The sequence below is a fragment of the Parahoeflea alexandrii genome (assembly GCF_027214025.1).
GTDB classification, from domain to species: domain Bacteria; phylum Pseudomonadota; class Alphaproteobacteria; order Rhizobiales; family Rhizobiaceae; genus Hoeflea; species Hoeflea alexandrii_A.
Window position 1 is genome coordinate 394,383 of sequence record NZ_JAPWHB010000003.1, and the last position, 55,739, is coordinate 450,121.

Sequence of the window (55,739 nt, forward strand, 5' to 3'; positions counted from 1 at the left end):
CGCCCGAGGACGTGATCTCGGTCACCGGTGTGGTGCCGAACCCCGACGACATCAAGGACGAGGCCAAGCGCACCTCGAAATGGCGGGCGCTCGACTACATGGGCCTGAAGCCCGGCACGAAGATCACCGACATCGCCGTTGACCGGGTGTTCATCGGCTCGTGTACCAATGGCCGGATCGAGGATCTGCGCGCCGCCGCCAAGGTGGTGGAAGGCAAGAAAGTGGCGTCCACCGTTTCGGCGATGATCGTTCCGGGCTCGGGCCTGGTCAAGGAACAGGCCGAGGCCGAGGGTCTGGACGTTATCTTCAAGGACGCCGGCTTCGACTGGCGCGAACCGGGGTGCTCGATGTGCCTGGCGATGAACGACGACCGGCTGAAGCCCGGCGAACGCTGCGCCTCGACGTCCAACCGCAACTTCGAAGGCCGCCAGGGCTTCAAGGGCCGCACCCACCTGGTTTCGCCGGCGATGGCCGCAGCCGCGGCAGTGGCCGGGCACTTCGTCGACATCCGGGAATGGAACTGATCGCTCCACATTGCCTTCAGGCTTGAAAACACAAGAACCCGCCGATCGCTCGGCGGGTTCTCCGGTCCTGGGGGCTTTGTTCTCGCCGTGTCAGCTCAGGTGCAGGTGCGCCTCGATGGCTGCGGCGATGAGGGCGTGGCGGGCCTTGCGCGGCGGCGCCTGGCCGTGGATCACCTCGTCGCAGGCCTGCTCGGCCTCGTGATAGCGGCTGCCGTGCGTGTGCGGCCAGTTCCGGTGCAGCAGCTTCTTCGCCTGCCGGGCGGTTTTCACCGTGCGGTGAAGCCCTGTCGCGGGGTCATCGATGGTGAGCGGCGTATTCCAGGCTGTTGATCGCATGATACTGCCTCCTTCGTCTTTCTGGAGACAGTGTCTGCCTATCCCGAAGCAACGTCACGCTGATCCCGATAAGCTGGTTAGGATGTGGTTGAGCGGACTTCCGGTCTGGCCCAGACCTGTGCCGTTACGGGACAAAAGCCGCGAATCGGGCTTCTGATGCTGGCATAATATTGCTGTTGAGCGGGCAAGCCGTGCGAGAAGCCCGCAGCCCATCGGCCCTGCGCGAGTCTGCCGTCACCCTGGACCGTAGCCCTAGGGACGGATCACGCAGACGCCGCTGCCGCCGCAGCCATTGCTGTTCTGATCGACAATGATAATCTTCGGCCCGGACCTGACGATCGTGCCGGAATTGGCGCTGCGGTCGCGCCTGATGCGGATCTTGAGCTCATCCTCGTCGCGGGAGAGCCTGGAAGCGGGTGAGCGCGGCAGACCCGGCTGCGTCGCGGCCGGCTTTTCGACCCGTGAGGACGAGCGGCGGTCGTTCTCATCGATGATGATGATGGTAACGTCGCGGTCCCTGAGCAGTTTCGACTTGCTGGCCGGGGGCAGGAGTTCGGTGGCCGATGCGGTGCCGCTCACGGCCAGCCCGATCAGCAGCGCAAGAGCCGCCCGGGCAGGCCTGCGGACGCTCGAGGGCGAAGAAAGCGTGGCGGTCATTGCGGTTTTTCCTTCTTGCAGGTTCAAGGGGCTCACAGGCTCAACGGGGTCGCGGGTTCGAGCGGTTCACGCCCCCTGATCGATCCCGTTGCGCCGGCTGGAGCCGCCGACCGGAGCCAATGTGGCAGCCAATCCTGGCAGCATTGTGCATGAGGCCGGAACGGGAGTCACGCGGGCCAAGCGGCAATCGCCGGTTAACGTTAAGATGCGCGGCTTGCCCGCCCGCCCGGGTGACGGCGTTGATCAGGTTTTCGGCAGGCTTGACCCGGACCGGAGTTTCGACGAAACATGCCGCCCATGGATACGCCCAAGAACATCGACATCTCGCTGTTGCGCCTCAATGACGCGCATCATTTCTCGCCGCTGCTGGCGGCTTACGTGCAGTCGCTGAAGCGTGGCGCGCCGCGCCGCCCGGATGATTTCTACGCCGAAACGCTGCTGCAGGACCGCGCCGCCCAGATTTTCGGCGCCCGGCTCGACGGCGAACTGGTCGGTTTCGCGATCTTCTACGATCTGCCGGATCCGGTGACGGGCATGCGGCTGGGCCAGGTCGACCATCTCTATGTCAGCCATCTGCACCGCAACATGGGCATCGCCCAGGCGATGATCGACATGCTGGCCGAGGAAGCCGACGCGCATGGCTGGTCGCGAATCATCCTCAACGCCCCGCGGCAGCCCGAAGAGGGCCGCAAGCTTTATGAAAAGCTCGCCACCAAGGCGGATTTTTCCAGCTGGGAACTGCGATTCGACCATTCGCGCTGACTGTTCTTGCGGTGCAAACGGAATTGTGCGGCCCGATCGCCGGGCGCAATGTGGCGCATTCTTGCCCTGTTAAGCATTTTGAATCGTTTGAAGCGGTATGGAAGGCCAAATCCGGGTTTTGCTTTCGACGAAAGGCGCGCCACTGAAGGCAATCCGGGCTTTGACGCGGTGCACATAAAGCACTAAAACCTCCGCACAGCCGCCGCGGATCGCCTCGCGGAAATGCGTGTGGCTCTCCTTGAGGGAAAGAAGGACAAGGTCCCTATGACCAATGTGACGCAGAACCGGCCGTTGTCGCCGCACCTGAGTATCTACAAACCGATTCCAACCATGGTGATGTCGATCGTGCACCGGATCACCGGCATGGCACTTTATGGCGGCACGCTGCTGGTTGCCTGGTGGCTGGTGGCCGCGGCCTCGGGCGAAGCCTATTTCGACTGGGTCAACGGCATCTTCGGCTCCATCCTCGGGCGGCTGGTGCTGTTCGGCTACACCTGGGCGCTGCTGCATCACATGCTGGGCGGCATCCGCCATTTCATCTGGGACACAGGCCGCGGATTCGACCCCAAGACCTCGACCAAGATGGCCTGGGCGACGATCGCCGCATCCAGCATCCTGACAATCCTGGTCTGGATCGCCGGCTACGCAACCCGTTTCTAGGAGCAAGAGAGACATGGATACCAACAAGATGCGTACGCCGCTCTCGAAGGTTCGCGGCCTCGGCTCGGCCAAGGAGGGCACCGACCATTTCTGGCGCCAGCGGCTGACGGCGGTGGCCAACGTGCCGCTGTTCCTGTTCTTCATCTTCTTCATCATCGCCTACAATGGAGAGCCCTACGCGGTGGTGGCCGCAGCACTTTCCAATCCGCTGGTGGCGGTGTTGATGGGCCTTATGGTGATTTCCGGCATCATTCACATGAAGCTCGGCATGCAGGTGGTCATCGAGGACTATATCCATGCCGAAGGCATGAAGGTGAGCCTGTTGATCCTCAACACATTCTTTTCGATCGCAATCGGCGCCGTGTCGGTTTTCGCGGTTCTCAAACTCGGCTTCGGAGGCTGACAGATCATGGTAATGACGTCGAGCGTCAACATTGGCGGACGCGCCTATTCGATTGTCGATCACGCCTATGACGTGGTCGTTGTGGGCGCCGGCGGCGCCGGACTGCGCGCCACGCTGGGCATGGCCGAGCAGGGCTTCCGCACCGCCTGCATCTCCAAGGTGTTCCCGACCCGGTCGCACACGGTCGCGGCACAGGGCGGCATCGCCGCATCGCTCACCAACATGACGCCCGATTCGTGGCAGTGGCACATGTATGACACGGTCAAGGGCTCGGACTGGCTCGGCGATGTCGACGCCATGCAGTACCTGACCATGGAAGCGCCGAAGGCGGTCTACGAACTCGAGCATTACGGCGTGCCGTTCTCGCGCACCGAGGATGGCCGGATCTACCAGCGGCCGTTCGGCGGCCACATGCAGAATTACGGCGAAGGCCCTCCGGTGCAGCGCACCTGTGCGGCCGCCGACCGCACCGGCCACGCCATCCTGCACACGCTTTACGGCCAGTCGCTCAGGAACAACGCAGAATTCTTCATCGAGTATTTCGCGCTCGACCTGCTGATGGAAGAAGACGGCCGCTGCACCGGCGTGGTGGCCTGGAACCTCGATGACGGCACCATTCACCGCTTCTCGGCGAAGATGGTGGTGCTGGCCACCGGTGGCTACGGCCGCGCCTATTTCTCGGCCACGTCGGCGCATACCTGCACCGGCGACGGCGGCGGCATGATTGCCCGCGCCGGGCTGCCGCTGCAGGACATGGAATTCGTGCAGTTCCACCCGACCGGGATCTACGGCGCTGGCTGCCTGATCACCGAGGGCGCGCGCGGCGAAGGCGGCTACCTGGTCAATTCCGAGGGCGAGCGCTTCATGGAGCGCTATGCGCCGTCGGCCAAGGACCTGGCCTCGCGCGACGTGGTTTCGCGCTGCATGACCATGGAAATCCGCGAGGGACGCGGCGTCGGCAAGGCCAAGGACCACATCTTCCTGCACCTCGATCACCTCGATCCGGCGGTGCTGCACGAGCGGCTTCCGGGGATCTCGGAAAGCGCCAAGATCTTCGCCGGCGTCGACGTGACCCGCGAGCCGATCCCGGTGCTGCCGACGGTGCACTACAACATGGGCGGCATTCCGACCAATTACTGGGGCGAGGTGCTGAACCCGACTTCGGACGATCCGGACAAGGTGACGCCGGGCCTGATGGCCGTCGGCGAAGCCGGCTGCGCGAGCGTCCACGGCGCCAACCGTCTGGGCTCCAACTCGCTGATCGACCTGGTGGTGTTCGGCCGTGCGGCAGCGATTCGCGCCGGCGAGGTGATCGACCGCACTTCTGCGATCCCGGCGGTCAACGAGGCCTCGTTTACGAAGATCATGACCCGCTTCGACGGCCTGCGCCATGCCAATGGCTCGACGCCGACGGCGGTGCTGCGCGAGAAGATGCAGCGCACCATGCAGGAAGACGCCGCCGTGTTCCGCACCCAGGAATCGCTCGAATCCGGCTGCAAGCGGATGAGCCAGATCTGGACGGAGCTTCCCGACGTGAAGGTCTCCGACCGTTCGCTGATCTGGAACTCGGATCTGATGGAAACGCTGGAGCTCGACAACCTGATGGCCAACGCCATCACCACGGTCTACGGCGCGGAAGCCCGCAAGGAAAGCCGCGGCAGCCATGCGCGCGAGGACTATGTCGACGGCCCGTTCGGCGGCCGCGACGACGTCAACTGGCGCAAGCACACGCTGGCCTGGGTGGACGAGAAGGGCAAGGTCAGGCTCGACTACCGTCCGGTCCACACCGAGCTGATCGCCGAGGGCATCGATCCGGCCAAGATCGCGCCCAAGGCCCGCGTGTACTAAGAGGGAACAGAGACAATGGTTGAACTCACACTCCCGAAGAATTCGCAGCCGAAGCCGGGCAAGACCTGGCCGAAGCCGCAAGGCGCGAAGAACACGCGCGAATTCAAGATCTACCGCTGGTCGCCCGATGACGGCGAGAACCCGCGCATCGACACGTTCCACATCGACACCGACGATTGCGGACCGATGGTGCTCGACGGCCTGCTGTGGATCAAGAACAAGATCGACGCGACGCTGACGCTGCGCCGGTCGTGCCGCGAGGGCATCTGCGGCTCCTGCGCGATGAACATCGACGGGACCAACACGCTTGCCTGCACCAAGGGTCTCGACGAGATCGACGGCGCGGTGAAGGTCTATCCGCTGCCGCACCTGCCGGTGGTCAAGGACCTGGTGCCGGACCTGACCAATTTCTACGCCCAGCACCGCTCGATCGAGCCCTGGCTGAAAACGGTGTCTCCGACGCCGGCGAAGGAATGGAAGCAGAGCCACGAGGACCGCGCCAAGCTCGACGGGCTCTACGAGTGCATTCTCTGCGCCTGCTGCTCGACCTCTTGCCCGAGCTACTGGTGGAACGGCGACCGCTATCTCGGCCCCGCCGTGCTGCTGCAGGCCTATCGCTGGCTGATCGACTCGAGAGACGAGGCCACCGGCGAGCGGCTCGACAATCTCGAGGATCCGTTCCGGCTCTACCGCTGCCACACCATCATGAACTGCGCGCAGACTTGCCCCAAGGGCCTGAACCCGGCCAAGGCGATCGCCGAAATCAAGAAGATGATGGTCGAACGCCGGGTGTAGGGGCTCGACGACCAGCATGAAGTCAGAAGGGGAGCGCATGCTCCCCTTTTTGGTTCCACCCGCGCTTGCCATTTGAGCCGCGGGGCCGGTCGTGCCGCCCGCAAATGAACCAGGGTCTGCCGCAAAACCTCCGTTTTCGCACCGCCCCACGGCCATGATTGCAATCGAGATTGCGCTCTCGGATTGTTTCAAGGGGTAACGTCATGACATCGCAATCTCCCTCGGCCCTGATTGGCGCGCTCAGAAGCCCGGGCGTCAAATTCTTCATCGTCGGGCTGATTGGCCTGTTCCTGCTGATCCCGGCCTCGATGGTCTGGGTGCTGGTGGCCGAACGGCAGGACCGGGCCAACAGCGCGCAAGCCGAGGTGGCAAAAAGCTGGGGCGGGGCGCAGACCCTCGGCGGCGTCATCATTTCGGTGCCCTACGAGGTGCAGCAAGAGGTGCAGACCGCCAAGGGCATTGTCGTCCAGCGGGTCGGCAGAACCGCGATCTTCCTGCCAGAAGAGATCAGCTACAGCGTCGGATCGAAATCGGACGAGCGCAAGCGCGGTATCTTCAGCGTGCCGGTCTATGATGCGTCGGTGAGCGTTTCGGGCCGGTTCAAACGCCCCGATCCGGAGGATCTGGGGCTTGACGCGGGCACCGACATCAATTGGTCCGAGGCGTCGCTTTCGGTGCCGGTCTCTGATCCGCGCGCCATCCGCGCCGGCGCGAAAATCGAGATCGATGGCCGGCCGCGGACCATCGAACCCGGCGCCGGGCTGCCGCACAGCGTGGCGCCCAAGGGCATCCATGTTGGCAAGCTGTTTGCGAGCGGGCCCACCGGTTTCAGCTTCCGTCTCGAATTCGGCCTGAAAGGCTCGACCTCGTTCTCGGTCATGCCCGGTGCGCGGACCACACGTGTCGAGATGGTCTCGGACTGGCCGCATCCGAGCTTCGGCGGCGCCTACCTGCCGGACAGTTCGGCGATTTCGAAGGATGGATTTGAAGCGGACTGGACGGTGCCGCACCTGGCGCTGTCGATGCCGCTGGCCTTCACCATCGGCCAGGCTGACGTCTCCACGATGTTCGGCAGCGAAACTCTCGGCGTGCGATTCTACCAGCCGGTCGATCACTACGCACTGGTGGAGCGCGCCATCAAATACGCGGTGCTGTTCATCGGCTCGATCTTTATCGCGGTGTTCGTGCTCGAAACCCGCTCCGGCCGGCCGGTGCACGGGGCGCAATATGCGCTGATGGGGCTGGCGCTGGTGCTGTTTTATGTGCTGCTGCTGGCGCTGGCCGAACATATCGGCTTCATGGCGGCTTACGGCACCGCGGCGGTGGCGACCACGGCGCTGGTCTCGACCTATTGCGCCAGATTGCTGGCGAGCCGTCTCAGGGGCGGCCTGATCGCGGGCCTGCTCGCAACCGTGTTCGGACTGCTGTTTCTGTTCCTGCAGATGGAAGATTTCGCCCTGCTGGCGGGCGCCATCTTCGCCTTCGTGGTGCTGGCGGTGGTGATGTTCTCCACCGCCTCGCTGGACTGGACGGGCCGGGGCAATGCCGCGCCGGAGGCAGCTTCCGATGGCGCGGCATAGGTCACGCGGGCTTTGCCCGTTTGCCTCAGCCCAGTGCCTGCGCCAGATCGGCGATCAGGTCACCCGCATCCTCTATGCCGACAGAGACGCGGATCAGGCTCGGCGGAATGCCGGTATGCGGCTCTATGGTGTGGCGGTGCTCGACCAGGCTTTCGACGCCGCCCAGCGAGGTGGCGCGGTGAAACAGCTTGAGCTTGCCGACGACAGCGAGCGCCTCCCTGGCGCCGCCCTCGACCAGGAATGAGAAGAGGCAACCAAAGCCGCCCTGCATCTGCCGGGCGGCGATGTCATGGCCGGGGTGGCTTGCAAGCCCCGGATAATAGACGTCGGTAACCTTCGGGTGCTTGCCCAGATATTCGGCGATGGTTAGCGCCGAGCGGCTCATGCGCTCCATCCTGAGCGGCAGGGTGCGCATGCCGCGCACCAAGAGCCACGCCTCGAACGGTCCGATGACGGCGCCGGCGTCGTGGCGGTCGGCCTTGATGTCGGTCCAGATCTTCGCGGAGGGCGACGCGGTGGCGAGCACGCCGGCGAGCACGTCGGAATGGCCGTTGATGCCCTTGGTGGCCGAATGCATGACGATGTCGGCGCCGTGCTCGAGCGGGCGCTGCAGCACCGGCGTGGCGGCGGTGGAATCGACCGCCAGCAGGCCGCCCGCCGCGTGGGCGCATTTCGCTGCATGGGCGATGTCGACTGTTTTCAGCCAGGGGTTGGACGGGGTCTCGATGAACACCAGGGCGGGCTTGTGGGCGGCGCAGGCCTGTTCGAGCGCTGCCGCATCGGATGCATCAACCTCGTGCAGGGCGATCTCGCGGCGGGCGGAGAAATCCCGCAGCCACTTGGTGGTGCCCCAGTAGATGCCCGACTGCACCACCACCGTGGCGCCGTTCGGCAGGGTGCGGAACAGGGCGGCGATGGCCGCCATGCCGGAGGGGAACAGCAGCGCTTCCTCGGCACCTTCCAGCCGCGCCAGCACGTCCTCGGCAATGCGGACGATGTCGGAATTGTCGCGCGAGTAGATGTTGGCGGGATTGACCAGCGCATAGTCCTCGTCGCGGACGAAGGTGGTCGAGGGCTGCATCGGCGGCACCACGCCGCCCGAGGGCCAGTCGATGACACCGCCGGCCTGGGCCGCGATGGTGGAGGGCTTGAGATCGTTGGGGAGGCTCATGTGAACTCGGTCTTTCCCTGGCGGTCTGGCCAGATTTCGCAAGCGCGGGCGCGCGCTTTCAAGCAAACGTGTCTATGCAGTCCCGTGGCGAATTTCAACGGCCCCTTTTGACGACCCGGTCCCGTGACCGTGTGCGCGGCAGCCTCAGTCCTGATTGACGGTGATGACGACGTTTCCCATCCGGGCGGGATCCTTGAAAAAGGCATGGGCATCGGCTGCCTGGTCGAGCGGAAAGCGGCCGCCGACATGGGGCTTGAACTGTCCCTTCTCAGCCAAAGCGGCCAGGAAGCGCAGGTCTTCCGCGGGCTCGGCGGCATAGCCGCCCATCGCCTTGCGGCCACCTGTCTTGCGGGCGAGAAGGGTACCGAGCAGTTGCCACAGGTCGGCGGAGACCAGCAGCAGGCGGCCGCCGGGCTTCAGCGCAGGGCCGTATTTCGTATAGGTCGCGGTGCCGCTGGTGTCGAGAATGATGTCGTAGGCGTCGCTTGCGGCAGCCGGATCCTCGCGTCTGTAGTCGATCACCGCATCGGCGCCGAGCGAACGGACCATGTCGAGTTTTCCCGTCGAGGCCACGCCCGTGACATGGGCGCCGAAATGCCTGGCGACCTGCACCGCGGCACTGCCGACCCCGCCGGCGGCGCCGATGATCAGCACGCTGTCGCCGGGCTTGATCCCGGCCAGGCTGCGCAGGAAGTGGAGGGCCGTCGACCCGCCAAAAGGCAGTGCGACAGCTTCATCAAGTTTGAGATTGGCGGGCGCCTGGACGATGGCCCCGTCTTCGCCAATGACGGCGTATTCGGCATAGCCGCCCATGGCAGCGCCGGGATAGGCAACGACGCGGTCGCCCGGCTTGAAGCGGGTGACGCCTTCGCCCACTGCCTCGACGAGGCCTGAAAATTCGGTGCCGAGCACGCGGCGCCGGGGACCGAACACGCCGAAGACCAGACGTCCGACCAACTTGAAACCCGGCGGCATGTCGAGGCTTCGGGCACGGTAATCGCCCGCGGTCACGCTGGTAGCGTGGATCTTGACCAGAACCTCGCCCGCCTTCGGCACTGGCCTAGGCAGGTCGACGGATCCGAGCACCTCCGGGGGGCCGTAATTGGAATAGGCAATCGCTTTCATGATGTTTTCTCCAGTTCGTATGATCCTCATACCTATGCTTGCATGCAGAATAAATTGACCGAAAATGCCGATATGATATGCATTTTCGCATGGATTGGAGATCTGTCAAATTTGACTGGAACCGGGCGCGGGCCTTCCTGGTCACCGCCGAGGAAGGTTCGCTCTCGGCAGCCGCGCGGGCGCTCGGCATGGCGCAGCCGACGCTCGGCCGCCAGGTCGCGGCGCTGGAGAAGGAACTCGGCGTGGCGCTGTTCGAGCGCGTCGGCCGGGGATTGACGCTGACGCCGAGCGGGCTCGAGCTGATGGACCATGTCCGCGCCATGGGCGAGGCAGCGGCGCGGATGTCGCTCTCGGCCTCGGGCAAGGCACAGGCGATCGAGGGCACGGTGTCGATCAGCGCCAGCGAGGTCGACGCGGCGTTCCGGCTGCCGCCGATCATCCGCCAGCTCAGGCAAGCGGCTCCGGGCATCGATGTCGAGATCGTCGCCACCAATGTCGAGAGCGATCTCAGGCGGCGCGAAGCAGATATCGCCATCCGCAACTACCGGCCGACGCAGCCCAACCTGGTGGCGCGCAAGATCCGCGACATCCATGGCCGGATCTACGCCACGCCCTTCTATCTCGAGAGCATCGGCAATCCCTCGGCACCGGAAGATTTCGCAGAAGCGGATTTCATCGGTTTCAACCGGTCGGGCGAATTCATCGCCGCCATGACCCGGTTCGGGCTGACGCTGACGCAGAAGAATTTTCCGCTGATCTCGGAAAGCCACCTGGTGCAGTGGAGCCATGTCAAGCAAGGGCTCGGCATCGGCGTCATGGCCGCCGATATCGGCGACGCCGACCCGGACGTGGTCCAGCTATTGCCCGAGCTTGAGCCGCTCGCTTTCCCTGTCTGGCTGGTGACCCACAGAGAGGTGCACACCAGCCCACGGGTGCGGCTGGTGTTCGACCTGATGGCAAGCGAACTGGCGCGGGCCTACCGGTCGTGATCCGGGACTGAACGGTGCTCCGTATCTCGGCCCCGGGCAAACGGCCGGGTCAGGCGATGGCGGTTCCGGCGCGCAACAGGGCGACGATGGCGTCGGGCTGAACCGGCCGGCTGAAATGATAGCCCTGAGCCTCGTCGCAGTGGTGCTCGCGCAGGAACGCAAGTTGCTCCTCGGTTTCCACGCCTTCGGCGATCACCCGCATATTCAGGTTCTGGCCGAGCAGGATGACGGCCTTGGCGATGTTCTGGTCGTCCGGGTCGCTGGTCAAGTTGGCGATGAAGGACTGGTCAATCTTGAGGCGGATGACAGGAAAGTTCTTCAATGCGCTCAGGCTCGAATAGCCGGTGCCGAAATCATCGATGGCAAAGTTCACGCCGAGCGCCTGGAGCTGCGTCATCACGTCGACCGCCTGGTTGACGTCATGCATGAGCATGCTCTCGGTCAACTCAAGCTCGAGATAGCGCGGCTCGAGCCCGGTCTCAAGCAGGATGCCGGTCACCTGGCCGACCCATCCGGCTTCGCTCATCTGGCGCGCAGATACGTTCACGCAGACCGTGATCGGATCCAGTCCGGCGTCCTGCCAGGCCTTGTTCTGGCGGCAGGCTTCGCGCAGCACCCAGTTGCCGAGCGGAACGATCAGCCTGTTCTCCTCAGCCAGCGGAATGAACTTGCCCGGCGAGATTTCGCCGAGCGCCGGGTGGTTCCAGCGCACCAGCGCCTCGACGGCAAAGATCCTGCCGGTGCCAAGGTCGATCTGGGGCTGGTAGAGCAGCGAAAACTCCTTGTTGGAGATGGCGGCGAGCAGGTGATCCTGCAACAGCCGGCGTTCGCGGGCCGCGTCATCAATTCCCTTCGTGTATAGCTGGAGATTGTCGCGGCCCTTCGCCTTCGCCTCATACATGGCGATGTCGGCATTGAGCAGAAGCGTCTCGGCATCGGTTCCATGTTCCGGGTAACCCGCGACCCCGATGCTGCCGGTGACGCGAAACGATTGCCTCTTGATCTCGATCGGTTCGGCAATTGCCGCACGGATCTTTTCCAGGATGGCGGAGGTGGTGCTGGCATTTTCGGCCTGATCTGCCAACAGAATGACGAATTCGTCGCCACCCATGCGCGCCACCGTATCGGAGGCGCGAACGGCGGTGGTCATCCGCTCCGCCACGACCTTCAGCAAGGTGTCGCCCGCATCGTGGCCGAGGCTGTCGTTGACCGTCTTGAAATTGTCGAGATCGATGAAGATCACCGTGATCCGTTGGCCGGTGCGGTCCGAAAGCAGGATACCCTGCGTCAACCGGTCCATGAACAGCGTCCGGTTCGGCAATCCGGTCAGTGAGTCGTGCAGAGCCATGAAATGTATCTGCGCCTCGGCATGCTTGCGATCGGTGATGTCGCGGCAGACGCCAACCAGACCGATGATCCGGTTCTGGTCGTCGCGCAGAGGAACCTTCGATGTGGCGAACCATTTCTCCTTTCCATCGGGATCGATGATCAAGTCCTCGATGTCGATAAGAGCCTCTCCGGTGCGCATGAGTTCCTGCTCGTCTGCGTAGAACTTGTGTGCGTGCTTGCTCGGATGAAAGCTGAAATCCGTCAATCCGATCAGCTCGTCAGGCTTGCGCCCGAGATCGGCGGCCACAGCGCGGTTGGCGATAACGAAGCGGCTGGCGGTATCCTTGACGAACAGGTAATCCGGGACCTGATCGATCATCGCCCGGAACAGGACCCGTTCGGCGTCCGCGTCCACAGGTGCAGCATCGGCGCCCTGACCCTTGGCGGCCCGGCGCACGGCGTCCATCTGCACTGTTGCATTCGCCGAGAGAAGCCGGTCGATCTGGGCCGGACGGCTGATGGTCGCGGCGGGCTTGTTCTTCTTGCCGCGCCCGTCAACGGCCTCCCCGCTTGCTTTCTTCACGATCAGTGTCCTCCGTGGGGCCGAGTTCGATACGCACCACGCCGAAATGAATACTGTATGATTCTTCAATTACGATACGATTAATAGGGGGAGCTAATAATAGCAGAATCTAAAATTACAATTGGCGGTATACGTTGGCATTTCAGTCCCCGGGCGCGGATTTACGGCGGCTGAAAGCCCGTGCTTGCTTCTCCGGAAGCCGCTTGCAGCCGAACGTTGCAAAGCGTGATGATCCGGCCCGCGGTTTGACCGCGATCAAATCCCGATGTCGCGCGGACTGCTAGCTGTGCCCGCTGTAATCCAATCAAGCGGGGCGCTCAAATGGCCGAAACCAACTGGAATGCATTCATCGACCAGACCAACCACAGGATGGCGGAGCTGCGCAAGGCGATGCCTGAGCAGTCGAAGGGCTTCGGCCAGCTGGCGCAGGCGGCGATCGCGCCGGGGGTTCTCGATTCCAAGACCAAGGAACTGATCGCGCTGGCGATCGGCATCACCGCGCGCTGCGACGGCTGCCTGGCGTTTCATGCCAAGGCTGCGCGCAAATACGGCGCCACCCGCGAGGAGATCATCGAGACCATCGGCGTGGCCGTCTACATGGGTGGCGGGCCGTCGATGATCTATGGGGCCGAGGCGCTCGACGTGTTCGACGCGGTCGGCTGAACAGCGGCCGATCGCGGTCCTGACGGTTGTAGGCCGGCGCATGGCTTCACGGCTTTGTGCGGAAGCGTGAGTTGTCTTCGGCGGGCGCTGGGCTAGGTTTCTTCGAGACAAAGGAGATTCCCATGCTCAGACTGCTGCTGTCGTCCGCCCTCTTCGCTGCCGCCCTGACTGCCGCGCCCGTCCGCGCCGCGGAAACCGGCATCGCGATCTTCGCCGGCGGCTGTTTCTGGTGCGTGGAATCGGATTTCGATCACGTCAAAGGCGTCACCGAAACCATTTCGGGCTATATCGGCGGCAAGGCCGACAATCCGACCTACAAGAGCCATGTCGCCAATGGGGACAGGGAAGCCGTCGAGATCAAGTACGATCCGTCCGTGGTCAGCTATGCGGAGCTGCTCAAGACCTTCTTCCGGACCATCAACCCGACCGATGACGGCGGTCAGTTCTGCGACCGCGGCCACAGCTACACGACGGCGGTCTACACGCTCAATGACGAGCAGGCGGCATTGGCCGAGGCGGCCAAGGCGGAGGCCGAGAAGGTGCTGGGCAAGCCGGTGGTCACGGAAATCGAGCCGCCGGCGAAGTTCTGGCCGGCGGAAGACTACCATCAGGATTTCTACACCAAGAGCCCGGTGCGCTACAATTACTACCGCCGCGCCTGCGGCCGCGACCAGGACGTCAGATCGCTGTGGGGCGACCAGGCGCATCTGGGCGTCGAGAAATAGCGGTCAGCCACAAGGGCAAGGACGCCCGTGCTTGACATCGCCGCCGCGCTGGCAATTCTCGTGGTAACCGGAAGGATCCGGCACGGGAGAGAGCAATGACAATCAAGCGCAGCAAGGAACCATGGATGCCGGCCGAGGATTTCGGGCGCTCGCTGCCACGCGGTATCGGCATCAACCTGCTGGTCCGGGACATGGCGGCGGAACTCGCGTTCTGCCGTGACTGCCTGGGCGCCATGGTGCTCGACAGCGACGAGGATTTCGCGGCCATCGAGCTGTGCGGCTCGGTGTTCATGCTGCATGCCGACCACGCCTATTCGCATCACCCGATGTCGGGCATCGTCGCCGGCGTGGAAACCCGTGGCGCCGGGATCGAGATCCGTGTCTACGGCCTTGATCCCGACAAGGCGGAAGCGCGGGCGAGCGCGCGTGGCGACCATGTGCTCGCCGGCAGCCTCGACAAGCCGCACGGCTTGCGGGAGTGCTTCATCGTCGATCCGGAGGGCTATGTCTGGGTGCCGGGTACACAAATACGCGGGTGACAATTGAGGTGCGACTGGTGTATTGGCGTCAATACCATTGGATTATCGTCCAGCTAATGTGCTCCTGGGGCCGGTTTGCCTTGCAATTTCCATCCTATGGACATTTTATGCCGTTTAGTGGGGCGAACAGCGAAGCGCATGTTTCGCGTAACCGGAGCTTATTCATGAAGATGCACACCTTGCTGGTCGCAGTTGCGGTCGCCGCGGTTCTTGGCGGATGCCAGCGGACATCCTTCGGTGGACTGAACACCCAGCCGCAGCCGGCTCCGCTGATGCCGGCGCCGGTGGGTGGCGTCCAGTCCGGCCAGCTGGCGCCGCCGATGACGCCGCAGCCGGGCGAGTTCCCGGCAGCGCCGACTGCTCCGGAACAGACGATGTCGCCGCAGGTCGCGGAAGCCAACGCACCCGAACTGACCCGCGAAGCCCTGATCGGCCGCTGGTCGGCGACAAGTGGCGGCACCAGCTGCGACGTGTTCCTGTCGCTGACCAAGTGGACCGGCGGATACCGCGCCGCCTCGCGCGGGTGCGTCGGCAACGCCGCGGCGATCGCCGCCTGGGACGTGCAGGGCAAGCAGGTCATTCTCGCCGATTCGAGCGGCAACCAGATCGGCCGGCTCTACCAGTCGGCCAACGAGCGCTATGACGGCTCGACCTCGACGGGTCAGCCGATTTCCCTTTCCCGTTGAGATCAGGGCGCAGCCTGACGCGATAGGCTCCAACTGATGAGCTGGAAGAGACACGACACCGTTGCCAGCGCCTATGCGGCCCGTGTGGCAAGCGGCGAATTTTCCGCCGATCCGGCCCAGGTGACGCTGGCCGAACGGCTGGACACCCTGCTGCTGGCGGTTTCAACCAGGCGGCTTGCCAACAAGTCGAGCGCGCTCGGCTGGATGTTCGGCCGCAAGCAGGCTTCGAACGTGGCGCCGCGCGGGCTCTATGTCTACGGCTCGGTCGGCCGCGGCAAGACCATGCTGATGGACATGTTCTTCGAGCTGGTGCCGGCCAAGCGCAAGCGGCGGGCGCATTTTCTCGATTTCATGGCCGACGCGCACGCGCGCATCCATGCCCACCGGCAAAAACTCAAGAACGGCGAGACCAGGGAAACCGATCCGGTGCCGCCGGTGGCGAGCCAGCTGATCGACGAGGCCTGGGTGCTGTGCTTCGACGAATTCACGGTCACCGACATTGCCGACGCCATGCTCTTGTCGCGGCTGTTCGAGCAATTGTTCAAGCGCGGTTGCGTGCTGGTGGCAACATCGAACGTAGAGCCTGACAATCTCTACCGCGACGGGCTGAACCGGCAGCTGTTCCTGCCGTTCATCGGCCTGCTCAAGGACAATGTCGACATCATCAATCTCGACGCGCGCACCGATTACCGGATGGAGACGACCACCCGGATGCCGGTCTATCACCAGCTTGCCGCAGGTGAAGGCGACGCAGCCATGGACATGGCGTGGAAGCAGGTGACGGCCGGCAAGCAGACCGCGCCTGACGTGGTCCGGGTCCAGGGCCGTGACGTCACAGTCCCGCATGCCGGCGCGGGTGCTGCGCGGTTTTCGTTCAGTGAGCTGTGCGAGGCCCCGCTCGGCGCCAACGACTATGCGGCGATCTCCAAACGCTACCACACGGTGCTTGTCGACCGGGTGCCGGTGATGGCGGAAGCCAGCCGCAACGCTGCCAAGCGCTTCATCACCCTGATCGACACGCTTTACGACCGCAAGAACCGGTTGTTCGTCTCCGCGGACGCTGCGCCGGACGGGCTTTATGTGGGCAAGACCGGAACCGAGAGTTTCGAGTTTGCGCGCACGGCATCGCGTCTGAATGAGATGCAAAGCGAAGCCTATCTGGAAGCGAGCCTGGCAAATCATGCGGGATCGGCGTCCGACTCCGGCTGAAATATTTACGTTTACGTAAGAGTTTCAGAACCTAACCGATTGAAAATGCTCATGTCGAAAGTTTGAGTTGCCAGTCTTGGCCATTCGGTCTATGCGAAATGTCGAAATCGGGGCCGGGCGTGAGGCAGGTTCCACAACACAACGACCTGTGGAGAATTTCGATATGGCGCGCAACAAGATTGCATTGATTGGCTCGGGAATGATCGGTGGCACGCTCGCTCACCTGGCCGCCCTCAAGGAACTGGGCGACGTCGTCCTGTTCGATATTGCCGAGGGCACGCCGCAGGGCAAGGCGCTCGACATCGCCCAGTCCGGGCCGGTCGAAGGCTTCAACGCCCGCATGTCCGGCGCCAATGACTATTCCGCCATCGAAGGCGCCGATGTCTGCATCGTCACCGCCGGTGTCGCCCGCAAGCCGGGCATGAGCCGTGACGACCTGCTCGGCATCAACCTGAAGGTGATGGAACAGGTGGGCGCGGGCATCAAGAAATACGCACCCAACGCCTTCGTCATCTGCATCACCAACCCGCTCGACGCGATGGTCTGGGCGCTGCAGAAGTTCTCCGGCCTGCCCAAGAACAAGGTCGTCGGCATGGCCGGCGTGCTCGACTCGGGCCGCTTCCGTCATTTCCTGGCCGAGGAGTTCAACGTCTCGGTCGAGGACGTCACCGCCTTCGTGCTTGGTGGCCACGGCGACACCATGGTTCCGCTGGCGCGCTATTCGACGGTTGCCGGCATTCCGCTGCCCGACCTGATCAAGATGGGCTGGACTTCGAAGGAAAAGCTTGAGGAGATCATCCAGCGCACCCGCGACGGCGGCGCGGAGATCGTTTCGCTCTTGAAGACCGGCTCGGCCTATTATGCGCCGGCTGCCTCGGCGATCGAAATGGCCGAGAGCTACCTCAAGGACAAGAAGCGGGTTCTGCCCTGCGCCGCGCACCTTTCCGGCCAGTACGGCGTGAAGGACATGTATGTCGGCGTGCCCTGCGTCATCGGCGAGGGCGGCATCGAGCGCGTCATCGAAATCGAGCTGAACAAGACCGAGCAGAAGGCTTTCGACAAGTCCGTGGAATCGGTCGCGGGACTCTGTGAAGCCTGCATCGCGATTGCTCCGAACCTCAAGTAATCGGCCACGGATACTGAACGGAAAGCTGAAAACCGGCTTTCCGTTCAGATTTGCGTAAGAACATCGGGTTAGAGCGTTATCAGGCTTAACGAAACGTCAAGACGCTCTCCACCGTCTACTCAATCCAGGAGTTCCCATGAACATCCATGAATACCAGGCCAAGGCCCTTCTCAAGGGGTACGGCGCGCCGGTGGCCGAAGGGGTCGCCATCTTCTCGGCCGACGAGGCGGAAGCCGCGGCGAAATCGCTCCCCGGCCCGCTCTACGTGGTCAAGAGCCAGATTCACGCCGGCGGACGCGGCAAGGGCAAGTTCAAGGAACTCGGACCCGACGCCAAGGGTGGCGTGCGGCTGGCGTTCTCGATCGACGAAGCCAAGGCGCATGCCAAGGAAATGCTCGGCAACACGCTGGTGACCAAGCAGACCGGCGAAGCCGGCAAGGTGGTCAACCGGCTCTACATCGAGGACGGCGCCGACATCGAGCGCGAACTCTATCTCTCGCTGCTGGTCGACCGCACCGTCGGCCAGGTGGCCTTCGTTGTCTCCACCGAAGGCGGCATGGACATCGAGGCAGTCGCCGAGGCGACGCCCGAGAAGATCATCACCGTTGCCATCGACCCGATGGCGGGCGTCACGTCTGCCGATCTGGCCAAGCTCAACGGCGCGCTGAAGCTCGAAGGCGATGCGGCCAAGGACGGTGAAAAGCTGTTCCCGATCCTCTACAAGGCGTTCGTCGAAAAGGACATGGCGCTGCTCGAGATCAATCCGCTGATCGTCATGAAGAACGGCCGGCTGCGGGTGCTCGACGCCAAGGTGTCGTTCGACAACAACGCGCTGTTCCGGCACGAGGACATCGTGGCGCTGCGCGACCTGACCGAGGAAGACGAGAAGGAAATCGAGGCGTCGAAATACGACCTCGCCTATGTCGCGCTCGACGGCAATATCGGCTGCATGGTCAACGGCGCGGGCCTTGCCATGGCAACGATGGACATCATCAAGCTCTACGGCCAGGAGCCGGCGAACTTCCTCGATGTCGGCGGCGGCGCGACCAAGGAAAAGGTCACGGCAGCGTTCAAGATCATCACCGCCGACCCGGCCGTCAAGGGCATCCTGGTCAACATCTTCGGCGGCATCATGAAGTGCGACGTCATCGCCGAGGGCGTGGTCGCGGCGGTCAAGGAAGTGGGCCTCAAGGTTCCCCTGGTGGTGCGGCTTGAAGGCACCAACGTGGCGCTCGGCAAGAAGATCATCAACGAAAGCGGCCTCGACGTGATCGCCGCCGACGATCTCGACGACGCAGCCCAGAAGATCGTCAATGCGGTGAAGGGATCCTGAGACCATGTCCATTCTGATCGACAAGAACACCAAGGTCCTGGTTCAGGGCCTGACCGGCAAGACCGGCACCTTCCACACCGAGCAGGCGCTGGCCTATCACGGCACCAAGATGGTTGGCGGCATCCACCCGAAGAAGGGCGGCGAGACCTGGCAGGGTTCGGGCGGTGAGAAGCTGCCGATCTTCGCCTCCGTCGCTGAAGGCAAGTCTGCAACCGGCGCCAACGCATCGGTGATCTACGTGCCGCCGGCAGGTGCCGCAGCCGCGATCATCGAAGCCATCGAGGCCGAGATCGAGCTGATCGTCTGCATCACCGAAGGCATTCCGGTGCAGGATATGATCCGCGCCAAGGCGGTGCTCGACAAGTCGAAGTCGCGGCTGATCGGCCCCAACTGCCCCGGCGTGATGACGCCGGACGAGTGCAAGATCGGCATCATGCCGGGCAACATCTTCAAGAAGGGCTCGGTAGGCATCCTGTCGCGGTCGGGCACGCTGACCTATGAAGCGGTGTTCCAGACCACCAATGAAGGTCTCGGCCAGTCGAGCGCTGTCGGCATCGGCGGCGACCCGGTCAAGGGCACCGAGTTCATCGACATCCTCGATCTCTATCTCGACGATCCGGAAACCGAATCGATCATCATGATCGGCGAAATCGGCGGTTCGGCCGAGGAAGATGCGGCTGCCTGGTTGATCGAGCAGGCCAAGAAGGGCCGCAAGAAGCCGATGGCAGGCTTCATCGCCGGCCGCACTGCACCTCCCGGACGCACCATGGGCCATGCCGGCGCCGTGATTTCGGGCGGCAAGGGCGGCGCCGAAGACAAGATCAAGGCCATGGAAGCCGCGGGCATCCGCGTCTCGCCGTCGCCTGCGCGTCTTGGCAAGACACTGGTTGAAGTCCTCAAGGGATAACCCCGGGGCTCAAACGAAGGCTGAAACAATGGGCGACGCCGTGCGCGACACGCTGGACCGCTACTACGCCGCGCTGAAAGCGGGCGATAGAGAGGCCCTGCGCGGCGTCGTTTCCGACGATATCGCGGTGCATTACCCGGCGCCGGAGGGGCTTCTGCCCTGGGCCGGGGACTGGACCGGGTTCGAAGGCTTCGAAACGTTCATTGCGACCGTGGGCGATCACCTGGTGATCGACACGGTCGAACCGCTTGCCATCCATGTTGCCGGCGACACCGTGATCACGGTGCTCAAGGGCGAATGGACGGTCAAGGCGACAGGGCGCAAGGTGCGCACCGAAACAGTCAACATGTTCACATTACGCGACGGGAAGATCGTCCGGTACCAGGTGTTCAGCGACACGGCGGCGCTGGGGACCGGGTTGGGAAGGCTTGCCGCGGCGTGAGTGCCGCGCAAGCCTGAAAGTCTAGGGATAGGGCCGGAGAGAGCCCGGAAACAAGGTGAGATCCATGGCACGCAACGACGAAGCCAACGACATCATGGCGCAGACCTCGTTCCTGTATGGCGGCAACGCCCACTACATCGAGGACATGTATGCCCGATTCCAGGACAACCCGGGCAGTGTACCTGCCGAGTGGCAGGCCTTCTTCGCGGATCTGAAGGACGATCCGGACCAGGTCCGCAAGTCTGCGGCCGGCGCTTCGTGGAAGCAGCCGAACTGGCCGGTGCAGGCCAATGGCGAGCTGGTCTCGGCGCTCGACGGCAACTGGGGCGCGGTGGAGAAGGCTATCTCCGGCAAGCTCAAGGGCAAGGCCGAGGCGGCCGGCAAGCCGGCGGAATCCGGCGACGTCACCCAGGCCACGCGAGATTCGGTCCGCGCGCTGATGATGATCCGCGCCTTCCGCATGCGCGGCCACCTGCATGCCAAGCTCGATCCGCTCGGAATCGCCCAGCAGCCGGACAATGACTACAACGAATTGTCGCCCGAGGCCTACGGTTTCACCGAGGGCGACTACGATCGCAAGATCTTCATCGACCACGTGCTGGGCCTGGAATACGCAACCATCCGCGAGATGATCGACATCCTGCAGCGCACCTATTGCTCGACGCTCGGCGTCGAGTTCATGCACATCTCCAATCCGGAAGAGAAGTCCTGGATCCAGGAGCGCATCGAGGGCCCGGACAAGGGCGTCGAGTTCACCGACATGGGCAAGAAGGCGATCCTGGCGAAGCTGATCGAGGCGGAAGGCTTCGAGCAATTCATCGACGTCAAGTACAAGGGCACCAAGCGCTTCGGTCTTGATGGCGGCGAATCGCTGATCCCGGCGCTCGAGCAGATCATCAAGCGCGGCGGCAACATGGGGCTGAAGGAAATTGTCTTCGGCATGGCCCACCGCGGCCGCCTCAACGTGCTCACCCAGGTGATGTCGAAGCCGCACCGGGCGGTGTTCCACGAGTTCAAGGGCGGTTCGTTCAAGCCGGACGAGGTCGAGGGTTCGGGCGACGTCAAGTATCACCTCGGCGCCTCCTCGGACCGCGAGTTCGACGGCAACAAGGTGCACATGTCGCTGACCGCCAACCCGTCGCACCTGGAAATCGTCAACCCGGTGGTGATGGGCAAGGCGCGGGCCAAGCAGGACATGATCGCCACCGAGATCGAAGGCGACATCATTCCGCTCAGGGAACGAGTCAAGGTGATGCCGCTGCTGTTGCACGGCGATGCGGCCTTTGCCGGCCAGGGCGTGGTGGCGGAAATCCTCGGCCTGTCGGGTCTTCGCGGCCACCGGGTGGCGGGCACCGTGCATTTCATCATCAACAACCAGATCGGCTTCACCACCAATCCGGGCTTCTCGCGCTCTTCGCCCTATCCGTCGGATGTGGCGAAGATGATCGAGGCGCCGATCTTCCACGTCAATGGTGACGATCCGGAAGCCGTGGTCTACGCCGCCAAGGTGGCGACCGAATTCCGCATGACCTTCCACAAGCCGGTGGTCATCGACATGTTCTGCTACCGCCGCTTCGGCCACAACGAGGGCGACGAGCCGGCGTTCACCCAGCCGAAGATGTACAAGAAGATCCGCAGCCACGAGACCGTGGTGACGCTCTACGGGCGGCGCCTGATCGAGGAAGGCGTGATCACCGACGGCGAGTTCGAGAAGATGAAGGCCGACTGGCGGGCGCATCTGGAAGGCGAGTTCGACATCGGCCAGAGCTACAAGCCGAACAAGGCCGACTGGCTCGACGGCCAGTGGTCGGGGCTTCGCACCGCAGACAACCAGGATGAGCAGCGCCGCGGCAAGACGGCCGTGCCGCTCAAGCAATTGCGGGAGTTGGGCAAGAAGCTCTCGGAGGTTCCCGAGGGCTTCAACGCGCATCGCACCATCCAGCGCTTCATGGACAACCGCGCCAAGATGATCGAGACCGGCGAGGGCATCGACTGGGCAATGGCCGAGGCGCTGGCCTTCGGTTCTCTGGTCCAGGAAGGCACCAAGATTCGCCTGTCGGGCCAGGACGTCGAGCGCGGCACGTTCTCGCAGCGGCATTCGGTTCTCTACGACCAGGAGACCGAGGAACGCTACATCCCGCTCGCCAACGTGGCGCCCAACCAGGCACGCTACGAGGTGATCAACTCGATGCTGTCGGAAGAGGCGGTGCTCGGCTTCGAATATGGCTACTCGCTGGCGCGGCCGAACGCGCTGACGCTGTGGGAAGCCCAGTTCGGCGACTTCGCCAACGGCGCGCAGGTGCTGTTCGACCAGTTCATCTCCTCGGGCGAACGCAAGTGGCTCAGAATGTCCGGCCTCGTCTGCCTGCTTCCGCATGGCTACGAAGGTCAGGGTCCGGAGCATTCCTCGGCGCGGCTCGAGCGCTTCCTGCAGATGTGCGCGGAAGACAACATGCAGGTGGCCAACTGCACCACGCCGTCGAACTATTTCCATATCCTCAGGCGCCAGGTGAAGCGCGACTTCCGCAAGCCGCTGATCATGATGACGCCGAAGTCGCTGCTCAGGCACAAGCGTGCGGTGTCGACGCTGGCGGAAATGTCGGGCGAAAGCTCGTTCCACCGGCTGTTGTGGGACGATGCCGAACTGCTCAAGAACGAGCCGATCAAGCTGGTCAAGGACAACAAGATCCGCCGCGTCGTCATGTGCTCGGGCAAGGTCTATTTCGACCTCTACGAAGAGCGCGAGAAGCGCGGCATCAACGACATCTACCTGCTGCGCCTGGAACAGCTCTATCCGTTCCCGGCCAAGGCGCTGATCAACGAGCTGTCGCGTTTCCGCAATGCCGAGATGGTCTGGTGCCAGGAAGAGCCCAAGAACATGGGCGCATGGTCGTTCATCGATCCCTATCTGGAGTGGGTGCTGGCCCATATCGACGCCAAGTTCCAGCGCGTCCGCTACACCGGCCGGCCGGCCTCGGCCTCGACGGCAACCGGCCTGATGTCGCGTCACCTGGCGCAGCTTGAAGCCTTCCTCGAGGATGCGCTGGGCGGCTGATGCCGCCCGCGCCGCCGAACAACTGAACTGTCTGTCTGACTGACTGAAAAAGAACGGAAACAAAATCATGGCTACTGAAGTTCGCGTCCCGACCCTTGGTGAATCTGTCAGCGAAGCCACCATCGGCACCTGGCTCAAGAAGGTGGGCGACACCGTGAAGGTGGACGAGCCGCTGGTGGAGCTGGAAACCGACAAGGTCTCGATCGAGGTTCCCTCGCCGGTCTCCGGCGTGCTGAGCGAAATCCTCGCCAAGGACGGCGAGACGGTCGAGGTCAATGCGCTCTTGGCGCAGGTCTCGGAAGGCGAGGGTGCTGCGGCACCTGCCGCGGCCAAGCCGGAAGCGAAGGCCGAAGCGCCGGCTGCCAAGGCGGCAGCGCCTGCGGCTCCGGCCAAGAGCGACATGCCCGCCGCCCCCTCGGCGCAGAAGCTGATGGCGGAAAACAAGATCGACGCCGGCGACGTGTCGGGTTCGGGCAAGCGCGGCCAGGTGCTCAAGGGCGACGTGCTCGACGCCATCGGCAAGGGCTCGGCCCCGGCTGCCGCACCGGCGGCTGCACGCCCGGCGTCTTCGGCCGACGATGCACCGCGCGAGGAACGGGTGAAGATGACCCGCCTCAGGCAGACCATCGCGCGGCGGCTGAAGGAAGCGCAGAACACCGCGGCGATGCTGACCACCTACAACGAGGTGGACATGACCGCGGTGATGGAGCTGCGCACGAAGTACAAGGACCTCTTCGAGAAGAAGCACGGCGTCAAGCTCGGCTTCATGGGCTTCTTCACCAAGGCGGTCTGCCATGCGCTGAAGGAAGTGCCCGGCGTCAATGCCGAGATGGACGCAACCGACATCATCTACAAGAACTACTGCCATGTCGGCGTCGCCGTGGGCACCGACAAGGGGCTGGTGGTGCCGGTGGTGCGCGATGCCGACCAGATGTCGATTGCCGAGATCGAGAAGGAAATCGGCCGTCTCGGCCGGGCGGCGCGCGACGGCGAGCTGTCGATGGCCGACATGCAGGGTGGTACCTTCACCATCTCCAACGGCGGTGTCTACGGTTCGCTGATGTCCTCGCCGATTCTCAACTCGCCGCAGTCGGGCGTGTTGGGCATGCACAAGATCCAGGAGCGGCCGATGGCGATTGGCGGCCAGGTGGTGATCCGCCCGATGATGTATCTGGCGCTCAGCTACGACCACCGCGTGGTCGACGGCAAAGAAGCCGTGACCTTCCTGGTCCGGGTCAAGGAAAGCCTGGAAGATCCCGAGCGTCTGGTGCTCGATCTCTAGGGAGCGGTTGATGGCTTCGGCCCGTCTCTTCGCGTTGATGCTTGCGGTCACGATGGTGGCCGCAGGCGGATTGCCGGCAAGGGCCGCCTGTCCGCAGGCGCTGGCCGTGTATGACGAGGCGGGATCGGGTGCGGAGATCGCATTTGCGGGACCGCTGTCGGAAGCCGACGGCATGCAGCACCGGTTCAGCCTGAGTTTTGCCGGCTCCGGTGTCATGATGGATGGGGTGGTGATGATGGCGGGAGAGCCGGACCGGCCGTGGGGGGTGATTCTGCACGAGTGCCCGGAGGGCGACGCCACCGGCGCCGAGATCGCCGCCTGCACCGTCTGGGAAGGCGTCATTTACACGATCGGCAGCACCGGAGAGGCCCGCTGGCTGCCGGTGCTGGACGCGGATCACAAGGCCGGCGACAGCCTGCTGTTGCCGGATTTCAGCGCCGCGGTGATGCGGTCACAGGCATGGCAGGCAGGCCAGGTAACCAGGCTACCCGGCGACGTGTTTCGCCTGAAGGCCTGCCAGGAATGAATTCGATCATAAGGACAAGACCATGAGCTACGACGTCATCATCATCGGTTCCGGACCCGGCGGCTATGTCTGCGCCATCAAGGCGGCGCAGCTCGGCCTCAAGGTGGCGGTGATCGAAAAGCGCGCGACCTTCGGCGGCACCTGCCTGAACATCGGCTGCATTCCGTCAAAGGCGCTGCTGCACGCGTCGGAAGTGTTCGCCCACGCCAACCACGGCATGGACAGCCTCGGCGTCGAGATCGGCAAGCCGAAGCTCAACCTGGAAAAGATGATGGCGCACAAGGACGCCACCGTGAAATCGAATGTCGAGGGCGTGGCCTTCCTGTTCAAGAAGAACAAGATCGACAGCTTCATCGGTACCGGCAAGGTGCTGGGCGAAGGCAAGGTCTCGGTGACCGGCGATGACGGCAAGACCCAGGAACTGGAAGCCAAGAACGTGGTGATCGCCACCGGTTCGGATGTCGCGGGCATTCCCGGCGTCAAGGTCGACATCGACGAGAAGGTCATCGTGTCCTCGACCGGCGCGATCGCGCTCGACAAGGTGCCGGAGCATATCATCGTCGTCGGCGGCGGCGTCATCGGGCTGGAGATGGGCTCGGTCTGGGGCCGGCTCGGCGCCAAGGTGACGGTGGTCGAGTATCTCGACAAGATCCTCGGCGGCATGGACGGCGAAGTCTCCAAGCAGTTCCAGCGCATTCTCGCCAAGCAGGGCATGGACTTCAAGCTTGGCGCCAAGGTGACCGGCGTCGAGAAGTCGGACAAGGGCGCGAAAGTCACGTTCGAACCGGTCAAGGGCGGCGATGCCGAGACCATCGAGGCCGACATCGTGCTGATCTCCACCGGCCGCAAGCCTTTCACCGAGGGCCTGGGGCTTGAGGAGGCCGGCGTCGTGCTCGACGAGCGCGGCCGGGTGCGCACCGATCACCATTACCAGACCAATGTGCCGGGCGTTTACGCCATCGGCGACGTCATCGCCGGCCCGATGCTCGCCCACAAGGCCGAGGACGAGGGCGTGGCGCTGGCCGAGATCCTCGCCGGTCAGGCCGGTCACGTGAACTACGACGTGATTCCGGGCGTGGTCTACACCCAGCCGGAAGTGGCCTCCGTCGGCAAGACCGAGGAAGAGCTGAAGACCGAAGGCGTCAAGTACAAATCGGGCAAGTTCCCGTTCTCGGCCAATGGCCGGGCGCGGGCGATGCTCGCCTCGGACGGCTTCGTCAAGGTGCTGGCGGATGCGGAGACCGACCGGGTTCTGGGCGTCCACATCATCGGCTTCGGCGCCGGCGAGATGATCCACGAAGCCGCGGTGCTGATGGAATTCGGCGGTTCGTCCGAAGATCTCGGCCGCACCTGCCACGCGCATCCGACGATGTCGGAAGCGGTGAAGGAAGCGGCACTGGCGACCTTCTTCAAGCCGATCCATATCTAGACCGATGGCGATCGGGCTTGCGGGAGGACAGAAGCCATGAAGGCCCGTGAGATCCCCGTCACCCTGCCGCATCCGGCCTTGCCGGGTGCGGACTGGGGCGATTGCTTCGAAGTCCGCAGTTCCAATGCCGGACTGACCGCGGAAGCCGCGGCACGGCGCGCATTCGAAACGATGCCGCGCTGGGTAACCCGGCTGATGGCCCTGCGCAATCTGCTGGTCAAGCCGTTCGGCTTGAAGGGCGATCCGGAGGCCGCATCGCAAGAAACCCGGCGGGTCGGGATGTTTCCGGTTCTCAGCAACTCGCCGACGCAATACGTCCTGGGGTTTGACGACCGGCATCTCGATTTCCGCATCGTGGTGGAAACACAAGCCCTGCCGGAGACCGGGACCGCGGTGCGGATGATGACGCTGGTCAAGCGCCACAATTTGCTCGGCCGCGCCTACCTGGCGGCGATCATGCCGTTTCACAAGCTGATCGTGGCGACCACCTTGTCCCGGGTTTCGGACTGAAACGACCGATCAGCGAGGTCCGGGGCCTTTCCACCAGATGACAATAGCGAAGCCGCCCGGCGGGGGGCCGGGCGGTTCGTGCGTTTCCATCACGGTGGGGGAGGAGGCAGCTGGCGCGATGGAACGCCTGCGGCTCTAGCCGTTGGTGGCCGGCGCCGGGGAAGTGGCTTCCGGGGTGGTGGGAGCAGCGGCATCCGGAGCAATCAGGGGTGCATCGGGTGCCGGAACCGGGCGTGCCGGTGCTGCCTGTTCATTGATCTGCGCGCCGCTTTCCACGGCCGGGGCGGTGGTGTTGACCGGCTGGACCTCATCGGCCGTCCAGAAGACGAAGCCTGCAATGCCGAGAAGGACAAGCAGAACGATCGCCGCCAGCGGTCCCGTGGAACTGCCCGATCTGACAACAGTGGTTTCGCGAACATGTTCATGCGGGCGATCGCGGCCTGCGGGGCGGGTATGCGGGGTGTAATCGACCATTGGACATCTCCTTTTCTGTCACAGGGCAGCAACGCCCGGATCGGGAGACAGGTTCCGGCGATATCCGGTTTTTGCGGTCACGGTTTGTAACCGGGCAGAACCGACCGTGTGGCCGGCGTCGCACGGCCATGCGGTGATCCTGCGCGGGCTTTGCCGCCGTCAGCGGGCCGTAGCCGGGCTTTCCCCGTGAAGCCGCAGGGCCTGACGGATCAGCTCGAGCGCCCGCTCCCGGTCGCTCAGCTCCCGGGCCAGCAGCAGGCAGACCTGGGCCAGGAAGATGTTCGCATCCGGCTCGCCGACGCGGTCAATTCCGTTCGCCAGTTCCTCGTAGACGGCTTCGATGTCCTGCTGCTGCATGGCGTCAGTCCTTCCTGAAACTCAGCGTCTTCATGGCGTCCGCGATCCCCTCCGCCGATGCCTCGAGCCAGCGGGCGGCGATGTGCAGGTCCGGGCGTACCAGATAGGCCGATCGCTGGCCGGCGCCCAGCACCCGGGACGCTTCGGATGGATGATCGAGGCAAACCACCTCCGGCGCATCGGGCAGTTGCGAGACCTGGTCCGAGAGCTGCCTGTCGAAACAGACGAGCGTGTAGCCGCTGCCCAGAAGGTCGGACAGGAAGCCGCCTCCCACTTTGGCGTCGGGCATGGCGGCGCCCGGGATCGGCCCGCCCGCAAAACCCGGGCGGTCAGGCAGCACCGCGGGGCTGCCGGCATAGGTGAACGGGGTCATCTGCCGGGGATTGGCGAGATCGCCGGCGAAGGGATGCTCGAGCGCCAGCCCGAGCGCCGCATCGCGCATGATCCGCCAGCCGGGACTCGGCGGGGTCATGAAGCGGGCGCTCCTGGTGGCGTTGGCGAAGACGTCGAGCGTGGCGCCGCGCCGCTCGGGCGTGTAGCTGTCGAGCAGGTCCTCGCCCGCGAGACCGTTGAGCACCCAACCGAGCTTCCAGCCGATATTATGGGCGTCGGCGATGCCGTTGTTGAGACCCCGCACCCCGAAGATCGGGACGATGTGGGCGCTGTCGCCGATGAAGAACACGCGGCCGTGGCGATAGTCGTCGAGCGCCAGCGTGTTGGCGGAGTAGATGCTCCACCATTCCAGATCCCAGCTGCCGGTGTAGCCGATGTCCTTAAGTACGAGGTCGACACTCGAGCGGACATTGTCCTCGGCGAGCGCTTCGCTCTCGCTTTCGCCCGGGCCGAGCTGGTAGTCGATGCGCCAGATGTCGTCGGGCTGCTTGTGGATCAGCACGGTTCCGCCGGGCCGGCAGTCCGGGTCGAACAGGGCGCGCCGGATCGTCGGGTAGTCGTGCGGCATCTGGATATCGGCAATGACGTAGCGGCCTTCGTAGTTCTCACCGCTGAGCTTGAGGCCCAGCGCCTTGCGGATGCCGCTGCGCGCGCCGTCGGCCGCGAGCAGCCAGCCGGCTTTCAGCTTGTAGGTCTCCTGAGCGTCGCTGACGGTGAGTTCGACGCCGTCCGGCCGGGTCTCGAGCCCGGTCACCCGGCTTTGCCATCTCAGGTCGATGAGCGGGTTCCTGTCGATCGCCTGCCACAGGTACTGCTCGATATATTGCTGCTGCAGATTGTACATCGGCCGGAACTTTTCCGACGGACTGTCCGGCATGGTGAACTCGAGGATCTGCCTGCCGCGATAAAAACTCCGCCCCGTGGTCCAGCCGAGCGCCTTGGCGAGGAACGGCTCGAGGGCGCCGAGGCTCTGAAGGATATGGAAGCTCTGGCGGGCGATGCAGATGGCGCGGCTGCCGTCGTTGAAGGTGGATTTTGATTCGATCAGCACCGAGCGGATGCCTTCGCGCGCCAGGGTAAGCGCCGCGACCATTCCGACCGGTCCTGCGCCGACGATGGCGACGCGGGCAGGATCACCGAGACGCGCCCGGCGGCTTCCCCGGGGTTCATCGAAATGCGGATAGTCGAAATAGACCGAGTCCAGTTCGCCGCGACCGGCAGGCCTCATGGCAATGCTCCCTCATCCTTGTGAAGTGCCAATTTACTCGGGCTGTACGGTTTTGTATGTCCCCTCGAAGGGATGACAGCGCCGCGGGGATTGAGTGTGTGACCAGCATCTACCGGCTGATCGAGGACTGTATTGCCACAAGCGGCGGGGATGACTTCATCCCGGGCGTTCTCGCGCTGGTCGAAAGCATGGGCGCCAGCCAGCTGATGATCTTCGAGCCTGTGGGCGATACCGTCGTCTGCCTGGTCTCGCGTAATTATTCGCGGCTGAGAACCGGCGACCTGCTGGCCCGCCGCTATCTCGACGGCTGGCTCCGCCAGGACCCGCTGTTGCCGGAGCTGATGCGGATGGAGACGGGGCAAACCCGGCTCAGGCGGATGGAGGACATCGTTTCCGGGATGTCGGAGGCGTATCTCGACATCTTCTTCAACCAGCCGGGCCTGGCCGGCAAGACCACGGTTCTCGCCGCAGGGTCGGCGCGGCGGCTGATGGTCAATTTCTATCATGGAGAGACAGGCGGCACGGAGCTCGACGAAGCGCTGATGTCGCTTGTCGCCCGTCTGGTGCTGGGTCACTACGAGACCCGGCCGGCGCCGGGCTATCCGGCCTGCCTGGCAGCGCTGAGCGAACGCGAGCGGCAGGTCTGTCTCGGGGTGCTGGACGGCAAGAAGACAGAGCTGATCGCCGGCGATCTCGATCTGTCGCCCGCGACCATCGTGACCTACCGGCGCCGCGCCTACGAGAAGCTCGGCATTTCCTCGCGGGGAAGCCTGTTCGCGCTGTGCAGGCAGGCGTGAAAGCTCAGGCTCCGGGTCAACGCACGAGCGTCACGGTGTAGCCGGCGTCCTGCAGCAACGCCACCACGCCCTCTTCGCCGGGCAGGTGCAGGGCGCCGACGGCGATGAATGCGTTGCCCGCATCCAGGATCGGGGCGGCGCGCTCGGCCATGACATGGTTGCGCATGCGCACGATGCGTTCCTCGAACTGGGCATAGCCGTCGATATCCTGTTCCGCGCCCTGCGGCCCGGCGGCCAGGATAAGCGGCATGATCTGGGCGATCTCGCCCTGGAGGTAGAGATCGGTCATCGTCGCCATGATGTCGGGCATCAGGTCGGCCAGCTTGATGGTTTCTATCAGGCCCTGGATGTGAAATTCCATCGGCAGGTCGGCCATGGCGGCCATCTGTTCGCCGATGCTCTCGAGCCCGAGCAACTGCTTGCCCTGCGCCCTGGCGGCCTTGGCGATCTTGATGTCGAGGAACTCGACGCCGCGGGCCTTGCGCGCCATCTCGCAGGCGGGAAGGGCGACCAGGCCCGAGATCATCCAGGGCTTCATCTGCGACACCATGGCGAACGGGATATCGCGGCGGGCCAGTTCGGCCTCGATGAGCTTTGCCTGCTCCTCGTCCAGCAGCGCGGTGAGCGTGCTGCCGTCGGTGAACATGGTGAGTTCCGGCCGCTGCACCAGAACCGCCTGGGCGATGGCCGGATCGAGGATCTCGATCGTCTCGATGACCACGGTGCCGGCGGCATCGAAGGCTGCCTGGGCCGCGTCGGGCATCCGCGTCACCTTCGGATCGGTGACATGCATGGTGCCGAACAGATAGGAGGGGGCGATTCCGGCCTTCTCGATCTTCCACAGCAGGCCGCTGCCGTTGCGGGTGCCGCTGGCCCTAGCCCGTACGATCGCCAGTTTCTGCGGATTGGAGGCGGCCAGCTGTTTGACCAGGCTGGTGCCACCGCATGCCGACGATTCGCTGGCTCCGGCCTTGCCGGTTCCGATGAGCAGGCCCGCCACCAGCAGGATCAGCAGTGCGATGGGAAGCGAAATCGCCACGCCGAACACCAGGTTCGGAAATTGCGCGCATGTGCTCCGGACTCGGGACAAGATGGGCTTGTGATGCATGGCAGGCCGTTCCTTCAGGATCTGACCCCCCATGTTAGCGCCTGGCAGGTGACAATCCGGTTAACCGCCGCTGAAGATTTGACCGTGGTGAACACGGTGTTAACCGCCGGGCTTGCCTCTCCAGACCGGAGCGCCTGCCTAGCGCGAGCGGGGCAGCTCTTTCAGAAAACCGGCGATCAGGTCGGCCGTCCGCTCATCGGAAATGACCCCGAGATGGGACTGCCCGTCGAGCAGCCGGTACTGACCGTTCGGATTGGCGGTCTGCATCAGCGGCTCGTAGCCATCCGCGACGAAGGATTCGTCCTCCGCGCCGGCGATCAGCAGGAACTTCGGTAAAGCGGCAATGTCGGCGAGATAGTCGTTGCGCGGCGCATAGGAGGTGTTGAGCCGGTAAGAGTAACTTGCGGTCGCGGTGTTGCCCTCGGGGCCGTTCAGGACTGCCTGCGGGAAATTGAACTGGATTGCGGTGAGGCCGTTGAGCGCCGTGATGCCCACATTGTTGAGCATCGACAGGCCGATGATGCGGCGGGTGAGCGGACGGGCCCAACCGCCGGAATTGGGCCGCGTGGTGGGCGCATTGTACTTGAGAAACGGCGCCAGCAGCACCGCGCCGTCGAGCGTTGAGCCGTAGTCTCCGCCGGCATAGCGGACCACCAGCCCGCCGCCGCTCGAATGCCCGGCGAGCACCAGCGGTTGACCGGGCTTGCGCAGCAGTGCCGCGAGATCGGCGATGTCTTCCTCGAACTGGCCGATATGGCCGATGTCGCCGCGGGTTTGCGGATCGGGGCCGTGGCCGCGCAGATCCGGCAGGGCAACCTCGACGGCGGCCTGTTCGGCGATTGCGCGCGCCAGCCCATCATAGGCGCCGCCGTGCCAGCCCGATCCGTGGATCAAGATGACGAGCGGCGCATCGGCGTTGCCGCTGGCGTAGTGGCGGTAGCCGAGCGTGGCGCCGTCGCGCGCCTGGTAGGTCTGTAACGGCGCCGGATCCGGCCTGGCGCTCGCGGTCTGACCGGAAAAATCGATTGTTTCGCCGGAGACCGATTCGGCGGGACCCTGGGACAGGATCAGCCCGAAGGCGATCAGGAAATAAATGATCACGGAGATGACCGCGACACGGAGAACAATCGGCAAGATATCGGAGGCTGACATGGTTTTATCGCGACCTGCTGGTTCTTGATCGAAACGGGCGGAGCCGAGCTTTTCGCCAAAACATCTGCCTGATGCAAGACATGGCAGGCAAATTTGCCGGGTCAGGCGCGCGGGTGGGCGCGGTCGTAGATCTCGATGAGGCGGCTTGCATCGACGCCGGTGTAGACCTGGGTGGTCGACAGGCTGGCGTGGCCGAGCAGTTCCTGGATGGTCCTGAGATCGCCGCCGCCGGCGAGAAGATGGGTGGCGAAGGAGTGTCTCAGCGCATGCGGGGTGGCGGTGTCGGGCAGGTCGAGGGCTCCGCGCAGGCGGCGCATTTCCTTCTGCACGATGGCCGGCTGCAGCGGGCCGCCGCGCGCGCCGCGGAACAGCGGCTTATCCGGGCCGGGCGAATAGGGGCAGAGCCTGCGATATTCGGCAATCGCCTCCCTTGCCACCGGCAGCAGCGGCACGATGCGGGTCTTGCCGCCCTTGCCGGTGATCCTCAATGTTTCGCCGTCGCGCGGCAGGTCGCCCGATGTCAGCGACAGGGCTTCGGAAATGCGCAGGCCGCAGCCGTATAGCAGCGTCAGCACGGCGCTCGAGCGGGCGGCGATCCAGGGTTCGTCGGCGAGCTGCAGGTCGGAGTCGACGACGCGCAGGGCGTCGCGTGCACTCAGCGGCTTGGGCAGCGACTTCGGTTGGCGCGGCGCCCGTGTGGCAGAGGCGCCGGCGGCATTGGCCATGCCCTTGCGCTCGAGATGGCGCAGGAACGAGCGGATGCCGGCAAGGCCGCGCCCCAGCGTCCGTGCACCGGCGCCGCCGCGCCGCCGCTCGGCCATGAAGGCACGCAGGTCGAGCGGGCGCAGATCGGCGAGGTCGGCGATCCGCGGCGGACCGCCGAGATGGGTGGTCAGGAACCCCAGGAACTGGCGCAGATCGCGCTCGTAGGCATCGGCTGTCTTCGGCGACAGCCGCCGCTCATCGGTCAGCTGGGCGAGCCAGCGCTGCTGCTCGGCGATGACATCAGGGGCGGCGATGACAAGCGGCTGGGTCATGATGGATCCGTGGTTGGCAACGGCCTGCCGGAACGCTCCGGTGGTGAGACTGAGCGGCCACACCTGCGGCCAATCTTGACCCGGACTATTGCATGATGGGCTTAGCGGGGGGTAAACGAGTGCGGCGCAATGATGTCATCATGGCATCACAATCTGTTGCCATAGGTTTTGTCAGGCGGACGAAAGAGGGTCGAATCCATGGCGTATGTGGCTGAGATTTCAGACCGGTTGCAAGTGCTTGCCCATGGTCGCCCCGGACACATCATCGACCGGCTGATCGCCGAGCGCGGCGGTCGCCTGGTCGAACATCCGACCTGGCCGCTGATGCGGCCGTTTCTCTATGCCACGCTGAAATACGGCGCCGCGGTGCGGATGGCCGACGCCATCGGGCCGTTGTCCGGCCACGGCGCGTTCCAGCACATCAGCGACCTGTTGAAGCTCGACATCCAGTCGCGCTTCGAGGACCGGATCCCGAAGACGGGCGGCTTCCTGCTGGTGGCCAACCACCCGACCGGCATTGCCGACGGCGTGGCGATGTTCGATTTTTTGAGCCGCCACCGGCCCGACATGATGATCTTCGCCAACCGTGACGCGGTGCGGGTCAGCCCGCGCTTCAACGAGATCATCATCCCGGTGGAATGGCGCGAGGACTACAAGAGCCGCGACAAGACCCGCGAGACCCTGCAGCTGACAAACCGCGCTGTGCAGGACGGCAAGGCGACGGTGCTGTTTCCCTCCGGCCGCATTGCCTTCTGGCACGAGGGCAGACTGACCGAACGGCCGTGGAAGGTCTCGGCGGTGACGCTCGCCCGCCGGCACGAGCTGCCGGTGATTCCGGTCAATATCTCGGCACGCAATTCCGGCCTGTTCTACTGGCTGTCGAAACATTCGACCGAACTCAGAGACATGACCGTGTTCCACGAGCTTCTGAACAAGAAGCATCACACGTTCCGCTTCACGGTCGGCAAGCCGATCATGCCCGAGGCGCTCGACGGCGATCCGGCGGAAGCGGTGAAGGCGCTCGAATACCACACCGTGCACGGCCTTGCGAAAGATCCGGACAGGGCCTTCGAGCCGGCGCCGAAGGGCTGGAGCCAGTCTGGCTGAAGGTGAATCATGCGGATTATGCCGCTATGCCTGCGATCATTAACCCTGAGATTATCTTCTATGGACTGATATGCGGGATTCTGCTATTAAATAGCATAGTGGCGCATCCGATTTGGACTCGGAAGCGCCACTATTCTTACCCCTTTTGGAAGGGGGCAGGTCGGTTAGCCGCCGTCAGGCGGATACGGGTAATCTCCCGGCTATACGCCACATTGCCTTCTCCATTTCTCTGGGGTGCCAGTGACGGGGATACCCTCCCCGCCGTTGGGTCCGTGCGATGCGGAATTCAACGAAAGACGTCATCATCGACGTCTTCGTTCTCGAAAAAGGGGATTCCAGCCCCTTCGGTGACTTGTGGAGCCTCGTGAGCAGATTGCTCGGAGGCTTCATTTGTTTCGGGTTTTAGTAACCCAAAATATTTCATGCCTTCTTGCGTTATTCGAAATCGGCCCTCGTCGAGGCGCTCAGCGTATCCGCTATTAGCTAGATTCATCATTTTAGTACGAAGTGACGGCTTTTTGAGATCGCCAATGCCCAATGACGCCGCTACGCCCATAACTTCATCGTATCCAAAGCCAGATTGATACCTAGTGCACAGCTCGCCGAATATACGCCTCCAATCATCAGAAGGCATACGCTGGCGGGGGGATGCAGAGGACCTCGCTGCGGTTTTGCCTTGTGGCTGCATATCTTGAATGTATTTGGCGGAAAGTTCGAAAGCATCAACGCGTGCCCTTGCGGCCGCGCGCTTCTGCAGCAGATCATTAATCTGCTGGTCGAGATCGGATAGTTCGCGTTTAGCGATAGATAGTTGTTCAAGAATCGGGTTCGTGGCCATATCATCGCTTATATACATAGTGTGGTGTAGGCGCAATAGGTGTGTGTAACTTATTTTTCCGCTATGCCGCTACGTATTGCGTATAGGTGTGTCTAAATACAAAAACGGCCCGGGATGACCGGGCCGCTGAAATCAATCTGAACCGCAGTCAGATCAGGCGATGGACTGGCCGGTCTTCTTCCAGTCGGCCAGAAACGCGTCGAGGCCCTTGTCGGTCAGCGGGTGCTTGACCAGCGCCTTGATGGTCGAGGCCGGGATGGTGGCCACGTCGGCGCCGATCAGGGCGGCTTCCTTGACGTGATTGACGGTGCGGATCGAGGCGGCGAGGATCTCGGTGTCGAAGCCATAATTGTCGTAGATCTGGCGAATTTCGCGGATCAGGTCCATGCCGTCGATGCCCATGTCGTCGAGCCGGCCGATGAAGGGCGAGATGAAGGACGCGCCGGCCTTGGCGGCGAGCAGCGCCTGGTTGGCCGAGAAGCACAGCGTCACATTGGTCATGTGGCCATCGGATGTCAGCGCCCGGCAGGCCTTCAGGCCGTCGAGCGTCAGCGGCAGCTTGATGCAGATATTGTCGGCGATCTTGGCGAGAACCGCGGCTTCCTTCATCATCGCGTCGTATTCGGTGGCGGCGACTTCGGCGGAGACCGGACCGTCGACGATCGAGCAGATTTCCTTGGTGACCTCGCGAATGTCGCGGCCGGATTTCATGATCAGCGAAGGGTTGGTGGTGACGCCGTCGATCAGGCCCAGATCGTTGAGCTCCCTGATCTCGCCCACGTCGGCTGTATCAACAAAGAATTTCATATCACACTCCCAAACTGCGCTTGCCGTGACTGTCCGGTGCGCTCTGAACAATTCCGGGTTCCCTTTAGCCCAAAGCGGGGGCAAGGTCACGCCACATGGCCAAAGATTCGCGACAAATTGAAGGCGGGCTGTTTCCCCGCAAAGTGGTTCCCGTGCTCATACCGATGCCGGCGGAGCGGGCCTATTCCTATGCGCTGCCCCAAGGTGTGGAGGCAGGACCCGGGCAGATCGTGCAGGTGCCGCTGGGGCCGCGGCTGGTGGCGGGCATCGTCTGGGACGGGGAGGCCGACCAGGTCAATCCGGACAAGCTGCGGGAAGTGACCCAGGTGTTTGACTGCCCGCCGATCGTCGAACCGATGCGCCGCTTCATCGACTGGGTTTCGGCCTACACGCTGTCGCCGCCGGGGCTGGTGGCGCGCATGGCGCTGAGGGCGCCGGCAGCGTTCGATCCGGAACCGATGATCGATGCGCTGAGGCTGACGGAGACACGGCCGGAGCGGCTGACGGCGGCGCGCGAGCGGGTGCTCGAACAGGCGGGTGACGGGCTGGCCTGGAGCAAAAGTGGGCTGGCGCATGCGGCCGGCGTGACACCGAGCGTGATCGACGGGCTGTTTGCGCAAGGCGTGTTCGAGCCGGTGAAACTGCCGCCGCCGCCGGTGGTGCCCGAGCCCGATCCGGATTACCAGCCGGCGGTGCTGGAGGACGGGCAGGCGGAGGCCGCGGACGCGCTCCGGGCCACCGTCGCCAAGGGCGGGTTCGGCGTCACCTTGCTTGACGGGGTCACCGGCTCGGGCAAGACCGAGGTCTATTTCGAGGCGATCGCCGAGGCGGTTCGGGCCGGACGGCAGGTGCTGATCCTGCTGCCCGAAATCGCGCTGACCAACGCGTTTCTCGACCGGTTCCACGCTCGCTTCGGGGCGCGGCCGGCGGAATGGCATTCGGAGCTGGCGCCCCGGATGCGCGAGAAGGTTTGGCGGCAGGTGACCGAGGGCCGGGTCAGCGTGGTGGCCGGCGCGCGCTCGGCGCTGTTCCTGCCGTTCCATGATCTGGGGCTGATCATCGTCGACGAGGAGCACGACCCGGCCTACAAGCAGGAGGACCGGGTGTTCTACAATGCCCGCGACATGGCGGTGGTGCGGGCCCGCCTGGCGGGCATCCCGGTGGTGCTGGCCTCGGCGACGCCGTCGATCGAAAGCCGGGTGAACGCGGCGCAGGGCCGCTACAGCCATCTCGTGCTGCCGGGCCGTTATGCCGATGCCGGGCTGCCGGACCTGAAGCTCGTCGATCTCAGGCGCTATCCACCGGCGCGCGGCGGCTTCCTGTCGCCGCTGCTGCTCAGGGCCATGGCGGAGACTCTCGAACGCAAGGAACAGTCGCTGCTGTTCCTGAACCGGCGCGGCTATGCGCCGTTGACGCTCTGCCGGGTCTGCGGCCATCGTTTCGAGTGCCCGCAATGTTCGAGCTGGCTGGTCGAGCACCGGTTCCGCGGGCAGCTGCAATGCCATCATTGCGGACATAGCGAGCCGACGCCGCAGGCCTGCCCGTCCTGCGGCGCACTCGATCACCTCACCCCTTGCGGGCCGGGGATCGAACGGATCGCGGAAGAAGCCGACAAGCATTTCCCCGATGCCCGCGTGATCGTGCTGTCGTCGGACATGGCGGGCGGCACGCGGCGGCTGAGGATCGAGCTCGAGGCGATTGCCAAGGGCGAGGCGGATATCGTCATCGGCACGCAGCTGGTGGCCAAGGGGCACAATTTCCCGCTGATGACGCTGGTCGGCGTGGTCGACGCCGATCTGGGCCTGTCGAACGGCGATCCGCGCGCCGCCGAGCGGACCTACCAGCTCTTGTCGCAGGTGACCGGCCGGGCCGGGCGCTCGGGGCGCAAGAGCCTGGGCCTGATCCAGACCTACCAGCCGCAGCACCCGGTGATGCAGGCGCTGGCCTCGGGCGAGCCGGAGGCGTTCTACGAGCGCGAGACCGACGAGCGCAACCGCGCGATGCTGCCACCCTTCGGCCGCCTTGCCTCGGTGATCGTCTCGGCCGCCACACGGCCGGAGGCTGAGACCCACGCGCGGGGCCTGCGCGCTGCAGCGCCTGCCGCGCCCGGCATCATGGTGCTGGGACCGGCGGAAGCGCCGCTGGCCCTGATCCGCGGCCGCTACCGCTTCCGCCTGCTGGTGCACGGCGAGCGGGGCAAGGACATGCAGGGGTTTGTCCGCGCGATGCTGGCGCAGGGGCCGAAGGTGCGCGGCTCGGTTCAGGTGCAGGTGGATATCGACCCGCAGAGCTTCTTGTGAGGGTCGGCGAGTGATGGTAATTTATTGAAAGGGCTTTCTTTGCACCATGGTTGCAAAGGCGGCGGCCGGTATCGGCCCATAGCGGACCTTTGGTCACTCTGCAGTGAACGGATGTCTCGAGCCCAATCGTATTTCGATTATTTCCTGCGCTCGCTCGCAGTACGGCAAGGTCGGCGGGATCCCGGTGCTCTGTGCTGCGGGGCAGTGGTAGAACTGCCGTTCATCCAAAGAAAAGCGCGGCAAGGACCACCGAGGCGCGTACAGCGATCATGCCATTGGTCTGTGCGCCTCTTACCGTATTTGCTCGTCATGGGCAGCCATTGGCTGGTCTGGCAAGAGAGCCTGCGGATGGCCCGCCGGGTGCCGGCAATCAAGGCGGTGCCTGATCAGATCATCCGCGAAGAGACTTCAATGTTGCGGATCCCGAAATCACAATCTGTATGATCCGGGTGTCCGGTTGGTCCATTTGCGAAAGGCACGGTGGAAGTTCGCCGGGGCAGAAAAGCCGGTATCAAAGGCGATTACTTCGATGCTGTTCGTGCCTTGCTGAAGCGCCCGGATAGCAATGTCGCGGCGCAACGCGTCCTTGATGTCCTGAAAGGATGTCCCTTCCTCCTTCAAGCGGCGGTTCAGCGTCCGGGGCGTCATTTTCAGGGCATTGGCCGCATCCAGAAGTTGGCACGTTTGCCATGCCGCACCGTAAAGAAAGGCACGGACACGCAAGCTGTATGTGTGAGCGCGCGAGCCGGTGAAGATCCAGTCAAGCGGCGCACGCTCAAGGAACACGGATGCCTCGGCGGGACTGCGGGTGATCGGACGGTTAAATTGGCGTGGATCGAAGAGAATGCTGGTTTGCGGTGCATCAAACTCTACCGGACAAGGAAAGACGACTGCGTAATCCGCCGCAAAATCCGGACGCGCGAAGGCAAATCGAACCGCTTTCACCGCCGTTTCCGACCCGCCCAGCCAGGACAGGAGGCCATGTGCCAGTTTCAGGATCAGCATGTGACCAAATCGCTGCGGGGCGTTTTCGTTTGAAAAAGGGACCAACGCCAGCTCCACCTCCTCCGGTTCGTTGCGCAGGTCCAGACGAAAATCGTCCAGAAGCAGGTTCCAGAATGTCGAGAACCGATACAGCGCCGAGACCAGGCTGCTTGCTTCACGTTGCACGGTCACAAGATGTTGCAGGGCGCGCGGTCGGATCGGACGGCTCCAGAGCCCCATCATTTCATCCCCGGTCTCCGGCGCGGCAAGCTGATAAAGCCGGGCGATCTCTTCGAGCGTGACGCGCTGCTTGGACGCCATCGGGCCGGTTTGCAGACCGGAGCGCTCCAGCAGCGACGCCATTTTTTCCGGCGTGCATCGGGATTTCAGCGCATCAAGCCAGTCCTGGATGAAACCCGCGGATACAGTCGCCAGGGATATGGGGTCTTGATCGGTCATGGGCGCCCTTGATTGGCGTAATCGGATACATTTCTGGCAAATAATGAGCTTATCGGCAAGTTGCATAGTGATTAGATGACGCAAAACCATAGTTTCAGAAGGGGAGCCAGGTATGCTCTATCAGCCGCCAGTACAGGATTTGATGTTCTGTATCGAACACCTTTCCCACTGGAATGAGGTGTCCGCGCGGGACCAGTATTCCCAATTCGACTTGTCGGATGTCGGCGCCGTGCTGGAGGGCTATGCCCAATTCTGTGCCGAACAGATAGCACCATTGTCCCATATCGGGGACACGCTGGGTGCCCGGTTTGATAAGGGCCGTGTGACCATGCCCGAAGGCCACGCGCGGGCCTACGCTCAGTTTGTCGAAATGGGCTGGCAGGCGCTGACCCATCCCGTGGAATATGGCGGCACCGGGCTTCCGCGCGCGGTTGGCGCGGCGGCGGTGGAGATGCTGAATGCCGCTGATATGAGCTTCGGCCTCTGCCCGCTCTTGACCGATGGGGCGATCGAGGCGCTGCTGCTCACCGGCTCGGACGAACAGAAAGCTGCCTATCTGGAGCCGCTGATTGCCGGGCGCTGGTCCGGAACGATGAACCTGACCGAGCCGCAGGCGGGCAGCGATCTGGGCCGGGTGGCGACGAAGGCCTTGCCGCGCGGGGATGGCAGCTATGGTATCTCCGGGACGAAGATCTTCATCACCTATGGCGCCCAAGATCTGACTGAGAACATCATCCACCTCGTGCTGGCGCGCACACCTGATGCGCCAGCGGGGCCGAAGGGGCTGAGCCTTTTCATCGTGCCACAAAAGCTGGTGGAACCGGACGGAACGCCGGGGGCCGGCAACTCGGTGAACTGCTTGAGCATCGAACACAAACTGGGCGTGCGCGCCAGCCCGACGGCAGTGCTGGAGTACGATGATGCCACCGGGTTCCTGATCGGCAACGAAAACTCTGGCCTGGAATACATGTTCATCATGATGAACGCCGCGCGGTTCTCGGTGGGGGTGCAGGGAATCGGAATCTCCGAGCGGGCCTATCAGCGTGCCCTGGCCTACGCGCGCGACCGGGTGCAGAGCCGCCCGGTGAACGGCGGCAGCAAGGACGCCGTCCCGATCATCGACCACCCGGATGTGCGCCGCATGCTCATGCGGATGCGCAGCCTCACCGAAGGCGGGCGGGCAATGGCGGCGGCGACCGCGGGGCTGCTGGACATCGCGCATCACGGGGATGATCCCGAAATCGGCGCGCTGGCCGAATTCATGGTCCCGCTGGTCAAGGGGTTTTGCTCGGAACGCGCGGTCGAGGTCGCTTCTCTGGGCGTGCAAATCCACGGCGGCATGGGCTTTATCGAAGAAACCGGCGCCGCCCAGCACTACCGCGACGCCCGCATTCTGCCGATTTACGAGGGCACCACGGCGATTCAGGCAAATGACCTTCTGGGGCGCAAGCTTATGCGGGACGGGGGGACGACCGCCCGGCTATTCGCCGCCCGAATTGCCGAAACCGAAGCGAAGCTGGCAAGGGGCGATGCCAAGGCACAGTCAATCGGCACGAGCCTCGCGCAGGCACGCGGCGCATTCGAAGCAGCGCTGGATTGGATGCTGGATAACGGGCGCCGGGACATCGACGCGGCCTTCGCGGGCTCTGTCCCTTTGCTGATGCTGGCGGGCACATTGGCGGCGGGGTGGCAACTGGCCAAAGGCGCCGTGGCGGCGCAGACAGCGCTCGACGCCGGGCAGGACACGCAGTTCCTGACCCAGAAAATCGCCACCGCTCTGTTTTTCGCCCAGCACATTCTGCCCGAATGCACCACCGAGCAAACCCGCATCATGAACGGCTCGGCAAGCCTGCTTGACGCGGCCTTCCCCGAATAATCCCTGGAAAGGATCCACCCCATGAAGGACGTCGTAAACCCCGACACCTATGAAAGACTCTCGATTTCCGCGCGTGAGAACGGCCTCTATGTCGTAACGCTGAACCGCCCGGAAAAGCGCAACGCTCTGGATGTCGTCACCATCGAGGAACTGATCCGGTTCTTCAGCGGCGCACGGATGGCGGGCGTCAGGGCGGTGTTGCTGGAAGGAGCCGGAGATCACTTCTGCGCGGGGCTTGATCTGGTCGAACACTGGAAAGCCGATCGCAGCGCCGATGACTTCATGCATGTCTGCCTGCGCTGGCACGAGGCATTCAACAAGATGGAATATGGCGGCGTGCCGATCATTGCCGCGTTGAAGGGCGCGGTTGTCGGCGGAGGTCTTGAATTGGCCAGCGCCGCCCATGTGCGCGTGATCGACCCGGGCACCTATTTTGCCCTGCCCGAAGGCCAACGCGGGATTTTCACCGGTGGCGGCGCGACGATCCGGGTGTCCGACATGATCGGCAAGTACCGGATGATCGACATGATCCTGACCGGGCGCGTGTATCAGGGGCAAGAGGCGGTCGATCTGGGGCTGGCGCAATACATCACCGAAGACGGCGGCAGCTTTGCCAAGGCAATGGAAATCGCCGACAAGGTCGCGCAGAACCTGCCTTTGACGAATTTCGCGATCTGTTCCGCGGTCAGCCACATGAACAACATGTCCGGCATGGATGCCGCCTATGCCGAAGCCTTCGTGGGCGGCATCGTCAACACCCAGCCTGCCGCACGTGAGCGCCTGGAAGCCTTCGCCAACAAGACCGCCGCCCGCGTGCGGCCCAACAGTTAAGTCGGGCCGAACCGGGATGCGTCGCACCTTCGAAACTCTTCCCAAAACATCAACCGGCAAGATTCAGAAGTTCCGGCTTCGCAATCGCGCCAAAGAGCTGGAGTAAACTGGAATGGCACTGCTCTCACCCTCCCGCCGGCTCCGCCGCACCGCTTTCTCCGAAGGTGTCGAAGCCGCTGGCGTCAAGGCCTACACGGTCTACAATCACATGCTGCTGCCGACGGTGTTCCGTTCGGTCGAGGAGGACTATCACCATCTCAAACAGGCGGTGCAAGTCTGGGACGTTGCCTGCGAACGCCAGGTCGAACTGCGCGGCCCGGACGCCGGGCGGCTTGCGCAGCTGCTGACACCCCGCGATTTGCGCGGCATGCTGCCTGGCCAGTGCTATTATGTGCCCATCGTCGACGAGACCGGCGGCATGCTGAACGATCCTGTCGCGGTAAAGTTGGCCGAGGACCGCTGGTGGATCTCCATTGCGGACAGCGACCTGCTCTACTGGATCAAGGGGCTTGCCTATGGCTACCGGCTGGACGTGCTGGTGGACGAGCCCGACGTGTCGCCGCTGGCCGTGCAGGGGCCGCGTGCCGATGATCTGATGGCGGCGGTATTTGGCGACGCCGTGCGCAAGATCCGCTTTTTCAGGTTCGCGCAGCTCGAGTTCCAGGGGCGACACATGGTGGTTGCGCGCTCAGGTTACTCCAAGCAGGGCGGATTCGAGATCTATGTCGAGGGCGAGGAACTTGGCATGCCGCTCTGGAATGCCTTGATGGAGGCTGGCAAGTCGATGGACGTACATGCCGGCTGCCCCAACCTGATCGAACGGATCGAGGGCGGTTTGCTGTCCTACGGCAACGACATGACCGACGATAACACACCGCATGAGTGCGGGCTCGGCCGGTTCTGCAACACCCAGACCGCGATCGGGTGTATTGGACGCGATGCACTCTTGCGTGTGGCGAAGGAAGGCCCGGTCAAGCAGATACGCGCCGTGTCGATAGACGGCCCGGCCGTTCCCGGTTGCGACCGCTGGTGGCCCCTGAAGCATGGGGCAAAAACGGTTGGCCGGGTATCCTCGGCCGCCTGGTCGCCGGATTTCAGGACGAATGTCGCCATCGGCATGGTGCGCATGACCCATTGGGACGAGGGCAGCGAGCTGACAGTGGAAACGCCAGCCGGGGCACGCTCGGCCAGGATCCACGAGAAATTCTGGGCATAGACGCGTTTTCGCAACAGCGCTGGAGAAAACTCACGGGTCCATTACGTGGTTACGGCGATCATTTGAGCAGCCAAATCGAGTTCGACCGATTATTGACTTATGCTCGAAGTCTTCGCATGGCCTCTGAGGATTGCGCCGGCGAAGCCTGTTGCTCTGTCGTGCGCAGTATTCCGCATCTGCGAGCCCTTTTTGCATCGGCGAAAGGGACGTCAGCAGAAGTCCGGATAATCCGCAAGGCCGACAGTGGTGAAAATTGCAACGAATGTCCGCTTCCGGCCCTTAGCCGACCTTGGTGGTTACTGCACTGACGCCCGGTTCGGTCCCTTTTGAGACTTTCAACCCATGTCGTCATTTGAGTGATAAACCTCATTATGGAACAGCGAAGAATCTATGACATACATTGATGAGGGCGCGATCATTACAAATAAAACACAGTAACTTGATGCCATATTGAAGGTACTAACCCGGGACGTTCTGGGTCAGTACCCCCGGCCTTGGATGACCGATCTTTCAACGCCCGGTGACGCTGAGCTTTTTGTAGTGGGGCCAATCAGGCTACGCCGCACCTAAGTGCAATAATCGGATCACATGATCGCTTTCTTGATGCGATGTTCAATCGAAATGGCGAATGCTGCAGGGAAATATATCGCGAGATGCGACAAGAAGTGTCTGGCACTCGGTCGCATTCTGACGATTTTGTTGCGATGTTAAATTCTGCAGGGGTCACGAAGATCCTTGCGACCAACACTGTATGCTTTGTTACAGAGGGAAATTTTTCGAAGGTCAATAAACCTGAGAACCGAGAGGGTCTTCTGAGAGGTCGTGAAATTTTTAGAGCGGTTCTGGAAACGATAAGTCCGAAAATTGTAATTGCTCATGGGTCTGGGGTGGTGAAGTCGTTCTGGAAGAACCACCAGATGCGATTACTTCCGCCGCCAACTCAGCCGAACGATTTTCCATGTGTGGTAATCGGAGATACGAAATTCTTCACGATCCCCACATTAGGCCTGCCCGGGGTCTATAGCAAGAAAATTGGCCTTTTGACCGTGACAGGTATCGTTTGGCGTTCACAAAAATTATCGCTGCCCAGCTAAGCTGATCTTGTTGGAATATTGGTGCAGAAATCGAGGTTTTTGCAACGGGTTTTTACGCCCTGCTATTTTAACAGGTTGGCCGTCGCAAAATCTTGTCGCAAAATACTCGTGTTTTGTGGTGCGGATTGCTGGGTCATGGTCGTTTGCAGATATGGTACTACCGTTCTTGCCATGAGGTAAGTCAGGCCACCAAGAATACCGACTGCAAAAATAATGGCGACCATGCCTTCTGCAATGAACTTGATTCCGCCTTTCGGGTCTCGTTGAAATTCAATTCGACAGGGGCCGAGCTGCATCTCCTACCTCCCTCATCCCGATACGGGCTAAATAGTCGAGGTCCTTGATGGCATAGGCACGCAGGCGTTCGACCAAACCTTCAAGGTCATACTCGACCTTCTCTTTTCCATCGCCAGTCACCTTCTCTCTGCGGAGTAAGCCACGGTTCGTGAGGGTCTGAAGGCTCCTTTGTATCGTACGAGTAGTGACGCCCATGCGTCGTGCGAGCGTTGTTGCTCGTGGGAATGGTCGTTTGTCTCGATACCACCAGAACTGAAGGATGTTGATGAGCACGAGCATGTCGAGTGCGCTCAAGCCGAGGTCGGCCTGCTTCTTCAAGAGCACATCAGGCAAGATTTGAAATCCAGCTAAGCTGGCTTCCTTCCACTTGTCGGCGGCACGTGCCGAATTGTTTTCCACGTTTTCCATGTTCGTCATCTAAAAAATAAACGACGATAGTTAAAGTATTTAGTATTTATTTGTTTGTAGTGACACTGATGTCGCAAAATGTATGGCACGGCTGTCGTGAGCGGGTTTTAGTTGGAGGTTGCAGGTCAGCTACAGCAGATAAGGATTGTTGAAAAAACCATGGTTAGTGCCGTGCCAGCGACACGCCACTAACCATATGCAAGCAGCTATTCATCCTCGGGCTGATCATGCTCGGGTGCCACTTCCTCTTCGAATTGATCGAAGGACGCATTCTTGCGACGTAATGCCTGGCGCTCATCGTCTGTCAGCAACCGTTTGGCCGTTACAGGTCGAGCAGCCTCTAAGGTGCTCGCCTTAACGGCACCGTACCCCCCCACAGCAAGCTCGAACAAAATCCAATCGTAGCGGTCAGCTAGGACAGCTATCAGCTCTACGATAAAGGCGCTTCGAAGCTGAGTGCGTTTGCTCAAAATGCGTATCGTTTTGGCACTCACTCGGGCGCGGGTGTTGCCGCTACGTTGAAGAATGACGGCTAGCAGGCATGCTGTTTGCGTTGAAGTGCGGTTCATGGTCGTGAGTTCCTGAGGCCTCATTGCCTGACAGAAATAAGACCCTTAATTCAGGTTATGTCAACCCTAAATCAGGGTCTTTGATCTTTTTCGTTCTGAAGCTGGCTGCGAGTTGTCGTCGGACATTGCAATAGAATCATAATGGTCCATTTAAAAAATCGTCGGAAAAGGGATCGTTATTGCGACATCAATCGAATGTCTCAAGTATGCGCACTGCAGCCCTTCACGCCAACCGTAGCGAAAGTCCGCTTGCCGCCCACTGAGGACGAGCAGTGCGGTGCAAACAGGGGCCGATGAGAGTATCTGAAGTCCTCAGAGGAACAGAAGCCGGACCGCGTTTTCGTCATCAGGCGTGGCGGTTGTCGAGACCCCATCTTACCCGTGCCCACGCCCGCTCATGCAGTACGAAAAACGCCAGCCCGCTTGCCGCGGTGGAGAGCGCGAAGCTCATGGCGGTCACCATGTTGCCGGTGTGGAACCAGGCCAGCGCGCCGGTAACAGCGAGGCCCAGGGCCTGCCAGGTGAGGGCTTTTGCGATGGTCCTGAGTTTCGATTCCATAGTCTGCGCCGTCTTTCGTTCTGGTGATGCGATGCGGGATTTCTATCCCTTTCGCGCGCCTGCCGGAATTCTGTATCTTCTGCGCAAAAACACACGAATGTTGATAAAAGTCATCAAATGTGTGAATAGTCTACAATGCACAAAAATGACCGCGCAGAGCTGTTCCGCACCCGTCTGGCCGCCCGGCTGGCACTCACCGGCTTGAGCCGCAGCGCGCTGGCGCGGGCGGCGGGGGTGGACCGGTCGACGATCGCGCAGTTGCTGTCGGGCGACGAGGTGCGGCTGCCCAATGCGCACCTGGCGGCGGAATGCGCCAGCGCGCTGGGGGTGAGCGCCGACTGGCTGCTCGGCCTGTCGGACCGGCCGGAATCGGCAGCCGAGGTGCTGTCGGCGAATTTCCGCATGGAGGCGGCGCAGCGGACGCCGGCGGACGAGCAGATCATCGCCTGGCACCAGGAGGCGGCCGGCCACAAGATCCGCCACGTGCCGGCAACGCTTCCCGATATCCTGAAGACCGAAGCGGTTCTCGAATGGGAATATGCCGCCTTTCTCGACAAGACGCCGGAACAGGCGCGCGGCGCCATGCGCGAGACCATCGACTGGCTGCGCACGCCGGGGTCGGATTACGAGATCTGCGTGTCGATCGACAAGATCCGCTCGCTGGCGCGCGGCGAGGGCTACTGGCAGGGGCTTGCCGCGGAGGCCCGCGCCGAGCAGATCGATTTCATGGCCGGGCGCTGCGAACGGCTCTACCCGTCCTTGAGGCTTTATCTCTACGATTCGAAGAAGGTGTTCTCGGCGCCGGTGTCGATCTTCGGGCGGCTCCTGGCGGCGGTCTATGTCGGGCAGTTCTACCTGGTCTACCGTGACAACCGGCAGATCGCCGCGCTGACCGAGCATTTCGACACGCTGGTACGCGAATCGGAAGTCGAGGCGCGCAATGCCGGCCGGATCATCCGGGAGATGTTCGACGAGGCTTCCCTTCGCTGACCTCGCTCGGTAGCATCCGGCCCGTGTGGATGACGAACGAGGAGAGTGCGATGAAACGGATCATGATTGCCGGCTGCTCGCTGCTGCTGGCCGGTTCGGCGGGGGCCCAGGACAGTGGGCCGCGGATCGATGACATCGTCTGGCCGGGGATCGACAGCTACTGCAGCTTCATGCGCGCCGACCACGAGTTCGTCTTCGACGATCCCGGAACCTGGCGCTGGGTGCTGTTTACCAATTACCCGGAAGCGGATGCTCCCGACCCGATCGAAACGCCGTTCATGCGGATCGACAACCAGCTCAAGCAATTGGTGCAAACCGGTGTCGAGAGAATCGATGGCGGTGTGGTCCGGATCTACAGCTCACACGACATGGAGCCCTATGTCGTCAAGCTGACACTGCTTGAAGGCGCCGAAGGCTATGAAAGCTCGGCGTTTTCGGGGACCATCACCGTATCGCGCAACGGCGTGTCGAGCGATGTTGCCTACAAGGGCGACTGCGGCGTCTGAGGCCGGGCGCGGATGGACCGAGCAGCAAGGCTCCGTCGTCAGACTTTGACAGAACCAGGCGCGCGGTGCATGTGTTGACACAATCTTGCCGGCCGATGTGATGCCGCGCCCCATGGAAAGTACAGCCTTGGATCCCATGCCCAATCACCGCCCGGCGCGGCACGATATCGACCGCGAGGCCATGCCGCCGGTGGCGATGGCGCTGGCGCTCAGCACCTTCATGTGCTTCGCGGTGCTCGACACCGGCGCCAAGTACCTGGTCACCGCCGGCTATGCGGCGATCTTCGTGGTCTGGTGCCGGTTTTTGAGCCACACGGTGATTTCGCTGGTCGCCTTCCAGGGATGGCGCCGGGCCGACATGTTCCGGATGAAGAACGCGCCGCTGCAGATCCTGCGGGGGCTTTTGTTGCCGGCGACGACGCTGTTCAACTTCCTGGCGCTGCGCGAATTGCAGCTGGCGCAGACCATCTCCATCTTTCTTTCCGTGCCGATGCTGGTGACGGCGATGGCCGGGCCGTTGCTCGGCGAATGGGCCGGCCCGCGCCGCTGGGCGGCGATCATGGTCGGCTTCGTCGGGGTGCTGATCGTGGTGCGGCCGGGCACCGAGGTGTTCTCGCTGTCGATCATCTGGTCGATCCTGTCGACGCTGACCTATTCGCTCTACTCGATCCTGACCCGGAACCTGGCGATGCAGGAAAGCCAGGCGAGCCTGGTGTTCTATTCCTCGATCTTCGCGACCGTGCTGATGGCGCCCCCGGCGCTCATTTACGGGCAGATGCCGACCTCGCCGTTCGACTGGGTGCTGCTTGCCAGCCTCGGGGTGCTGGGGCTCGGCGGGCATGCGCTGCTGGTCAAGGCCAGCCGGCTGGCGAGCGCCTCGAAGGTGGCGCCGTTCATCTACAGCCAGCTGTTGTGGATGACGGCGCTCGGGTTCTTCGTCTTCGGCGATGTGCCCGACGGCTGGACCATGCTTGGGGCGTCGATCATCTGCATGAGCGGCATCTACATCATGAACCGGGAGCGCCAGATCGCCCGCAAAGAGCGCAGAGCGGCGGCGGGCGGCCGACAACGAGGGTTTGCGCCGGAAGGCCCCGAGTGAAGCGCCGGGTCTTTGGCGGGCGCGGGCGGCGTGGTAAGTCTCTGGCGAGGCGGGCGGTGATTTGCCCGATGCGTCACTTTAGCGCTGGCTGAACACTGACGCCGCCCTGGACCGAACGGAGATGCGGGAATGATTGAATTCTATTGGCCGACGACGCAGGGCGAATGGCTGGCCTGGTCCGCGGCGCTGGTGACGATCCTGTTCGGCCTGTTGCTGTTGTTTGCGCCACGGCTGTCGCTCAGGATCCTGAGGCTGCAGACCCTGCCCGAGCATCCCGAAGCGGTGTCGGAAGCGCGCGCCACGATGGCGGGATTCTATCTCGGCGTGGGCATCTGCGCGATGCTGTTCGCCCAGCCGCTGATCTACCTGGCGCTCGGGGGAGGATGGGCATTTACGGCCTTCGGGCGAATCATCTCGATGATGTCGGACCGGGGCGTGACCCTCTACAATCTGATTTCGGTGGTGATCGAGATTCTGCTCGCGGCGGGGCCGCTGCTCTACGGGCTTGGATGGATCTGACCCGACCGGGTGTGATTCAGCACGCTTGCGGACATACAAGCCGGCGGTCTCATCCTAAAGCAGGTGCGTTATGCCGCACCCGGCGTGTTGCGACTCCCCGCGCTCTATGCTAGACGGACCGCGCATTTCGGGAAAAACAAGCTTTCGAGCCTGGGTTCTCCGAAATTTACCGTAACAAATTCAGAGGCTTGCCTTTCCGGCTTTCGGTCAAGTGCAGGCTCATGGATGGCAATGAGAGACAATCCCGCCCGTGGCAGATAACTCCCATCAAATTTCCGGTGTCGCCGAACGGTATGCTTCCTCGCTTTACGAGCTGGCGGCAGACGCCAAGTCGATTGACGCCGTGGCGAAGGATCTGAACCGTTTTCAGGCCATGATCGACGGCAGCGCTGACCTGCAGCGCCTCGTCAACAGCCCCGTTTTTTCCGCCGAGGACCAGTCGCGCTCGATCGTGGCGCTGATCACCAAGGCAGGCATTTCCGGCCTGGTCGGCAACTTCCTCAAGGTCGTTGCCCGCAACCGCCGGCTTTTCGCCGTGCCTGCGATCATCCAGTCCTACCATGAGACCGTTGCGCGCGAGCGTGGCGAAGTGACCGCCGACGTAAAGACGGCGCATGCGCTGTCGGCGGCTCAGGAAAAAGAACTCAAGGCCGCGCTGGCAAGCGTGACTGGGAAAACCGTGACGCTCAACGTCACAGTCGATGCATCGCTGCTGGGTGGTCTGATCGTCAAGATCGGCTCGCGTCAGGTCGACACATCGCTTCGCACTAAACTTTCCACCCTTAAGCATACACTGAAAGAGGTTGGCTGATGGATATCCGCGCCGCGGAAATTTCCGCAATTCTCAAGGATCAAATCAAGAATTTCGGCAAGGAAGCCGAAGTTTCCGAGGTTGGTCAGGTCCTGTCCGTCGGTGACGGTATCGCCCGCGTTTACGGCCTCGACAATGTCCAGGCCGGTGAAATGGTCGAATTCCCCGGTGGAATTCGCGGCATGGCGCTCAACCTTGAAGCCGACAATGTCGGCGTCGTGATCTTCGGTTCCGACCGGGACATCAAGGAAGGCGACATCGTCAAGCGGACCGGCGCCATCGTGGACGTGCCGGTTGGTCCGGAACTGCTGGGCCGCGTCGTCGATGCGCTCGGCAACCCGATCGACGGCAAGGGCCCGATCAAGGCCAAGCAACGCGCCCGCGTGGACGTCAAGGCTCCCGGCATCATGCCGCGCAAGTCGGTGCATGAGCCGATGTCGACCGGCCTCAAGGCCATCGACGCGCTGATCCCGGTCGGCCGCGGCCAGCGCGAGCTGGTCATCGGCGACCGCCAGACCGGCAAGACCGCGATCATTCTCGACACCTTCCTCAACCAGAAGCCAATCCACGAGAATGGCCCTGAAGCCGAAAAGCTGTTCTGCGTCTATGTCGCGGTCGGCCAGAAGCGTTCGACGGTTGCGCAGTTCGTCAAGATCCTCGAGGATCGCGGCGCGATGAAGTACTCGATCGTGATTGCCGCCACGGCATCCGATCCGGCTCCGATGCAGTTCCTGGCGCCGTTCGCCGGTTGCGCGATGGGCGAATATTTCCGCGACAGCGGCAAGCACGCCCTGATCGCCTATGACGATCTGTCCAAGCAGGCCGTTGCCTACCGCCAGATGTCGCTGCTGCTTCGCCGTCCTCCGGGACGTGAAGCCTATCCGGGCGACGTCTTCTACCTTCACTCGCGCCTGCTCGAGCGCGCCGCGAAGCTCAACGAAGACAATGGTTCGGGTTCCTTGACCGCTCTGCCGGTGATCGAAACCCAGGCCAACGACGTGTCGGCCTATATTCCGACCAACGTGATCTCGATCACCGACGGTCAGATCTTCCTCGAAACCGAACTGTTCTACCAGGGTATCCGCCCGGCCGTGAACGTCGGTCTGTCGGTGTCCCGCGTGGGATCGTCGGCCCAGATCAAGGCGATGAAGCAGGTTGCCGGCTCGATCAAGGGCGAACTCGCGCAGTATCGTGAAATGGCTGCGTTCGCGCAGTTCGGCTCCGACCTCGATGCGGCCACCCAGCGCCTTCTCAACCGCGGTGCGCGCCTGACCGAGCTGCTCAAGCAGCCGCAGTTCTCGCCGCTGAAGACGGAAGAGCAGGTTGCGGTGATCTTTGCCGGCGTGAATGGCTATCTCGACAAGATCGCCGTCCGTCAGGTCGGCAAGTTCGAACAGGGCCTGCTGGCTTACATGCGCAGCGAAGGCAAGGACGTGCTCGAAACCATCCGCAAGGAAAAGGCTATCAGCGACGACACCAAGTCGCAGCTGAAGTCGGCTATCGACACTTTCGCCAAAACCTTTGCCTAACGGCAACAGACCGAGGACGGATAACGGATGCCTTCACTCAAGGATCTGAAAAACCGGATCGCCTCCGTCAAGGCGACGCAGAAGATCACCAAGGCGATGCAGATGGTCGCCGCGGCGAAGCTTCGGCGTGCGCAGGAGGCGGCCGAGGCCGCGCGGCCCTATTCGCAGCGGATGGCTGCGGTGATGTCGAACATCGCCCAGGCTGTCGGCGGCGGTGACGATGCGCCGCAGCTGATGACCGGCACCGGCAAGGACGACACGCATCTGCTGGTGGTCTGCACCGCCGAACGCGGCATGTGTGGCGGCTTCAACAGCCAGATCGCGCGTTTTGCGCGCGATCATGTCCGGCGGCTCCTGGCTGACGGGAAGACCGTCAAGATCCTGTGCGTCGGCAAGAAGGGCTATGACATCCTGCGCCGGGAATACGCATCTCTGATTATCGAGCGTGTGGATTTCCGCGACGTCAAGCAGATGAGCTTTGCCCAGGCCGAAACGGTTGCGGACAAGGTCATGGGCCTGTTCGATCAGGGCGGCTTCGACGTTTGCACGCTGTTCTACTCGGAGTTCAAGTCGGTGATCAGCCAGGTTCCGACCGCGCAGCAGCTGATCCCCGCTTCGGCAGGACCGGCCGATGCGGACGCAAGCGCGTCGGCGATCTACGACTACGAGCCGAGTGCCGAGGAAATCCTCGAGGATTTGCTGCCGCGTTCGATCAAGGTGCAGATCTTCAGGGCGCTGCTTGAGAATGTTGCAGGTGAGATGGGCGCGAAAATGTCCGCAATGGACAACGCAACCCGCAATGCTGGCGAGATGATCGACAAGCTGTCGATGAGCTACAACCGTCAGCGGCAGGCGCAGATCACCAAGGAACTCATTGAAATCATTTCGGGCGCGGAAGCGCTCTAAGGTACACGGAAGAGGGTAAGATACATGGCTAAGGCAGCTACCCCGGCAACCAAGCCCGCAGCGGCGAAAAAACCCGCAGCGGCTAAGAAGCCAGCAGCAGCAGCGACGAAGGCGAGCGCAGTCAAGAGCGCACCAGCCAAGTCCGGTGCAATCGGCCGCGTGACGCAGGTCATCGGCGCGGTTGTCGACGTGGCGTTCGATGAAGGCGCGCTGCCGACCATCCTGAACGCGCTGGAAACCGACAACATGGGCAACCGCCTGGTGTTGGAAGTGGCGCAGCACCTGGGTGAAAACTCGGTTCGCACCATCGCCATGGACTCGACCGAAGGTCTGGTTCGCGGCCAGAAGGTCGTCGATACCGGCGACTCGATCTCGGTGCCGGTCGGCGAAGAAACGCTCGGCCGCATCCTGAACGTGATCGGCGAGCCGGTGGATGACGCCGGCCCGGTCAAGACCAAGGCCCGCCGCTCGATTCACCAGGACGCTCCGGCGTTCAGCGAACAGTCCACGGAAGCCGAAATCCTGGTCACCGGCATCAAGGTCGTCGACCTGCTGGCACCCTACGCCCGTGGCGGCAAGATCGGCCTGTTCGGCGGCGCCGGCGTTGGCAAGACGGTTCTCATCCAGGAACTGATCAACAACATCGCCAAGGCGCACGGAGGCTACTCGGTGTTCGCCGGCGTGGGCGAACGTACCCGCGAAGGCAACGACCTCTATCACGAGATGATCGAATCCGGCGTGAACAAGGAAGGCGGCGGCGAAGGCTCCAAGTGCGCCCTCGTGTTCGGCCAGATGAACGAGCCTCCGGGTGCGCGTGCCCGCGTTGCGCTGACCGGTCTGACAATTGCCGAGCAGTTCCGCGACGAAGGCCAGGACGTGCTGTTCTTCGTCGACAACATCTTCCGCTTTACCCAGGCAGGTTCGGAAATGTCGGCGCTTCTCGGCCGTATTCCGTCCGCTGTGGGTTACCAGCCGACGCTCTCCACCGACATGGGTGCGATGCAGGAGCGGATCACCACCACCAACAAGGGTTCGATCACCTCGGTGCAGGCCGTTTACGTGCCGGCCGACGACTTGACCGACCCGGCACCGGCCTCGACCTTTGCCCACCTTGACGCGACGACGGTGTTGAACCGTTCGATCGCCGAAAAGGGCATCTATCCGGCTGTTGACCCGCTCGACTCCAACTCGCGCATGCTCGATCCGCTGATCATCGGCGAAGAGCACTACGAAGTTGCCCGTGGCGTGCAGGAAATCCTGCAGCGTTACAAGTCGCTCCAGGACATCATCGCCATTCTCGGCATGGATGAGTTGTCGGAAGAGGACAAGGTCACCGTGGCCCGCGCCCGTAAGGTCGAACGCTTCCTGTCGCAGCCGTTCTTCGTGGCTGAAGTGTTCACCGGTTCGCCGGGCAAGCTGGTCGATCTCGCAGACACCATCAAGGGCTTCAAGGGCCTGGTGAACGGCGATTACGACCATCTTCCGGAGCCGGCCTTCTACATGGTCGGCACCATCGAAGAGGCCGTCGAAAAGGCTCAGCGCCTGGCCGCCGAAGTCGCCTAATTACGAAATTGCCCGCGCAGGTCGGCCCCGGCCTGCCTGCGCGGCGCATCCGAACAGCACTGCGATAAAGTGAACGTCATGGCTGACAGCTTCAATTTTGAACTCGTATCCCCGGAACGGCTGCTCTTGTCGGCAACCGTGTCCGAAGTCGTCATTCCCGGCACCGACGGCGAAATGACGGTGATGGCGCATCATGCTCCGACCATGACCACGATCAAGCCGGGCGTGGTGACCGTGGTCGCCGCTGACGGAAAAAGCGATCGCTTCGTGGTGTTTGGCGGCTTTGTCGACATTCTGCCCGAAGGCTGCACCCTGCTCGCCGAATCCGCCGTTGCCGTGGCCGATATCGACCGCAACGACCTGGCCAAGCGGCTGCAGGATGCTCGTGAAGACGTGGCTGATGCAACCAACGACGCCGCCAAGCAGAAGGCGCAGGAATATCTCGATCACCTGACCACGATGGAAGCAGCCCTCTAGGCTGACACGCACCAGGTGACGATTGTATCAGGCGGCCCCAGGGCCGCCTTTTTCATTTGTCTTGCTTGAAAAAGTCTTGATCTCGCCTGCCCAGGGTCAGGCGCCGGTGGCTTCCAGGGCGCGTTTCACCGCGGCCTTGGTATGGAGCCTGGTAGTGTCGTAGATGGGGATTGCGTCGCGGTCGGGGGTCACGATCGCCGTGAGCTCGGAACAGCCCAGCACCAACGCCTCGGCGCCCTGATCATGCAGCTTGC

56 protein-coding genes (2 of these 56 cut by a window edge) are annotated in these 55,739 nt (G+C 63.0%); 37 read left to right on the forward strand and 19 right to left on the reverse strand.

Features of this window, described 5'->3' with window-relative positions:
• On the forward strand, positions 1–524 hold the end of the coding sequence (gene leuC / locus O4H62_RS12350; RefSeq protein WP_269388183.1) for a 3-isopropylmalate dehydratase large subunit. The gene continues 886 nt to the left of window position 1, outside the view; only the last 524 of its 1,410 coding nucleotides appear in the window; its start codon lies off the left edge, out of view; it ends in the stop codon at positions 522–524.
• A gap of 90 nt (positions 525–614) precedes the next feature.
• Here the strand turns inward: leuC and O4H62_RS12355 are convergent, their stop codons facing one another.
• Positions 615–860 (reverse strand): DUF982 domain-containing protein, encoded by a 246-nt coding sequence (locus O4H62_RS12355; protein ID WP_269388186.1) that lies wholly within the window; start codon positions 858–860, stop codon positions 615–617.
• Positions 861–1,112: 252 nt separating this feature from the next.
• Complete coding sequence (locus tag O4H62_RS12360) at positions 1,113–1,517, reverse strand: hypothetical protein (protein ID WP_269388187.1); 405 nt, start codon at positions 1,515–1,517, stop codon at positions 1,113–1,115.
• A 297-nt stretch (positions 1,518–1,814) separates the two neighbouring features.
• On the opposite strand from O4H62_RS12360, the gene O4H62_RS12365 reads away from it, so the two are divergent.
• From O4H62_RS12365 to creD, 6 genes are all read left to right on the forward strand, one after another.
• Complete coding sequence (locus tag O4H62_RS12365; RefSeq protein ID WP_269388596.1) at positions 1,815–2,279, forward strand: GNAT family N-acetyltransferase; 465 nt, start codon at positions 1,815–1,817, stop codon at positions 2,277–2,279.
• 264 nt (positions 2,280–2,543) lie between these two features.
• The gene (gene sdhC / locus O4H62_RS12370) at positions 2,544–2,939 is read left to right on the forward strand and encodes a succinate dehydrogenase, cytochrome b556 subunit (protein ID WP_269388189.1); all 396 of its coding nucleotides are present in this window, start codon (positions 2,544–2,546) and stop codon (positions 2,937–2,939) included.
• Positions 2,940–2,952: 13 nt separating this feature from the next.
• A complete protein-coding gene (sdhD, locus tag O4H62_RS12375; protein WP_269388191.1) occupies positions 2,953–3,342 on the forward strand; it encodes a succinate dehydrogenase, hydrophobic membrane anchor protein in 390 nt (129 codons plus the stop codon).
• 12 nt (positions 3,343–3,354) lie between these two features.
• Positions 3,355–5,190: a succinate dehydrogenase flavoprotein subunit gene (gene sdhA, locus O4H62_RS12380; protein ID WP_269388598.1), complete on the forward strand. Its 1,836-nt coding sequence runs from the start codon at positions 3,355–3,357 to the stop codon at positions 5,188–5,190.
• 15 nt (positions 5,191–5,205) lie between these two features.
• Positions 5,206–5,985 carry a succinate dehydrogenase iron-sulfur subunit gene (locus O4H62_RS12385; protein WP_269388193.1) on the forward strand — a complete coding sequence of 260 codons (780 nt, stop codon included), beginning with the start codon at positions 5,206–5,208 and terminating at the stop codon, positions 5,983–5,985.
• A gap of 203 nt (positions 5,986–6,188) precedes the next feature.
• Positions 6,189–7,565 (forward strand): cell envelope integrity protein CreD, encoded by a 1,377-nt coding sequence (gene creD, locus O4H62_RS12390; protein ID WP_269388195.1) that lies wholly within the window; start codon positions 6,189–6,191, stop codon positions 7,563–7,565.
• Between the two features lie 25 nt (positions 7,566–7,590).
• Here creD and O4H62_RS12395 read toward each other — a convergent pair whose 3' ends face one another.
• The gene (locus tag O4H62_RS12395; RefSeq protein ID WP_269388196.1) at positions 7,591–8,736 is read right to left on the reverse strand and encodes a trans-sulfuration enzyme family protein; all 1,146 of its coding nucleotides are present in this window, start codon (positions 8,734–8,736) and stop codon (positions 7,591–7,593) included.
• Between the two features lie 144 nt (positions 8,737–8,880).
• Entirely contained in the window at positions 8,881–9,861 is a 981-nt protein-coding gene (locus tag O4H62_RS12400) for an NAD(P)-dependent alcohol dehydrogenase (RefSeq protein WP_269388198.1), read from the reverse strand.
• 89 nt (positions 9,862–9,950) lie between these two features.
• Between O4H62_RS12400 and O4H62_RS12405 the strand changes: the two genes are divergently transcribed.
• The gene (locus O4H62_RS12405) at positions 9,951–10,850 is read left to right on the forward strand and encodes a LysR family transcriptional regulator (RefSeq protein WP_269388199.1); all 900 of its coding nucleotides are present in this window, start codon (positions 9,951–9,953) and stop codon (positions 10,848–10,850) included.
• Between the two features lie 49 nt (positions 10,851–10,899).
• On the opposite strand, the gene O4H62_RS12410 is transcribed toward O4H62_RS12405, so the two are convergent.
• Positions 10,900–12,762 carry a putative bifunctional diguanylate cyclase/phosphodiesterase gene (locus tag O4H62_RS12410; RefSeq protein ID WP_269388202.1) on the reverse strand — a complete coding sequence of 621 codons (1,863 nt, stop codon included), beginning with the start codon at positions 12,760–12,762 and terminating at the stop codon, positions 10,900–10,902.
• Positions 12,763–13,083: 321 nt separating this feature from the next.
• Here O4H62_RS12410 and O4H62_RS12415 point away from each other — a divergent pair, with 321 nt between their 5' ends.
• The 14 genes from O4H62_RS12415 (at position 13,084) to O4H62_RS12480 (ending at position 27,194) form a co-directional block, all read left to right on the forward strand.
• Positions 13,084–13,425, forward strand: a complete 342-nt coding sequence (locus O4H62_RS12415) for a carboxymuconolactone decarboxylase family protein (RefSeq protein WP_269388204.1) — start codon at positions 13,084–13,086, stop codon at positions 13,423–13,425.
• A 122-nt stretch (positions 13,426–13,547) separates the two neighbouring features.
• Complete coding sequence (gene msrA / locus O4H62_RS12420) at positions 13,548–14,150, forward strand: peptide-methionine (S)-S-oxide reductase MsrA (RefSeq protein WP_269388206.1); 603 nt, start codon at positions 13,548–13,550, stop codon at positions 14,148–14,150.
• Between the two features lie 95 nt (positions 14,151–14,245).
• A complete protein-coding gene (locus O4H62_RS12425; RefSeq protein WP_269388207.1) occupies positions 14,246–14,689 on the forward strand; it encodes a hypothetical protein in 444 nt (147 codons plus the stop codon).
• A gap of 164 nt (positions 14,690–14,853) precedes the next feature.
• On the forward strand, positions 14,854–15,375 hold the full coding sequence (locus O4H62_RS12430; RefSeq protein ID WP_269388209.1) for a protease inhibitor Inh/omp19 family protein: 522 nt from the start codon (positions 14,854–14,856) through the stop codon (positions 15,373–15,375).
• A gap of 36 nt (positions 15,376–15,411) precedes the next feature.
• Positions 15,412–16,584, forward strand: coding sequence for a cell division protein ZapE (zapE, locus tag O4H62_RS12435; protein ID WP_269388210.1), 1,173 nt, complete (start codon positions 15,412–15,414; stop codon positions 16,582–16,584).
• A gap of 163 nt (positions 16,585–16,747) precedes the next feature.
• Entirely contained in the window at positions 16,748–17,710 is a 963-nt protein-coding gene (gene mdh / locus O4H62_RS12440) for a malate dehydrogenase (protein WP_269388212.1), read from the forward strand.
• Between the two features lie 136 nt (positions 17,711–17,846).
• Positions 17,847–19,043 (forward strand): ADP-forming succinate--CoA ligase subunit beta, encoded by a 1,197-nt coding sequence (gene sucC / locus O4H62_RS12445; RefSeq protein WP_269388213.1) that lies wholly within the window; start codon positions 17,847–17,849, stop codon positions 19,041–19,043.
• 4 nt (positions 19,044–19,047) lie between these two features.
• Complete coding sequence (sucD, locus tag O4H62_RS12450; protein WP_269388214.1) at positions 19,048–19,950, forward strand: succinate--CoA ligase subunit alpha; 903 nt, start codon at positions 19,048–19,050, stop codon at positions 19,948–19,950.
• A 28-nt stretch (positions 19,951–19,978) separates the two neighbouring features.
• A complete protein-coding gene (locus tag O4H62_RS12455; RefSeq protein WP_269388215.1) occupies positions 19,979–20,392 on the forward strand; it encodes a nuclear transport factor 2 family protein in 414 nt (137 codons plus the stop codon).
• Positions 20,393–20,456: 64 nt separating this feature from the next.
• Entirely contained in the window at positions 20,457–23,447 is a 2,991-nt protein-coding gene (locus O4H62_RS12460; protein ID WP_269388217.1) for a 2-oxoglutarate dehydrogenase E1 component, read from the forward strand.
• Between the two features lie 67 nt (positions 23,448–23,514).
• On the forward strand, positions 23,515–24,729 hold the full coding sequence (gene odhB / locus O4H62_RS12465) for a 2-oxoglutarate dehydrogenase complex dihydrolipoyllysine-residue succinyltransferase (RefSeq protein WP_269388219.1): 1,215 nt from the start codon (positions 23,515–23,517) through the stop codon (positions 24,727–24,729).
• A gap of 10 nt (positions 24,730–24,739) precedes the next feature.
• Entirely contained in the window at positions 24,740–25,255 is a 516-nt protein-coding gene (locus O4H62_RS12470; RefSeq protein WP_269388220.1) for a hypothetical protein, read from the forward strand.
• Positions 25,256–25,277: 22 nt separating this feature from the next.
• The gene (lpdA, locus tag O4H62_RS12475) at positions 25,278–26,684 is read left to right on the forward strand and encodes a dihydrolipoyl dehydrogenase (RefSeq protein ID WP_269388222.1); all 1,407 of its coding nucleotides are present in this window, start codon (positions 25,278–25,280) and stop codon (positions 26,682–26,684) included.
• Between the two features lie 36 nt (positions 26,685–26,720).
• Positions 26,721–27,194 (forward strand): DUF2867 domain-containing protein, encoded by a 474-nt coding sequence (locus O4H62_RS12480; protein ID WP_269388224.1) that lies wholly within the window; start codon positions 26,721–26,723, stop codon positions 27,192–27,194.
• A gap of 135 nt (positions 27,195–27,329) precedes the next feature.
• Here the strand turns inward: O4H62_RS12480 and O4H62_RS12485 are convergent, their stop codons facing one another.
• The 3 genes from O4H62_RS12485 to O4H62_RS12495 form a co-directional block, all read right to left on the reverse strand.
• Positions 27,330–27,668: a hypothetical protein gene (locus tag O4H62_RS12485; protein ID WP_269388226.1), complete on the reverse strand. Its 339-nt coding sequence runs from the start codon at positions 27,666–27,668 to the stop codon at positions 27,330–27,332.
• A gap of 159 nt (positions 27,669–27,827) precedes the next feature.
• Positions 27,828–28,025, reverse strand: coding sequence for a hypothetical protein (locus O4H62_RS12490; RefSeq protein ID WP_269388228.1), 198 nt, complete (start codon positions 28,023–28,025; stop codon positions 27,828–27,830).
• 4 nt (positions 28,026–28,029) lie between these two features.
• Positions 28,030–29,646 (reverse strand): FAD-dependent monooxygenase, encoded by a 1,617-nt coding sequence (locus O4H62_RS12495; protein ID WP_269388230.1) that lies wholly within the window; start codon positions 29,644–29,646, stop codon positions 28,030–28,032.
• Between the two features lie 98 nt (positions 29,647–29,744).
• On the opposite strand from O4H62_RS12495, the gene O4H62_RS12500 reads away from it, so the two are divergent.
• Complete coding sequence (locus O4H62_RS12500) at positions 29,745–30,443, forward strand: helix-turn-helix transcriptional regulator (protein ID WP_269388231.1); 699 nt, start codon at positions 29,745–29,747, stop codon at positions 30,441–30,443.
• A 16-nt stretch (positions 30,444–30,459) separates the two neighbouring features.
• Here O4H62_RS12500 and O4H62_RS12505 read toward each other — a convergent pair whose 3' ends face one another.
• The 3 genes from O4H62_RS12505 to O4H62_RS12515 form a co-directional block, all read right to left on the reverse strand.
• Positions 30,460–31,551, reverse strand: coding sequence for a TraB/GumN family protein (locus O4H62_RS12505; RefSeq protein WP_430538426.1), 1,092 nt, complete (start codon positions 31,549–31,551; stop codon positions 30,460–30,462).
• 138 nt (positions 31,552–31,689) lie between these two features.
• On the reverse strand, positions 31,690–32,703 hold the full coding sequence (locus O4H62_RS12510) for an alpha/beta hydrolase (protein ID WP_269388235.1): 1,014 nt from the start codon (positions 32,701–32,703) through the stop codon (positions 31,690–31,692).
• Positions 32,704–32,804: 101 nt separating this feature from the next.
• Positions 32,805–33,740: a tyrosine recombinase XerC gene (locus O4H62_RS12515; RefSeq protein ID WP_269388238.1), complete on the reverse strand. Its 936-nt coding sequence runs from the start codon at positions 33,738–33,740 to the stop codon at positions 32,805–32,807.
• 198 nt (positions 33,741–33,938) lie between these two features.
• Here O4H62_RS12515 and O4H62_RS12520 point away from each other — a divergent pair, with 198 nt between their 5' ends.
• Positions 33,939–34,847: a GNAT family N-acetyltransferase gene (locus O4H62_RS12520; protein WP_269388240.1), complete on the forward strand. Its 909-nt coding sequence runs from the start codon at positions 33,939–33,941 to the stop codon at positions 34,845–34,847.
• A gap of 286 nt (positions 34,848–35,133) precedes the next feature.
• Here the strand turns inward: O4H62_RS12520 and O4H62_RS12525 are convergent, their stop codons facing one another.
• Together O4H62_RS12525 and fsa are read right to left on the reverse strand one after the other, a co-directional pair.
• On the reverse strand, positions 35,134–35,685 hold the full coding sequence (locus O4H62_RS12525; RefSeq protein ID WP_269388242.1) for a hypothetical protein: 552 nt from the start codon (positions 35,683–35,685) through the stop codon (positions 35,134–35,136).
• Between the two features lie 153 nt (positions 35,686–35,838).
• Positions 35,839–36,492, reverse strand: coding sequence for a fructose-6-phosphate aldolase (fsa, locus tag O4H62_RS12530; RefSeq protein WP_269388244.1), 654 nt, complete (start codon positions 36,490–36,492; stop codon positions 35,839–35,841).
• Between the two features lie 95 nt (positions 36,493–36,587).
• Here fsa and O4H62_RS12535 point away from each other — a divergent pair, with 95 nt between their 5' ends.
• Entirely contained in the window at positions 36,588–38,792 is a 2,205-nt protein-coding gene (locus tag O4H62_RS12535; RefSeq protein WP_269388245.1) for a primosomal protein N', read from the forward strand.
• Between the two features lie 429 nt (positions 38,793–39,221).
• Here O4H62_RS12535 and O4H62_RS12540 read toward each other — a convergent pair whose 3' ends face one another.
• Positions 39,222–40,235, reverse strand: a complete 1,014-nt coding sequence (locus O4H62_RS12540; RefSeq protein ID WP_269388247.1) for an AraC family transcriptional regulator — start codon at positions 40,233–40,235, stop codon at positions 39,222–39,224.
• 112 nt (positions 40,236–40,347) lie between these two features.
• Here O4H62_RS12540 and O4H62_RS12545 point away from each other — a divergent pair, with 112 nt between their 5' ends.
• From O4H62_RS12545 to O4H62_RS12555, 3 genes are all read left to right on the forward strand, one after another.
• Positions 40,348–42,111: an acyl-CoA dehydrogenase gene (locus O4H62_RS12545; protein ID WP_269388249.1), complete on the forward strand. Its 1,764-nt coding sequence runs from the start codon at positions 40,348–40,350 to the stop codon at positions 42,109–42,111.
• Between the two features lie 21 nt (positions 42,112–42,132).
• Positions 42,133–42,942 carry a methylthioacryloyl-CoA hydratase gene (gene dmdD, locus O4H62_RS12550; RefSeq protein WP_269388252.1) on the forward strand — a complete coding sequence of 270 codons (810 nt, stop codon included), beginning with the start codon at positions 42,133–42,135 and terminating at the stop codon, positions 42,940–42,942.
• Positions 42,943–43,054: 112 nt separating this feature from the next.
• On the forward strand, positions 43,055–44,158 hold the full coding sequence (locus O4H62_RS12555; RefSeq protein WP_269388253.1) for a dimethylsulfoniopropionate demethylase: 1,104 nt from the start codon (positions 43,055–43,057) through the stop codon (positions 44,156–44,158).
• Positions 44,159–45,314: 1,156 nt separating this feature from the next.
• Here O4H62_RS12555 and O4H62_RS12560 read toward each other — a convergent pair.
• The 4 genes from O4H62_RS12560 to O4H62_RS12575 form a co-directional block, all read right to left on the reverse strand.
• Positions 45,315–45,548 carry a hypothetical protein gene (locus O4H62_RS12560; protein WP_269388254.1) on the reverse strand — a complete coding sequence of 78 codons (234 nt, stop codon included), beginning with the start codon at positions 45,546–45,548 and terminating at the stop codon, positions 45,315–45,317.
• Positions 45,523–45,957: a helix-turn-helix domain-containing protein gene (locus tag O4H62_RS12565; protein ID WP_269388255.1), complete on the reverse strand. Its 435-nt coding sequence runs from the start codon at positions 45,955–45,957 to the stop codon at positions 45,523–45,525. The genes O4H62_RS12560 and O4H62_RS12565 overlap by 26 nt, the downstream gene beginning before the upstream one ends.
• Positions 45,958–46,163: 206 nt before the next feature.
• Positions 46,164–46,526, reverse strand: a complete 363-nt coding sequence (locus tag O4H62_RS12570) for a hypothetical protein (RefSeq protein WP_269388256.1) — start codon at positions 46,524–46,526, stop codon at positions 46,164–46,166.
• 346 nt (positions 46,527–46,872) lie between these two features.
• The gene (locus tag O4H62_RS12575; RefSeq protein WP_269388257.1) at positions 46,873–47,085 is read right to left on the reverse strand and encodes a DUF2061 domain-containing protein; all 213 of its coding nucleotides are present in this window, start codon (positions 47,083–47,085) and stop codon (positions 46,873–46,875) included.
• 135 nt (positions 47,086–47,220) lie between these two features.
• On the opposite strand from O4H62_RS12575, the gene O4H62_RS12580 reads away from it, so the two are divergent.
• The 9 genes from O4H62_RS12580 to O4H62_RS12620 all read left to right on the forward strand — a co-directional run bounded on the left by O4H62_RS12580 (position 47,221) and on the right by O4H62_RS12620 (position 55,485).
• Positions 47,221–48,075 (forward strand): helix-turn-helix domain-containing protein, encoded by an 855-nt coding sequence (locus O4H62_RS12580; RefSeq protein ID WP_269388258.1) that lies wholly within the window; start codon positions 47,221–47,223, stop codon positions 48,073–48,075.
• Between the two features lie 50 nt (positions 48,076–48,125).
• Entirely contained in the window at positions 48,126–48,581 is a 456-nt protein-coding gene (locus O4H62_RS12585) for a hypothetical protein (RefSeq protein WP_269388259.1), read from the forward strand.
• Between the two features lie 136 nt (positions 48,582–48,717).
• Positions 48,718–49,680 (forward strand): DMT family transporter, encoded by a 963-nt coding sequence (locus tag O4H62_RS12590; RefSeq protein ID WP_269388600.1) that lies wholly within the window; start codon positions 48,718–48,720, stop codon positions 49,678–49,680.
• 129 nt (positions 49,681–49,809) lie between these two features.
• On the forward strand, positions 49,810–50,199 hold the full coding sequence (locus O4H62_RS12595; RefSeq protein ID WP_430538427.1) for a DUF4345 family protein: 390 nt from the start codon (positions 49,810–49,812) through the stop codon (positions 50,197–50,199).
• Between the two features lie 250 nt (positions 50,200–50,449).
• A complete protein-coding gene (locus tag O4H62_RS12600) occupies positions 50,450–51,010 on the forward strand; it encodes a F0F1 ATP synthase subunit delta (protein ID WP_331284461.1) in 561 nt (186 codons plus the stop codon).
• The gene (gene atpA, locus O4H62_RS12605; RefSeq protein WP_269388261.1) at positions 51,010–52,539 is read left to right on the forward strand and encodes a F0F1 ATP synthase subunit alpha; all 1,530 of its coding nucleotides are present in this window, start codon (positions 51,010–51,012) and stop codon (positions 52,537–52,539) included. The genes O4H62_RS12600 and atpA overlap by 1 nt, the downstream gene beginning before the upstream one ends.
• 27 nt (positions 52,540–52,566) lie before the next feature.
• Positions 52,567–53,445 (forward strand): F0F1 ATP synthase subunit gamma, encoded by an 879-nt coding sequence (locus O4H62_RS12610; RefSeq protein ID WP_269388264.1) that lies wholly within the window; start codon positions 52,567–52,569, stop codon positions 53,443–53,445.
• Positions 53,446–53,469: 24 nt separating this feature from the next.
• The gene (atpD, locus tag O4H62_RS12615; protein ID WP_269388266.1) at positions 53,470–55,008 is read left to right on the forward strand and encodes a F0F1 ATP synthase subunit beta; all 1,539 of its coding nucleotides are present in this window, start codon (positions 53,470–53,472) and stop codon (positions 55,006–55,008) included.
• Between the two features lie 78 nt (positions 55,009–55,086).
• The gene (locus tag O4H62_RS12620) at positions 55,087–55,485 is read left to right on the forward strand and encodes a F0F1 ATP synthase subunit epsilon (protein WP_269388268.1); all 399 of its coding nucleotides are present in this window, start codon (positions 55,087–55,089) and stop codon (positions 55,483–55,485) included.
• Between the two features lie 96 nt (positions 55,486–55,581).
• Here O4H62_RS12620 and O4H62_RS12625 read toward each other — a convergent pair whose 3' ends face one another.
• A protein-coding gene (locus O4H62_RS12625; protein WP_269388269.1) for an aspartate/glutamate racemase family protein crosses the window boundary here: on the reverse strand, positions 55,582–55,739 show its 3' portion. It continues 547 nt past the right edge of the window; the window shows 158 of its 705 coding nt (coding positions 548–705); the start codon falls outside the window, past its right edge — the gene reads right to left on this strand; it ends in the stop codon at positions 55,582–55,584.

Excerpts from the sequence above, each read along its gene's own strand:
- O4H62_RS12485 (WP_269388226.1), bottom strand. The coding sequence starts at position 27,668 with ATGGTCGATTACACCCCGCATACCCGCCCCGCAGGCCGCGATCGCCCG.
- fsa (WP_269388244.1), bottom strand. The coding sequence starts at position 36,492 with ATGAAATTCTTTGTTGATACAGCCGACGTGGGCGAGATCAGGGAGCTC.
- O4H62_RS12610 (WP_269388264.1), top strand. The coding sequence starts at position 52,567 with ATGCCTTCACTCAAGGATCTGAAAAACCGGATCGCCTCCGTCAAGGCG.
- sdhD (WP_269388191.1), top strand. The coding sequence starts at position 2,953 with ATGGATACCAACAAGATGCGTACGCCGCTCTCGAAGGTTCGCGGCCTC.
- O4H62_RS12455 (WP_269388215.1), top strand. The coding sequence starts at position 19,979 with ATGGGCGACGCCGTGCGCGACACGCTGGACCGCTACTACGCCGCGCTG.
- O4H62_RS12510 (WP_269388235.1), bottom strand. The coding sequence starts at position 32,703 with ATGTCAGCCTCCGATATCTTGCCGATTGTTCTCCGTGTCGCGGTCATC.
- O4H62_RS12545 (WP_269388249.1), top strand. The coding sequence starts at position 40,348 with ATGCTCTATCAGCCGCCAGTACAGGATTTGATGTTCTGTATCGAACAC.
- O4H62_RS12535 (WP_269388245.1), top strand. The coding sequence starts at position 36,588 with ATGGCCAAAGATTCGCGACAAATTGAAGGCGGGCTGTTTCCCCGCAAA.
- O4H62_RS12595 (WP_430538427.1), top strand. The coding sequence starts at position 49,810 with ATGATTGAATTCTATTGGCCGACGACGCAGGGCGAATGGCTGGCCTGG.
- mdh (WP_269388212.1), top strand. The coding sequence starts at position 16,748 with ATGGCGCGCAACAAGATTGCATTGATTGGCTCGGGAATGATCGGTGGC.
- sdhA (WP_269388598.1), top strand. The coding sequence starts at position 3,355 with ATGACGTCGAGCGTCAACATTGGCGGACGCGCCTATTCGATTGTCGAT.
- odhB (WP_269388219.1), top strand. The coding sequence starts at position 23,515 with ATGGCTACTGAAGTTCGCGTCCCGACCCTTGGTGAATCTGTCAGCGAA.
- O4H62_RS12620 (WP_269388268.1), top strand. The coding sequence starts at position 55,087 with ATGGCTGACAGCTTCAATTTTGAACTCGTATCCCCGGAACGGCTGCTC.
- sdhC (WP_269388189.1), top strand. The coding sequence starts at position 2,544 with ATGACCAATGTGACGCAGAACCGGCCGTTGTCGCCGCACCTGAGTATC.
- O4H62_RS12525 (WP_269388242.1), bottom strand. The coding sequence starts at position 35,685 with ATGGCCACGAACCCGATTCTTGAACAACTATCTATCGCTAAACGCGAA.
- O4H62_RS12395 (WP_269388196.1), bottom strand. The coding sequence starts at position 8,736 with ATGAGCCTCCCCAACGATCTCAAGCCCTCCACCATCGCGGCCCAGGCC.
- sucD (WP_269388214.1), top strand. The coding sequence starts at position 19,048 with ATGTCCATTCTGATCGACAAGAACACCAAGGTCCTGGTTCAGGGCCTG.
- O4H62_RS12425 (WP_269388207.1), top strand. The coding sequence starts at position 14,246 with ATGACAATCAAGCGCAGCAAGGAACCATGGATGCCGGCCGAGGATTTC.
- msrA (WP_269388206.1), top strand. The coding sequence starts at position 13,548 with ATGCTCAGACTGCTGCTGTCGTCCGCCCTCTTCGCTGCCGCCCTGACT.
- dmdD (WP_269388252.1), top strand. The coding sequence starts at position 42,133 with ATGAAGGACGTCGTAAACCCCGACACCTATGAAAGACTCTCGATTTCC.
- O4H62_RS12585 (WP_269388259.1), top strand. The coding sequence starts at position 48,126 with ATGAAACGGATCATGATTGCCGGCTGCTCGCTGCTGCTGGCCGGTTCG.
- O4H62_RS12580 (WP_269388258.1), top strand. The coding sequence starts at position 47,221 with ATGCACAAAAATGACCGCGCAGAGCTGTTCCGCACCCGTCTGGCCGCC.
- O4H62_RS12415 (WP_269388204.1), top strand. The coding sequence starts at position 13,084 with ATGGCCGAAACCAACTGGAATGCATTCATCGACCAGACCAACCACAGG.
- O4H62_RS12480 (WP_269388224.1), top strand. The coding sequence starts at position 26,721 with ATGAAGGCCCGTGAGATCCCCGTCACCCTGCCGCATCCGGCCTTGCCG.
- O4H62_RS12540 (WP_269388247.1), bottom strand. The coding sequence starts at position 40,235 with ATGACCGATCAAGACCCCATATCCCTGGCGACTGTATCCGCGGGTTTC.
- atpD (WP_269388266.1), top strand. The coding sequence starts at position 53,470 with ATGGCTAAGGCAGCTACCCCGGCAACCAAGCCCGCAGCGGCGAAAAAA.
- O4H62_RS12560 (WP_269388254.1), bottom strand. The coding sequence starts at position 45,548 with ATGCAGCTCGGCCCCTGTCGAATTGAATTTCAACGAGACCCGAAAGGC.
- O4H62_RS12470 (WP_269388220.1), top strand. The coding sequence starts at position 24,740 with ATGGCTTCGGCCCGTCTCTTCGCGTTGATGCTTGCGGTCACGATGGTG.
- O4H62_RS12430 (WP_269388209.1), top strand. The coding sequence starts at position 14,854 with ATGAAGATGCACACCTTGCTGGTCGCAGTTGCGGTCGCCGCGGTTCTT.
- O4H62_RS12515 (WP_269388238.1), bottom strand. The coding sequence starts at position 33,740 with ATGACCCAGCCGCTTGTCATCGCCGCCCCTGATGTCATCGCCGAGCAG.
- O4H62_RS12590 (WP_269388600.1), top strand. The coding sequence starts at position 48,718 with ATGCCCAATCACCGCCCGGCGCGGCACGATATCGACCGCGAGGCCATG.
- O4H62_RS12460 (WP_269388217.1), top strand. The coding sequence starts at position 20,457 with ATGGCACGCAACGACGAAGCCAACGACATCATGGCGCAGACCTCGTTC.
- O4H62_RS12360 (WP_269388187.1), bottom strand. The coding sequence starts at position 1,517 with ATGACCGCCACGCTTTCTTCGCCCTCGAGCGTCCGCAGGCCTGCCCGG.
- creD (WP_269388195.1), top strand. The coding sequence starts at position 6,189 with ATGACATCGCAATCTCCCTCGGCCCTGATTGGCGCGCTCAGAAGCCCG.
- O4H62_RS12355 (WP_269388186.1), bottom strand. The coding sequence starts at position 860 with ATGCGATCAACAGCCTGGAATACGCCGCTCACCATCGATGACCCCGCG.
- O4H62_RS12565 (WP_269388255.1), bottom strand. The coding sequence starts at position 45,957 with ATGGAAAACGTGGAAAACAATTCGGCACGTGCCGCCGACAAGTGGAAG.
- O4H62_RS12400 (WP_269388198.1), bottom strand. The coding sequence starts at position 9,861 with ATGAAAGCGATTGCCTATTCCAATTACGGCCCCCCGGAGGTGCTCGGA.
- sucC (WP_269388213.1), top strand. The coding sequence starts at position 17,847 with ATGAACATCCATGAATACCAGGCCAAGGCCCTTCTCAAGGGGTACGGC.
- O4H62_RS12385 (WP_269388193.1), top strand. The coding sequence starts at position 5,206 with ATGGTTGAACTCACACTCCCGAAGAATTCGCAGCCGAAGCCGGGCAAG.
- O4H62_RS12575 (WP_269388257.1), bottom strand. The coding sequence starts at position 47,085 with ATGGAATCGAAACTCAGGACCATCGCAAAAGCCCTCACCTGGCAGGCC.
- atpA (WP_269388261.1), top strand. The coding sequence starts at position 51,010 with ATGGATATCCGCGCCGCGGAAATTTCCGCAATTCTCAAGGATCAAATC.
- O4H62_RS12505 (WP_430538426.1), bottom strand. The coding sequence starts at position 31,551 with ATGCATCACAAGCCCATCTTGTCCCGAGTCCGGAGCACATGCGCGCAA.
- O4H62_RS12520 (WP_269388240.1), top strand. The coding sequence starts at position 33,939 with ATGGCGTATGTGGCTGAGATTTCAGACCGGTTGCAAGTGCTTGCCCAT.
- O4H62_RS12555 (WP_269388253.1), top strand. The coding sequence starts at position 43,055 with ATGGCACTGCTCTCACCCTCCCGCCGGCTCCGCCGCACCGCTTTCTCC.
- lpdA (WP_269388222.1), top strand. The coding sequence starts at position 25,278 with ATGAGCTACGACGTCATCATCATCGGTTCCGGACCCGGCGGCTATGTC.
- O4H62_RS12405 (WP_269388199.1), top strand. The coding sequence starts at position 9,951 with ATGGATTGGAGATCTGTCAAATTTGACTGGAACCGGGCGCGGGCCTTC.
- zapE (WP_269388210.1), top strand. The coding sequence starts at position 15,412 with ATGAGCTGGAAGAGACACGACACCGTTGCCAGCGCCTATGCGGCCCGT.
- O4H62_RS12495 (WP_269388230.1), bottom strand. The coding sequence starts at position 29,646 with ATGAGGCCTGCCGGTCGCGGCGAACTGGACTCGGTCTATTTCGACTAT.
- O4H62_RS12490 (WP_269388228.1), bottom strand. The coding sequence starts at position 28,025 with ATGCAGCAGCAGGACATCGAAGCCGTCTACGAGGAACTGGCGAACGGA.
- O4H62_RS12365 (WP_269388596.1), top strand. The coding sequence starts at position 1,815 with ATGGATACGCCCAAGAACATCGACATCTCGCTGTTGCGCCTCAATGAC.
- O4H62_RS12570 (WP_269388256.1), bottom strand. The coding sequence starts at position 46,526 with ATGAACCGCACTTCAACGCAAACAGCATGCCTGCTAGCCGTCATTCTT.